This is a genomic window from Vreelandella venusta (assembly GCF_015689495.1).
GTDB classification, from domain to species: Bacteria; Pseudomonadota; Gammaproteobacteria; order Pseudomonadales; family Halomonadaceae; genus Vreelandella; species Vreelandella venusta.
In genome coordinates this window covers 4,251,070-4,307,847 of the sequence record NZ_CP065135.1, presented here as the reverse complement: position 1 = coordinate 4,307,847, position 56,778 = coordinate 4,251,070, and the positions used below count along the sequence as shown (strand labels likewise).

The following is a 56,778-nucleotide window of genomic DNA, read 5'->3' as shown; positions in this document are numbered from 1 at the left end:
AGCAGTGTCTTCATGAAGCCCATGCGGCTGCTAATAATATTATAGCTGACGAGTTGCGCCCAGCTCTCAAAATGCTGACGAGGGTCGCGCGAATACAGGAGCAAATGATTCAGGCCTGGGAGGTGCTGGTTACCATGACGCCAGCCGATTATATTTCCTTCCGTGATAGTCTTGGTCAAAGTTCTGGATTTCAATCGTATCAGTACCGCGAGCTGGAGTTCCTGCTGGGAAATAAACATCCTGGGCTGGTTGAAGCACATCGCTCGCATCCTAAAAACTATCAACACCTGACGAATGTTTTAAACGCACCTAGCCTTTATGATTCTTGTCTTAAATTATTGAGTCGACGCGGCTTTTATCTTCCCGAAAAAGTGATTAACCGAAATTGGTCTGAGCCGTATGTGGCTTCACCTGAAGTAGAGGCCGTTTGGGCTGATATTTATCGCGATACTAACCAGTATTGGGATCTTTATGAGCTAGCCGAGAAACTTATTGATACTGAATACAATTTCCATAAATGGCGCTTTAGCCATATGAAAACGGTGGAGAGGATTATTGGGTTTAAAACGGGGACCGGAGGGACTGCAGGCGTAAGTTACCTTAAAAAAGCGCTTGATTTGAAGTTTTTTCCTGAGCTTTGGTCTGTTCGTACCTCTATGTAGAAAAAGAGTCTAATTAACTCTAGAAAATCTTTCATTTCTTTGTAAAGGCGGTCAGGTGTACCGTCTTTATGCCTAACTTCTTGGTGTGGTTTTTTCACTCCTATTAGCTGAATATTGATAATAAAAATTACGATCCTGGCGATCGTTACCTTTTTAAGGATGACCACTATGATAAAAAAAACATCTGTTTTCGGCGGTGCCTGTATTGTTGCCAGCGTTTGCGTTGGTGCGGGAATGCTCGGTTTACCTACTGCGGGAGCGGGCGCTTGGATGATATGGTCTGCATTTGCACTGCTTGTTACGATGCTTGTTATGACGCTATCTGGCTGGATGCTGTTGGAGGCGTTAAAACACTACGATTATAGAGCATCATTCAGTACCGTTACGAAAGACTTGTTAGGGAGAAAAGTTAGTTATTTTAATAATTCAATGGTTTATTTTGTTGGTGGGGTTCTACTGTATGCTTACATTACATCCGCAGGTTTGATGATTTCAGGCGTTGTTAATATTAGTCGTGAGTTATCTGCAGTAATCTTCGTTATTATATTTTCATCGGTTGTTCTCCATTCTACTAAGGCAGTAGATAAGATCTCTGTTGTGCTGATATTGTTTATGGTGCTGAGTTTTGTTTTGGGGGTTTTTGGACTAACTTTCAATGTTAGGGCATCTAATCTTTTTGGCGGCCTCTATCAAGAGCTTCACTATTTTCCTTATATTCTTGCAATGTTCCCTGTTGCGCTGACATCTTTTGGGTATCATCACTCCGTGGCTTCGTTAAGGTCGTACTATAAAAGCGAAGAGTTGGCGAAGAAGGCGATACTGGGAGGGACTCTGATCGCGTTGTTGTTATATATGGTGTGGATTTTTAGTGTATATGGTAATTTACCTCGCTATGATTTTGGTCCAGTAATTGCTCAGGGCGGAAACATTGATTCTCTATTAGCGAATTTAGGTGATGCAATAGAGTCAGAACGGGTTTCTAATATTATTAGTATTTTCTCTGCAGCTGCCATTTTTTCATCATTTGTCGGCGTTGGCCTGGGCGTGTTTGATTTTATCGCTGATCTATGTGGCTTTGAAAATGATCGTAAAGGACGTGTGAAAACATGGGGATTAACTTTTCTTCCCCCTCTTATATTGTCGTTGTTTTTCCCCTTTGGTTTTTTAATCGCGATTGGTTATGCTGGCGCTGCTGCTACTGTTTGGACATGCATCGTCCCCGCATTGTTGGCAAAAAAATCACGCACTCTTAGCAAAGGTGGGGTGGGGTTTGTGGCACCAGGTGAGAATAAAATGATTCTCTTGGTCGTCTTTTATGGTGTTGCTGTAGCAGTACTACATTTTATGGGAGTTCTAGATTTATTGCCTCACCCTGGCCTATGAAAATAACCGGCTATTGCTTACGCCGGTAAATAGTACTTGGCACTGGTAAGGCAGGGGCTTTTATTGCAACAGTATAGTGGCCGAGCGTTTTAGGGTTTCCGAGGGTAGTTCGCTGAAACGCACCTTGTACTCCTGGGAGAAGCGTCCCAACTGCTGGAAACCGCAATCCATGGCGATGCTCGATACGCTTTCGTTGGGGGTGGCTCGTTCCAGGCGCTGGCGCACATAGTCGAAACGCAGCTGGCGGAAGTAAGCGATGGGAGAGACCCCGTAGTGGGTATGGAAGTCTCGATAGAGCCGTTCTCGGGAGACGCCAGCCGCTTGCTCTAATTCGACTAGGCCGAGGGAGCGATCCAAGGACTCATGGAGTAACGCTTCTAAGTCACCCAGGTAGGCAGGGCGCCCCTGTTGGCGACCTAGTAGCTCGCTTGTGTAGTTGTGAGGCTGGGTATACAGCAGGCTGGTAATCAGCGAGTTCTCGAAGTTGCCCCAAACCTCAGGAATATCGCAGAGCGAACCTTCGGCATGCAGCATTTCCTGCAGGTTAGCTACCATCTGCCACCACTCTTTCACCGTTCCGCTCAGAAGCATGCGTGGGTCAAAGATGACTGGCTGTGATAAATGGCGGTGCAATAGCTGCGATAGTTTGTGTTCAAGGGCTTGGCGGGAGAGGCGTACAAGGCGCTTCTGGCATTGCTCGTTCATGCTCAGGCGCAATGTTTGGCTAGGCGAGATGATCGCGCCCACCGCAGCATCAGAGTCGAATGCTTTATCTTGATACTCCATGCTCTGGGTGCCCTGAAGGGGCAAACTAATACTGTAGCTGTGGGTCAGATCGGCAATGTCGACGGTTACCCGAGTGGCGTATTCGATGGTACCGATCGAAACACTGCCTAGGCAGGTTCCTTGATGGCGAAAGCTGAGCTGACGCGGTTGAGGTACTTCCAGACGATGGGGGCCATTGACTTGGCTCATCCAGCGGCAGGCCGAGTCGGGATGACGAAACTCGGCGGCGATCTGTTGTCGGGTCATAGGTACGGTCATGTTTCCTCCTAGCCTCGCCGCAGTAATCATTATTTTAGGGCCTTAAGGCCATTAGGCGGTCGAGGTTTTGTTCGCATGTCGTTTTTAAGTGCGTATTACGAACTTGTATTGTTATTTTGCCACTTTGGTGAAGTAATGGCCATTCGTCTAAAAGTATTGCTTTTAGTCGCCTGAATAAAGACAAGACCGCAGGCTTCCTTCTTGTTTCTGGCCGATGAGATATCGGCTTCGTAGTGTTTCGCTGGGTGATTCGCCAAATACCTGACGATAACTGAGACTGAAGCGTCCCATATGAGTAAAGCCCCAGCCCATGGCAATTTCGGTGATTGTTGCCTTGTCAGTGTCATTTAGCAGCGCCTGCCGGACTTTTTCTAAACGCACCTGACGTAAGGCTTCCATGGGGCTCTGATGGCGAAAATCCCGGAAGCCAGCATAGAGGGTTCTCAGGCTGACACCAGCCACCGACGCTAACTGCGCCGGTGTCAGCGGCTCTTGGGCATGGGCCTCAATATACTCCTCCACCCGCTTGACATGGCGTGGGGCGAGGCGTTTATCCCCCTGGCGTAGTGCATCGCTGTAATTGTGGGGCTGAGTCGTCAACAGGGTATGGATGATCAATTGCTCAAGCTGGGGGGCAATCAGCGGATCTTGGTATGCCTTCGGTGACTCCTTGAACAACCGAGTAATATAGCCGATTAGGTTGAACCAACTGGGCGTATCGCGCCAGTACATGACGGGGTGAAAACGTAAAGGGGCGCGTAGAGGGCGCCCTAAAAAGCAGCTACAGGCATGCTCTAGTGCTTCACGCTCGACACGTAACATCAACTGATCACAATCTTCACTATAGTGCATCCGGAGTCGTGCCGTAGGGTTGAGCACGGAAGCTAGTAGCTGTCCCGAGTTGATCTGCTTGCCGTCGTTGTCAATCCGGGCTTGTCCTTGTAGGGGCATCTGAATCAGGTAGAAGTGCTCGAGTCGCTCAGGGTCAATGCGCACAGCTCCGCCATAAGCTAGGCGGTTATAGGAAACGCAGCCAAGGGCTACTGAGTGCAGGCGGGCAGATAGTTTGCCACCGCGACTCAATGGTTCCAGGCTATGTGACTTAAAGATATTGGCGACGTTTGTGCGTGTTTCCTCTGCGGCAGTCGAGCGGAATACCAAGTTCCGATGATCCTCCATCAGGGCTCGCTTCATCCAACTGGGTAGTGATTGTTGCGCTGTCATAAGGATCTCAATTGTTGTTATGTGCCCGCATTAATGGGGAGTGCCGAAAGCCTTTTTAGTATAAATAGCGATTTTCTTGATTCATTTCTTGGAAAATTATTTTCTGCACTTAGCGGATAGAGATGGCAATTAGCGGATCGTGAAGTGCTTACCTTCTTGTCTAAGGTAATGGCGTGGACTTTAGCAATGACCCGCCAACAACAACGAAAGGTATCTACATGGGCACTTCTATCGAGATCAAAGCAGCGGATGGCAGCGGAAACTTCACTGGTTATCTGGCCGTTCCGGCCTCTGGCAGTGGCCCCGGGATTGTGCTGCTGCAAGAAATATTCGGTGTTAATGCCACCATCCGTGAAATCGCCGACTACTACGCTGAAGAGGGTTATGTGGTGCTGGCACCGGATCTATTCTGGCGTCAGGCGCCTAGCATTGAATTAGACTATACCCCGGAGGATTGGCAGCGTGCCTTTGGTTTATTTCAAGGCTTCGATCAGGAGCTCGGTATTGAAGATATCGCCGCTGCTGTCGAGACCCTACGGTCGCTTCCTGAGTGCAGTGGTGCCGTAGGTGCCCTGGGCTTCTGTCTCGGTGCCCGTCTGGCCTATTTAACGGCTTGTCGTTGTGATGTAGATGCCGCAGTGGGTTACTACGGCATGGGAATCGAGAACCATCTGGACGAGGCAAAAAACATCCGTGGGGCTCTAGTGCTGCACTTCGCCGAACAGGATGAATATTGTCCCACTGTTGCCCGCGAGGCGATTCAAGCCTCCCTGGGCGGGCAGGATAATATCGAGCTGTATCTATACCAGGGTGTCGATCATGCCTTTGCCCGACCTCATTCAGAGCACTATCATAAGCCCTCAGCGCTAATGGCTCATCAGCGCTCGGTGACGGCTTTTCGTAATGCGATGGGGCCTCATTACGACCTCTCGGCGCTGTGGGATAAGCATTGCGAGTATGAGTTTTCCACCCGCAACGTGGACGACACCATGGCCACAATGGTGGAACAGCCCTATGTCAACCATATCCCGACGCTTACGGGCGGGGTGGGGTATCGGCAGCTCTATCGCTTCTACAAGCATCACTTCGTCGACAGTAATCCCGCCGACACTACTCTGATTCCTCTATCACGCACTATCGGTGCGACTCAAATCGTTGATGAAACATTGTTCTGCTTTACCCACGATCGCGAGATCGATTGGTTGCTACCAGGGATTGCGCCCACTGGTAAGTATGCGGAGATCCCTCTCGTCGCCATCGTCAAGTTCCGTGGTGACAAGCTCTACCATGAACATATTTACTGGGATCAGGCTTCGCTACTGGTGCAGATCGGAGTGCTCGACCCGACAGGGTTACCAGTAGCAGGTCATGAGACAGCCGTTAAATTGCTAGACGAAACCTGGCCTTCCAACGAGCTGATGCATACCTGGGGCAACAGCGCCTATCGCTGATCTAATGGCGCGCTTGAAACACCATCAGATTTGGCAAAAAACGCGTTAACACGTAAAGAAAAAGGGTGCCCATGATGGGCACCCTTTTCATTAGCAGCTTGCTAACGACGTTAAGCGCTTTGTTTAGCGTCTTTTTTGGGCTCACTTTGTTTGCTGTCATTGGCATCGCTTGGTTGTGGAAGCGAGGGCAGTGATTTAGCGAGCATATCGACACTATGTCGGTAGTAGAGCTGGCTCTTGTTGTGTTCGCCAAGGCTTGCATAGAGGCGAGCAAGCTCGGCGCATACTTCACCGCTGGGGCGTTGACGTTGGCTGGCTTCAAAGTACTCCAACGCTTTTTCCCACTTACCAGTACGCAGCGATAGGCGGCCACAGGTCAGCAATAGTTCGGGATCGTTGGGGCGTTCTTGCAGCCATTTTTCCGCTTTTGCTAACTGGCGCGCAGCGTCTACGTTGAGCAGGCCGTAGCGTTTTACTAAGCGCGCATCCCAGTGGTTGTCCAGTGAGTGATTAAGCAAGCGCTCAGCAATAGGCTCTTCGTTAGCCTGTAAAAGCGCCTCGGTATAGAGCACGATTAGCTCGGTATTGCCGCGTAGATAGTCCGGCATATCGGCCCATAGCCCGCGTACACGCTCGATATTCGTGGGGTTTTTGGCCTCAAAAATAATCAATTCACGGTATGCTTTGAATTCCAGCTGCTCACGCTCTTGCTGAGTGATCAGCTTTTGCGCTGCCAAACGGGGTATTAATTGGCGTAAGCCTTCCCAGTCGTTAACGCTTAGGTGCACTTGCTTAAGCAGCTTGAGGACTTGCGGGTGGTTGGGCAGCTTTTTATCCAGACGATTCAGAATGGCCAGCGCTTCTTCAGGCTGCTGACGATCAATCATCAGTTGAGCTTGCATCAGGCCAATGGCCGTATCGGCTCCCTCGGTAGTGAGCTGAGCCTGATTCAAATGCTCCTGAGACATTTCATGGTGACCCTGGTAATGCGCCGCCAGTGCCGCAGAAAGATAGTTCACAAGAGGTGTACTGGAATCGTCAGCCGCTCGCACCAGCGTTTTCTCGGCTTTTTTCCAACGACCTTCGGTTAACGCGACCAGACCACGCACGGTGCGCTTCATGGCACGACGATTGCGTGCACGGCTATTCCAGGTGCGAAAACGCCCGACTGGGCGAATAATGCCGCTGAGCAGGCGTAATGCAAAGTGCAAAACGATGAAGGCACCCAGTAGCAGCACCAAGCCGAACCAGAATGACGTTTGTACCGAGGTGTCACCAACGCGTATTAACCAGTAGCCGGGCACCGACATCATTAGGTGCCCGAACAGTGCGCCGACCGCTAAGCCGGCAACAATTAAGAGGATTAGCTTTCTCATGCATCACCTCCACCTTGGCGACGCGACTCAAAGCGGTTTTCAATAAAGCCCGCTAGTGCCTGTTGCGAAGCACTGATGTCTGGTAACTCAGGCTGCACCTGGGTTTGCTTCAGTTCTTGCAGGCGAGCAATAACGCTTTGAGTCTCTTCTCGTTCGGTATCGTAGTAGCCGTTGAGCAGCGTCAGTGCCTTATCGATGCTTGCCTCAAAAAGCGCTTGCTCTTCTTTAAGCAGTGCCAACTGAGACTGTTCAAGAATCAGGCGTAAGCTTTGACGCAGATAGGACTCTTGCTCTGGGGTAATCAGTGTTTCTAACGCTTCGTCGTGCTGACGAATGACCACAAGATCTTTTAGCTCTTCCCCAAAGCGAGCCAATTGACGTTGGAAGGTGCCCGTGGGTGGCTGCTCAATGCTAGAGGTAACGGCGCGCTCTTCGATCTCTTGTGACAAGCGTAGGCCAGCAATACGTTCTTGCTGAGCGTTCAATGCAAGATAAATACCCGTGCGATCAACCTGGGGTACGGCGTCCAGAGCGGCAAGTTCGTTAGCAATTTTACGACGTACTGGCGTTAATGCAGGGTTGTCGGCGTCGACCAGGCGAGCATCGGCGGTGCGCAGCAGGGCGGCCGCACCTTCAACATCACCTTCCAATTGCAGGCGTTGGTTGGCTAACCGTAGCAGGTAGGCGGCTTCAGCGTGCAGCCAGTCTCGCTCGTCGGTCTCCTGCTCTTGAGAAAGCTGTGCCAGCACGTTGTCTAATGTGCTGTTGACCTCGCCACGGTAGCTGTCCAGCTCGCTACGCAGTTCGCTCATCGTGCTATCCAGCGCTTGGGTACGCTCGGCTTCGCCGCTCTCAATACGTGATGCTAGGTTGCTAACCTCTTGCTGCGAAGCACTGCTTTGCGTTTGCTGGGCCAACTCGTCTATACGCTGCTGCTGATTATCCAAGCGCTGCCAGCCTTGCCAAGCAGCAAACGCGACGGCAAGTGCCAGGATAATCACCAGCGCAATGGCGATACCACTGCCTTTGCCACCACCACTGTTCGTGGTGCTGTTCTTAGAAGAGGGCGGGACATGCGCAGCATTGCTAGACGTGCTATTGCCACTGCTCGTTGGCTTGGCGCTTGCCGTCTGCTTGGAGCCTGCTGACGGCTTAGTATCTGTAGAAGATTTGGTATCTGTAGAAGATTTCGTGTCTACAGAGGATTTCGTATCAGCTGCCTGCTGGGGAGCGTCGCTTGGTTTGGCCGAGGCTTGGTCGTTAGTGACGTTCGCTGAGGTGGTGCTGGCACTGGGCGCGCTAGAGCCCGCTTTATTACGGCGACGCGAGCGGCTGTTTTTAGCGGCATAAGAGGATGATGCCGCATTGCCTGCTGTTGACGTTTCGCCGCCCGACGCGGCTGACGCGGAGGTGTCGCCCGGTTTAGCGTCGTTTTGAGTTGTATCGGCAGACGCGTTGTGTACGCCTTCCTGATCATTTGGTTGTTTGCTCATCTGTCGCTAGCCCTTATTAAGTTCCTTGATCGACATCGGCACCCTTCGGGTTGCAGGACCGACCCAACGCCGCTGCCAGTGCAGCTGGTGTTGCTCCCGACGCCACCTTGAGGTCACGAAAACCCAGTTTACCGGCCAGTTTAGCTAAACGGTGACTGGAAACGATTAGCGGTTGGTTCAACGCTGCTTGTTCACACCATCTTGCCAGATGTTGAAGCAGTTCGCCGCTGGTAGCGATTAACGCTCGATAATCGCCGGTTAATAGACGTTGTTGCAGGGCAGGCGTTGGCGCTTGATATACACGTCGATACACGGCGATGCGGGTCACGTTGGCCCCACGTGCGCTCAATGTATCGGCTAATAATGAGCGACCACCTTCACCAGCCACTAGCAATATACGCTGATGCGTAAGCGTTTTGAGTGAGGCAAGTGACAACAGCGCCTCACTCGTGTCTTCTCCGTAGTCAGGCGAAGGAATATGGACACGCACACCCAGTTGTTCAAAGAGCATGCTTGCCGTCGCACGGCCTACACTATAGTAATCAATGCCCACAGGCAGCTGTGGCCAATAGCGATCAAGCGCCTCGCTTAAACAGTAAGCGGCAAAGGGGCTGACCACCACTATTTTATGGTACTGATCAATATCTAACCACACGCTGCGTTGAACGTGGTCCTCGGGCAGCGGTTCTAAGCGCATAACATTGAGGTGCTCTACAGGCATCCCCTCAGCACGCAGCGAGTCTGCTAGGGCTTCACCCCGCTCACCGGGGCGGCAGATCAGTACCGGTTGACTCATACGTTGCGGCCATACACCTCGGCTAATATATCGCCTGCCCCTTGATCCAGCAGCTCCTCGGCGATTCGGATACCTAGGGCTTCGGGCTCATGAATGGAACCACTGCCCTCGGCACGTAGAACCTCCGTGCCTTCTGGGTTGCCAACCAGGCCGCGCAGCCAAATCGTGTCACCTGCCTTATCAAGCACGGCATGGCCTGCGATAGGCACTTGGCAACCGCCTTCCAGACGGGTGTTCATGGCGCGTTCGGCACGCACACGGGTGGCGGTGTCGGGGTCATCCAGCGGAGCTAATAAGCCAATTAGCTCGGGGTCATGGAGACGGCATTCGATACCAAGTGCCCCTTGGCCACAGGCAGGAAGGCATATTTCAGGCGGCAGTGCTTGGGCAATTCGTTCATCGAGGCCTAGGCGTTTCAAGCCTGAGGTGGCGAGAATAATGGCATCAAATTCGCCCGCATCTAACTTGGCTAAGCGAGTCTGTACGTTTCCGCGTAGATTAAGAATCTGCAGGTCAGGGCGCGCTTCACGTATTTGCAAGCCGCGACGCAGACTAGCGGTACCGATACGAGCGCTCTTTGGTAGCTCGTCGATGCTGGTATAGTGGTTAGAAACAAACGCATCGGTGGGATCGGCGCCTTCCAAAATGACAGAAAGACCGAGCCCTTCGGGAAAGTGCATAGGAACGTCTTTCATTGAATGAACGGCGATATCTGCACGCCCATCCAGCATGGCATCTTCTAGCTCTTTTACAAAGAGCCCTTTACCGCCAATCTTGGAAAGCGGTGTGTCGAGAATTTTATCGCCCTTAGTGGAGAGCGCAATAAGTTCGACTTCCAGGCCGCTGTGTGCCGCCATCAAGCGGTCGCGGACGTGCTCGGCTTGCCACATAGCAAGCTGGCTTTTACGCGTGGCAATGCGCAGTTTAGTGATGGATGACACGTGGTTCTCCCTTTGTCGCTGACAGGTCGCGACGAACTATGATAAGTCTCATCATAAAGCACCCAGCCACACAGTAAAAATAACCGGCTGAATTTAAGGCCAGCGCTGTCAGGCAATCCACATATTTAGGTAATGCCATGCCCCTTGCTAATTCTCAAGGCAAGTTAGACCAGTTTTTTTTGTTATCGCAAGATTTATTCTTCATTGTTGATTTTGCTGGCATTTTAATTAACGTCAACCCCATGTTTGAAACCTTGCTGGGCTATCCCGCTAGCGCATGGATAGGCAAGTCATGTCGCCAAGTAATGGACCGTCGCGATATTCCGCTTTTCGAGCAAGCGTTGGCGTGTCTCCAAACTCAAAAGAGAGTGTCTCCGTTTGATGTTCGAGCCCTGACGGCCGAAGGGCAGGTGGTCTGGTTGGAAGTTACCGCGGCAGCGGGAGAAAGTGTCATTTACCTGGTTGCTCGCGATATTTCGCGACGAAAAGTCATTGAGAAACAGCTCATCCGTAATCAGAGGCTCTTCCAAATAGCTGGCGAGACCGCCCTGATTGGCGGCTGGTATGTCGATATGTCTGAAAAACTACCTATTTGGTCGAACGAGGTGTGCCGTCTGCATGGCGTTTCGTCTGGGTTTCAACCTACTGTTGAGGAAGCAATTGACTTCTACGCGCCGAGCTTCCGGCCACGTATCCGTGAGGTTTTTGAAGCCTGTTGCGAACACGGAATCAGTTTTGATGAAGAGCTAGAAATCATTACCCGGCAAGCAGTAAGGCGTTGGGTAAGAGTGATTGGAAAAGCCGTACGAGACGAGCAGGGACAAGTTGTGCAAGTTCAGGGATCTACCCAAGATATCACTGAGCGAAAAGCGACGGAACGACAGCTCACACTGCTCGAGAGGAGCGTTGAATCAAGTATCAATGGCGTCATCATCGTTGATGCGCAGCAGCATGATTTGCCAATAGTTTATGTGAATGCGGCATTTGAGCGAATTACCGGCTACTCCCGTGATGCAGTGCTAGGGCAAAACTGCCGCTTTCTGCAGGGCGAAGAGACGGATCCCGCTACACTGGATAGGTTGCATAGAGGGGTTCATGCGCAGCAAGAAGTGCATGTTGTGATACGCAATTACCGTCGTAACGGGGTGCCATTTTGGAATGATTTATATATTTCTCCCGTGCGCGATACTGCAGATGCTGTGACACACTTTATCGGTGTGCAGAATGACATTACCGCCCAACGCGAATATCAAGCGCAGCTTCGACATAATGCTTGCCACGATGCATTAACAGGCTTGCCCAATCGCTTGTTGCTTGACCAGCGACTGGCTCAGGGCTGCCTGCTGGCCAAGCGCTATCATCGCTATATAGCTGTGCTATTCGTTGATTTGGATGATTTTAAACCGATTAATGACACGCTTGGCCACGAGGTAGGCGACTATATTTTAATTGAGGTCGCCAAACGCCTTGAAGAAGAGCTACGCCCTTGGGATACCGTGGCGCGTTTTGGGGGAGACGAGTTTATCGTTCTATTGCCTGATTTAGCCCATGAAAAAGATGTCATGCAGGTCGTTGAGCGACTTCTTACTCGTCTCTCCGCACCCTACTGGTATCGAGGCAGCGAGCTGCGTATGACTGCCAGTATAGGGATTGCCACTGATGATGGAACGATTAGCGAGCCACGTCAGCTTATACAACAGGCGGATCTGGCGATGTATAAAGCCAAACGACAAGGGCGTAATACCTATCAGTGGTACACCGATGAGCTAAACCGTAAAGTTTCCGAACGGGTGAATTTGCGTCATGCGTTGCAACAAGCCATAGAACAGTCGCAATTTGAGCTGTATTACCAACCGCAAATACATGGCGCCACTGGTCGAGTTTCGGGCGTAGAGGCGCTGATTCGCTGGTATCACCCTGAGCGTGGCAATATTGCTCCTAGCCAGTTTATTAGTTTGGCAGAAGATACCGGACAGATTATGCCGATCAGTGAGTGGGTGTTGGAGAAAGCGTGTCGTGATGCTGTCAGATTGAATGCGAGCGCAACTGTGCCCATTACCATGGCGGTTAATATTTCGCCCATGCAGTTTCAGCGCGCGGGGTTTTTGTTATCTATTGAACGGGTGCTTGAGCAGACAGGTTTGCCACCTGAGTTATTAGAATTAGAACTTACCGAAGGCGTACTGATGGACAGTACGGAACACGTCATACAAACATTGCAGGATTTGCGCTCGCTGGGGGTGCATATTGCGCTAGATGATTTCGGAACCGGCTTTTCAAGCCTTAGTTATCTCAAACACTTGCCGATTAACAAGCTTAAAATTGATCGATCATTTGTGCGAGACGTGGTCAACGACACCCGGGATGCTGCGATTGTAGACGGTGTGGTAACCATGGCGGCCAAACTTGGCCTTGAGGTATTAATCGAAGGCGTAGAGACGGCAGAGCAGTATGCATATCTCAACGCACGTCATAGCACGCATTTTCAGGGCTTTCACTTTGCTCGCCCGATGCCATTTTCAGCGATACGCACCTTATTAGATGAATCTCCTTATCCGTTTAGTGACGCTGAACCCTCGCCGACATGAAAAACGACGATAAACGGCATGCCGCTGAGTGCAGCGACTCTGGTACACTTTCTGATAACGATGACTTTAGTTTTTAACGACTCCTTCAGTTTTGTCAGCAGGATATGCCTCCGATGAGCCAAGCTACGAACCAGTCTTGGGGCGGTCGCTTTAGCGAGCCCACCGATGCTTTTGTCGCACGCTTCACCGCGTCCGTGACTTTCGACCAACGCCTAGCGCGCCAGGATATTCAGGGCTCGATTGCCCATGCCACCATGCTAGCGCGGGTCGGAGTACTGACCGATGAGGAGCGTGACACCATTATCAATGGTCTCACCGAGATTCAAGGTGAAATCGAGCGAGGCGAGTTTAACTGGTCGGTCCCGCTTGAAGATGTGCACATGAATATCGAAGCACGGTTGACCGACAAAATTGGTATCACTGGCAAAAAATTGCACACCGGCCGCTCACGTAACGACCAAGTAGCGACCGATATCCGTTTGTTCATGCGTGATGAGATCGATGTGATCGAAGCGGAGTTGGTGCGTCTGCGCGAAGGCATGATTGAGCTTGCTGACCGTGAGGCCGACACCATTATGCCCGGCTTCACTCATTTGCAAACGGCGCAGCCGGTGACCTTTGGCCACCATTTATTGGCATGGCAAGAGATGTTAACCCGTGACCACGAGCGTTTATTGGACTGCCGCAAACGCGTCAATGTGATGCCTCTTGGTGCGGCGGCGCTAGCGGGCACCACGTACCCCATTGATCGCCATGTCACTGCCGAATTACTCGGTTTTGAGCGTCCGGCAGAGAACTCGCTAGACGCCGTCTCTGATCGTGACTTCGCTATCGAATTCACCAGCTTTGCCAGCATTCTACTCATGCATCTATCGCGGATGAGTGAAGAGCTGGTGCTATGGACCAGCGCCCAGTTTAACTTTATCGATCTGCCTGACCGCTTCTGCACCGGTTCTTCGATTATGCCGCAGAAGAAAAATCCCGATGTTCCCGAACTAGTTCGCGGTAAAACGGGCCGCGTGTATGGTCATTTAATGGCGCTGTTAACGCTGATGAAGTCTCAGCCCCTGGCCTACAACAAAGACAACCAGGAAGACAAAGAGCCGCTGTTTGATGCCGTTGATACCGTGCGCGACTGCTTAAAAGCCTTTGCTGACATGGTGCCTGCGATCGAGCCGAAAAAAGACAGCATGTATGAAGCCGCACGGCGTGGATTCTCAACCGCCACGGACCTTGCTGATTACTTGGTTCGCAAGGGAGTCGCCTTCCGCGATGCCCATGAAATTGTCGGTCAATCAGTGGCTTATGGTTTGAAGACTAAGAAAGACCTGTCTGAAATGACCCTTGAAGAGCTGCAACAGTTCTCTGCTACGATCGAGCAGGATGTGTTTGAGGTGCTTACGTTAGAAGGCTCCGTGGCCGCCCGTAACCATATCGGAGGCACCGCGCCTGACCAAGTGCGCGCCGCTGCCAGCCGTGCCCGCGAGGCGTTAGCCGCGCTTAAAGGTGATGCATGAAACGCTGTGTTACCACCTTAAGTGCGTTGCTGATGATTGCACTGCTATTAGTGGGTTGCGGCCAGAAAGGGCCGCTCTATTTACCTGATGAAAACACCCAAGGTTCGGCTGCCGAGCAGGAGGGGTAATGGATCACTTTAACTACCGCGATGGCGTGCTTTATGCCGAAGACGTGCCGCTTACCCAGGTTGCCGCTGAACTAGGCACGCCCTGTTATGTTTATTCGAAAGCGACGTTAGAACGCCATTTTCGTGCTTATACCGAAGCCTTGGGTGGCCACCCCCATTTAATTTGTTATGCGGTGAAGGCGAACTCTAATTTGGCCGTGTTGGGTTTGCTTGCTCGGTTGGGTGCTGGGTTTGATATTGTTTCGATTGGTGAACTCGAGCGCGTGCTGAAAGCGGGTGGTGATCCGCAAAAAGTCGTGTTTTCAGGCGTTGCCAAGCAGCCCCATGAAATGGCCCGGGCGCTAGAAGTGGGCATTAAGTGCTTCAATGTTGAATCCCGCCCCGAGCTTGAGCGATTAAACGCTGTTGCGGCGGAACTGGGCAAGGTGGCACCGGTATCGCTGCGAGTAAATCCAGACGTGGATGCTGGCACTCATCCCTATATTTCTACTGGGCTGAAAGACAACAAGTTCGGTATTCCAGTCGATGAAGCGCTGGATGTTTACACGCTGGCCGCCAGCTTACCCAATTTGCGCGTCACCGGGCTAGACTGCCATATTGGCTCTCAGCTCACGGAAACAGCCCCCTTTTTAGATGCTCTTGAGCGGCTGCTAATGTTGATGGAGCGGCTGCGTGAGCGCGGCATCGAGATTGACCATTTGGATTTAGGCGGCGGGCTAGGTGTCCCTTATCGTGATGAAAAGCCACCTCAGCCGTTTGATTATGCGAGCCAATTGCTGGCACGCCTTTCTCGCTGGGAGGGCGGTGAAGCGCTTACGTTGCTATTTGAACCGGGCCGCTCTATTGCCGCTAACGCAGGTTTAATGCTGACCCGCGTAGAGTTCTTAAAGCCCGGCGAAACCAAAAACTTTGCGATTGTTGATGCCGCCATGAATGACCTGATCCGCCCTGCGTTGTACCAAGCATGGCAGGCGATTGTGCCGGTGGATACCCGTCTGCAGCGTGAGCGAGCAGTCTATGATGTGGTAGGTCCTGTCTGTGAAACCGGTGATTTCCTTGGTAAAGAGCGCGATCTGGCAATTGCTGAGGGCGATTTACTGGCCGTTCGATCAGCCGGTGCTTACGGCTTTGTGATGGCCTCGAACTACAACAGCCGCCCGCGGCCCCCGGAAGTAATGGTCGATGGCAATAGCTATTATGTAGTTCGCGCTCGGGAAAGCCTGGAGAGCCTGTGGGCCGGTGAAGCTCTGCTGCCGGAAGGGGAGCGCTGATGCTGTTGCACTTCACCAAAATGCATGGTCTGGGTAATGATTTTATGGTGGTGGATCTGGTCACTCAGCGAGCGCGCCTGCGTGATGAGCAGATTCGTCAGTTAGCAGACCGGCGCTTTGGCATCGGCTTCGACCAATTATTAGTGGTTGAGCCGCCCCGGGATCCAGAGATGGACTTTCGCTACCGTATTTTTAATGCGGATGGCAGCGAAGTTGAAAATTGTGGCAATGGCGCGCGCTGCTTTGCGCGTTTTGTTCGCGATCAGCGCCTAACCCATAAGCATGAAATTCATGTGGAAACGGCCGGTGGGCCACTGCTACTCAATGTTCAGCACGATGGTATGGTGCGTGTTGACATGGGGAGGCCGCGTTTTAATCCCGCCACGTTGCCGTTTGAGGCACCGGGGGACCAACCCTTGCACACTGTCGAGGTCGACGGTGATACGCTGGAACTGGGGGTTGTCTCTATGGGCAATCCTCATGCCGTGCTGCAGGTGGAAAGTGTTGATAGTGCACCGGTCGAGCATCTTGGCCCGTTACTTGAGTCTCACCCCCGCTTTCCGAAGCGGGTGAATGTAGGGTTTATGCAGGTTGTATCGCCCAGTGAGATTCGCCTGCGGGTGTATGAGCGTGGCAGCGGCGAGACGCTGGCTTGCGGCACCGGCGCCTGTGCCGCTGTGGCGAGTGGTATTCGCCAAGGGGTGTTGAAAAGCCCCGTCACCGTTCACTTACCGGGTGGTCAGTTAAGCATTGAGTGGCCTGACCCCGAAGCGTCGTTGGTGATGGTGGGCCCTGCTACACGCGTCTTCGACGGTCGTGTCACACTCAACTAATTCGAGGAGAACGGCGATGTCTCAAGCCCCCGAGCCGCGCAAAACGCTCGACCCTGATCAAGTGGCGTTTTGGCTGGCCCGTCACCCCGATTTTTTTGTTGGCCGTGAAGGCTTACTGCAGCAGCTTAAGGTACCGCACCCCCACATTGATGGGGCGGTATCGTTGCTAGAGCGTTTGGTGATCGATTTGCGTCAGCGTGCTGAAACAGCAGAGGGGCGGCTTGAGCATCTACTAGAAACAGCACGACATAATGAAGCCCAGTATCGTCGACTGCGTGAGACGCTGCTCAGTCTGGTGGGAGCAGAAGATCGTGATGCCTTAGCCCAAGCGCTCGCTATTCAGTTAAGCGAACACTTTCAAACGCCGGCAATGGCACTATGGTGCCCATCCTCATTAAGTGACGAGGAGCCAACGCCGCCCCAGCCACCACGCCATGTATTGGATCAGCATGCCAGCGCTCGTTTGGCTGCGCTGTTAGATGGGCGTACCAGCCGTTGTGCCAAGCTCAGCGTTAGCGACTGGAAATGCTTGCTGCCGCATACTAAGGCCCCCCGACGGGCGGGCTCCTGCGCCATTTCGCGCCTTTCGGCGGGTGAGCAGCTGGGATATTTGCTGCTCGCAAGCCCTGATCCTGACTGCTACCGCGCCAGTATGGATACGCTGTTTACAGAATACCTGAGCGATATCGTGGCACGGCTACTGCTGCGCTTAGAACACCATGGATAGCCCAAGCTTATTAACGTCGCAGATTGAGGCGTATTTACGTAAGCTTGCTACCCATGCAAGCCCTGCCACGGTGGCTGCGTATCGCCAGGATTTAACCGCCCTGCAGCGTTTCTCTGAGCAGCGTGGCATCACCGAGGCGACGGCGTTAGATACCACATTTCTACGCGCCTTTTTGGGGGCGGAGCGCAGTCGCGGCCTCGCGCCGAGAAGTTTGGCTCGCCGCCGCGCTGCGCTATCACGCTTTGCTGACTATCTTGTGCAACATCACATGCTTGCCGACAATCCGGTGGGGCTACTGCGCACGCCAAAGCAACCAAGCCACTTGCCCAGACCGCTTGATGTGGATGCGCTCTCACGCTTTTTAGACACGCCGCACGACGGCACACCGCTGGCAATACGTGATCAAGCCATGCTGGAGTTGTTTTACTCCAGCGGCCTACGCTTAGCGGAACTTGCTGCGCTGGATTTAGATAACTTAAATGCTCAGCATGTGCGGGTGATGGGTAAAGGCAGTAAGCCCCGCCAAGTACCCGTTGGTCAGCGTGCAGATCAGGCGATTAAGGCGTGGTTGTCGTGTCGACCTGAGCTAGCGGCAATGGGTGAAATGGCGTTATTTGTCGGTCAGCGTGGCCAACGTCTGGGGCATCGCGGTATTCAAAAGCGCTTGGCACAGCTTGCTGTTGTGCGTGGTTTGCCTGAACACCTTCACCCCCACCGTCTGCGTCACTCGTTCGCAAGTCATTTGCTGGAATCCAGTCAAGATCTGCGCGCGGTTCAGGAATTGCTGGGTCACGCTAATTTGTCGACGACCCAAGTCTACACTCGCCTCGATTGGCAGCACTTGGCTGAAAGCTACGATGCCGCTCACCCTCGCGCAAAACGCCGCACGACACGGAGTTAACCATGGCTTCTCTGCAAGCGATTACGTTTGATCTTGACGATACGCTATGGGACAACCAAGGCGTGATGCTAAAAACGGAAGAGGGCCACTATCGTTGGTTAATTGATGCGCTGGCGGCATGGCGCAAAGCTCGCCATGAAAGCCCATTAACGCTAAGTTACCAGCAGGGGCTAGCCGACTATTTGGAGCGTCGCCAAGCGTGGGCCAAGCGGGTGCCAGAACGGCGTGGCGACTTTACTTGGCTGCGTTTGCGGGCGTTAGAAGCACAGCTGGAAGCCCAAGGCTTAACACGCAGCAGTGCGTTGCTATGGGCTGCCGCTGCTATGAATGAGTTTCATCGCTTGCGGGTACAGGTAACGCCGCATCCCGAAGCCGCGGGACTCTTATCTGCGTTGAGCGAACGTTACCAGCTAGCTGCTATTACTAATGGCAATATTCACCTTAAACGTCAGCCGTTAGCGGCGTACTTTCCAGTCGCGATTGCAGCGGGTGAATTACTGGCCCCAAAACCAGACCCCAAGCCATTTCTCACCGCTCTGGAGCGTCTTAATGTTGTGCCGCACCGCGCTATGCATGTAGGTGATTCCTGGCAAGAGGACATACTACCTGCACAGCAGTTGGGCATGCATGCCGTGTGGATCGCCGCGCAAGGCGATCAGACCTTGCCAGCACGCACCCACCGCATTGCCCACGTGAAAGAATTGCCCGAGCTGATCGAGTGGTTGGAGCGACGCTCGTGAAAAAGCGGCTTGTTTAAGAAGACTGGGTTTGTTTGGCAAGATTCCGTTTATGGAGAAAGCTTGGCTTGTTCGGCAAAGCTTGGTTTACTCGGGGGTATGTAGCCACTGGTCGAGCTTTTGAGAAAGCGTATCTACACCGTCGCGCTTGAGCGATGAGAAAAGCTGAACGGAGACCAAGTCTTCCCACTCTTTAAGACGAGAACGGACTTTTTGCAGCGCGGCACTAGCAGGGCCTTTTTTTAATTTATCGGACTTGGTAAGCAGAATATGCACCGGCATTTCGCGCTTGTCTGCATAGTCGAGCATCATTTGGTCGAACTCGGTTAACGGGTGGCGCACGTCCATTAGCAGTACAAGGCCACGTAGGCTGAAGCGGCCACGTAGATAGTCAGACAGGTGCTGTTGCCACTCTAGTTTTACCGCTTCAGGCACTTTGGCGTAGCCGTAGCCGGGCAAGTCGACTAAGCGACGCGATTCGTCGTTCATGAGGCTGAAAAAATTGATCAACTGAGTGCGGCCTGGCGTGCGCGAGGTGCGGGCTAACGCCTTTTGTTGAGTCAGTGCGTTAATTGCGCTTGATTTACCCGCATTTGAGCGCCCGGCAAACGCGACTTCTGCGCCGGTATCGTCTGGGCACAGAGCCAGCGTTGGTGCGCTAATCATAAAATGCGCTGTGGGGTAGTTCAGTCGAACGACAGGGTGATCATTAGCAGTAGACATGGTGTTAATCCTGAAAAAACAGACGTATAAGACGGCCCGTTTCACCACGTTAACGTGAGTAAATGACGGTACCGCGACGAATTACCCTAAAAGCAGACCTGGACTTGCATTCCCGCCGCTAGGGTGATTCGTTATAATGCAAGCGATTTATAACTGCGACCTGGGGCGCTAGTGTACCATTGCGCTCTAGCCAGCAGCGACCAACACGGCATGTTGTTCGTTTTGGCGGAGTTGACCCTGGTAAAGTGCTGAGCCTGGGCAGCGCCCGGGATGCGTACCAGTCAATAATCAAACGGCATAGTGGAATAGCAATGAGAAAGTTACTGGCAAGCCTGGCAATTACCATGGGTGCCGTTGGCACCGTACACGCTCAAACCGACCACCAAGCTGACGCGGATGCGGCGGCAGGTCGTGAACTGGCTCAAACCTGTGCGGCCTGTCATGGTCAGCAAGGTATCAGCGCAGTGGGTACCTTCCCTAATCTGGCAGGGCAGCAGATGTCCTATCTGGCCAAGCAAATCATGGATATTCGCGACGGCAACCGCTTGGTTCCCACCATGGCTGGACAAGTTGATGCATTCTCTGATCAAGACGCTTGGGATGTTGCGGCGCATTTTGCAGGCCAAAACGCAAATCTTGGCCAAACCAACGATGAAGACTCAGAGTTTTTAGCGCGCGGTGAAGAGCTGTACCGGGTAGGGGATATGTCCAAAGGTATTCCTGCTTGCAGTGCTTGTCATACACCCACTGGGGTTGGTATTGGCAGCGCGGTATATCCAGCGCTTTCAGGCCAGCACACGGAGTATATGGTGTCTACATTGCAAGACTTTGCTTCCGGCGAGCGTGCTAACAGTCCGAACAACATCATGGGTGATATTGCTTCTAAAATGAGTGATAACGACATGGAAGCCGTGGCGAATTACCTCTTAGGCTTGAACTAGACGCTGCTCATCAAGGTACCCTATCTCACTGGTAATTAAAGAGATGGGGAACCTCTATGCACGCCCTGCGGTCATAGCCTCGCTCATTCTTGGAGAATTTTCGCTATGTTGAAAACGTTAATGGTCGCGATGGTTGGCCTAGGTTTATCTGCGGCAGTAAGTGCTCAGGAGTTGGTAGAGGGTCAACACTACACGCTGCTTGAGTCGCCAGTGGAAACACAGGTCGAAGAGGGGCAGATTGAAGTGACCGAGGTGTTTTGGTTTGGCTGCCCGCATTGCTACCGGCTACAAACACCCGTAAATGAGTGGTACGAAACGCTTGAAGACGACGTTAGCGTTGTTCATATGCCAGCTACCATGGGCGGTGATTGGAACACCCACGCGACGGCGTTTTATGCAGCAGAATCTCTGGGTATCGAAGATGAACTGCACGCTGATTTCTTTGAGGCCATTCATGAAGATGGCCGCTCATTGACAGATGAGGATGAAATCGCCGAGTTTTTCTCCAATTATGGTGTAAGTGAAGAAGAAGCCAAACAGGCGTTGAAAGCGTTCGGTGTTCGTAGCGAAGTCAATAAAGCCAACAGCCGCATGCGTGAAATGCGCTTAATGGGCGTGCCGGCGCTTATTGTTGATGGTCGCTACGTTGTGTCGCCAAGCACAGCAGGTAGCTTGGAAAATATGCCGCAAATTGCGGATGCGCTTGTCGAGCGCGTGCGTAACGAGCGTGCACAATAACGGTGTTAGAGCATGGTCACGCAGGTGGGCAAGCAGGCTCGTCTGCGTTATCTTTAGCCGAACGTGGCCATATCCGCTTACTGACATTTAATTTGCAGGTAGGTATTCAAACGTCGGCTTATCACCACTACCTCACACGTAGTTGGCAACACGTTTTGCCTCACCCTCAACGTCTGAAACGCTTGGCGCAAATGGGTAATGTGCTAGAGCCATTTGATGTGGTGGGGCTGCAAGAGGTTGATGGCGGTAGTTTTCGCTCCGGCCGTGTAAACCAAGTTGAATACCTTGCCTCTCAAGCACGCTTTCCCCACTACTTTCAGCAGCTTAATCGTAATTTAGGGCAGTTTGCTCAACACAGTAATGGGCTATTGTCACGTATTGTGCCCAGCCACATCGAAGAGCATCGGCTGCCAGGAATGTTACCAGGGCGTGGCGCTATTCACGCACGCTATGGTGAAGGCCCAGATGCACTGCATATCTTTGTCGCCCACTTGGCGCTGAGTCAGCGCGGGCGTGTGCGTCAGCTGAATTATTTAAGCAATATTATTGAGCCGCTGCGCCATGTAGTGGTCATGGGTGATCTAAATTGCACGCCTGACCAGCTTCATGCCCATGAGCGTTTTAGTACCTCATTGCCGCTTCACCCGGTTAAGCCGCTGCTTAGCTATCCATCTTGGCAGCCCCGGCGCGCTCTGGATCACATTCTGCTTTCCCAGACACTTGAAGCTGCAGATGTCCATGTACTGGACCATCTGTTTTCTGACCATTTGCCGATTGCTGTCGATTTACCATTACCTCCCGCCTGCCTAGCGGCAATTCGCCAAAGCGTTTAATAATAAGCTTGCTAGGCGGTTTATGGGCGCTGCATTGTTTGCGTATATGCGCTATTGTCTGGAACGCTGACTCCCCTTAGCCGTTTTACGCGAGACACCACAATGTCGGACACAACACAACTACCTGCGTTTATCGCTGCGCTGGACCGCGCTTCGGAGTGGTTCGGGCGTAGCCTTGCGTGGCTGATCATCACTATGATGTTGATTCAGTTCACGATTGTACTGCTTCGTTATATTTTCAACGTTAACAGCATTTTTATGCAAGAGCTGGTGATGTACATGCACGCCAGTGTCTTTATGCTCGCTGCGGCCTATACCTTTCGCCATGACGGCCATGTGCGTGTCGATATCTTCTATCGTGGCATTACGCCTCGCCGCCAAGCGATAGTTAACATCGTGGGGATTATCACGCTGTTGATACCCGTGATGGTTTTTGTCATTGCTTCCAGCTGGGGTTACGTTGCTAACTCCTGGCGGATTATGGAAACCTCCTCCGATTATGGTGGCATTCCCGCCGTCTTTGCACTGAAAACGTTAATACCGCTCTTTGCCATACTAATGATACTGCAAGGGGTCATTGAAGTAGTGCGCAATGGCTATGTATTGACTGGCCGGATCCCCCCGTCTGTTGGTGATAACAACCACCTTGAGGAGCGCGTTTGATGCTGGAATTTATGCCGCTTGTTTTATTTGCCACCATCTGCATCGTGCTGATGTTTGGCTTTCCTGTGGCGCTTTCATTAGCAGGTACTGCACTGCTGTTTGCGGGAATGGGCTTAGGCCTTGAGAGCGTCGGTATAGATGCCAACTTCGACAGTGGCTATCTTGCCGCGCTGCCTAATCGGCTTTACGGCATTATGACCAATCAAACGTTATTGGCAGTGCCATTATTTGTCTTAATGGGCGTTTTACTGGAGAAGTCCAAAGTCGCTGAAACACTGCTCGATGCGATGGCGCTGCTGTTTGGTGCCATGCGTGGTGGTCTAGGTATTTCGGTGACATTGGTCGGTATGTTGATGGCAGCCTCTACCGGCATTGTTGGAGCCACCGTGGTTACCATGGGGCTTATGTCGCTACCTACCATGCTAAAGCGCGGCTATAGCACCTCGCTGGCGACCGGCACCATTTGTGCGACCGGCACGCTTGGCCAAATCATCCCACCCTCTATTGCATTGGTACTGCTTGGCGATGTGCTATCGTCCGCTTACCAGCAGGCGCAGCTCTCGATGGGAGTTTTCAGCCCTAAAACGGTCTCTGTGGGTGATTTGTTTATGGGAGCGCTGGTGCCCGGGCTGATTCTGGTCGTTATGTATATGATTTACGTGGCTCTGGTAGCGCTGTTTCGCCCGCAGATGGCACCCGCCGCTGACCGTGAAGAACTAATGGCAGAGCTTGGGCATACCTCCGGCCTGGGAATGTTGCTATTGAAAGGCTTAGTACCGCCAGTTGTACTCATTGTCGCGGTGCTTGGCTCGATCTTAAGCGGCTTTGCAACGCCTACTGAAGCGTCGGCTGTCGGTGCCTTTGGTGCCCTGGTGCTGGCCCTTGCTTATCGTCAACTGGATTGGGCAACGCTGAAAGACGTGCTGCGTTCAACCACCCATGTGACCACCATGGTGTTTATGATTTTGATTGGTGCGGCGCTGTTTTCGCTGGTCTTCCGGGCCTACGGCGGCGAGCATATGGTCACCGAGCTGTTCGAAGGTATGCCCGGTGGAGTGGTGGGGGCGACCATTATCGTGATGCTGGTCATCTTCCTACTTGGCTTTATTCTCGACTTTATCGAAATCACGTTTGTAGTAGTGCCCATCGTTGGGCCGATTCTGCTGGCCATGGGGCTTGACCCGATTTGGCTGGGCATCATGATCGCGATTAACCTGCAAACGTCATTCTTAACCCCGCCGTTTGGCTTTGCGCTGTTCTATCTGCGCGGCGTAGCGCCACCCTCGGTGCCGACCTCGGCAATTTACCGTGGGGTTATCCCGTTTATCCTGATGCAGCTTGGTATGTTGCTGATGCTAACGTTTTTCCCGCAGTTAGCCACATGGCTACCTACTCAATTTTAAAAGGCACGGTTTTGAAAGACATGGTTTTGCAAGACTTGGTTTTGCAAGGCTTGGTTTTGCAAGGCTTGGTTTTGCAAGGCCCAGTTGTAGGCTAAGCCATTTTGATAAGTGGCGAGTTGAAAACTATCGTGACTGTCAACGCAACTAAGTGGCAACCTTAATCAAAAGCAGCCAAGCTGCATAAACTAACGGCTTGTAACAAACCGCCTAGCCAATTGGCTAGGCGGCCTCCTCCTACCTATAACAGTAATAATGGAAGCAAGAGGGTTAATATATGAAAGCCAACGCTTTACCTGTCGCCATTGCGCTGACAACCGCTCTATCCACTAGTTTGCTGGTGGTCTCAAGCTTTGATAACCAAGCTCAGGCACAAGAAAGTTTTCGTTGGAAAATGGTCACTTCCTGGCCGAAAAACTTCCCAGGTGTGGGGCAGGGGCCAGAGCGTCTTGCGCAACTGGTGGAAGAGATGTCCGATGGTCGCCTGACCATTGAAGTATTCGGTGCTGGCCAGTTGGTGCCTGGGTTTGAGGTCTTTGATGCGGTGTCTGACGGCACGGCTGAACTTGGCCACTCTGCTTCCTATTACTGGAAGGGCAAAGCCCCTGAAGCCCAGTTCTTCGCCGCCGTGCCGTTTGGCATGAACGCACAGGAGATGAATGCCTGGCTGCACTTTGGCGGTGGCATGGAGTTGTGGAACGAAGTTTATGAGCCTTTTGGTGTGGATGTCATGGTGGCGGGTGCTTCTGGCGTTCAAATGGGGGGCTGGTATAACAAGGAAATCAATTCGATTGAGGACCTTGATGGCCTGAAGATGCGTATGCCAGGTCTAGGTGGTGAAGTGATGAGCCGTATGGGCGTTGCCATTGTGAATATGCCAGGCGGCGAAATCTTCACATCACTTCAGTCGGGTGCCATTGACGCGACTGAGTGGATTGGCCCCTATAATGATTTAGCTTTCGGCCTGCATCAGGCTGCCGATTATTACTACTATCCTGGCTGGCACGAGCCGACGGTGATGTTTGAAACCATCGTCAACGAAGAAGCCTTAGCCGAATTACCCGCTGATTTACGGGCTATTTTGACGACCGCCGTGCGCGATATTAATGCAAACGTGCTTGATGAGTACACCGCACGTAATAACGATGCGCTGGAGACGTTGGTCAACGAGCATGAGGTTGAGCTGCGCCGTATTCCTGACGACGTGTTGGCTCAGGCTCGTGAGCATTCAGAAGACGTTATTGCTGAATTGGCTGAATCAAGCGAGTTGGGTACACGGATTTATGAGTCGTACCGTACCTTCCAAGATAAGGTCGGAAATTACCATGCGATTTCTGAGCAGGCATACTACAACGCCCGCAATCCAGAGGGTGACACAACGCAGTAACGGCTCACTAGCGATGTAGCTATACTATTAGCATTCTGCTCTCGTTGAACACGCAATGGCTGCCTTTTAGGCGGCCATTGTTTTGGTTAAGAAGCCCTGTTTGGCGTTGTATTTGAGTATTTTAGAACACGACTGAACCGTTAATTAAGGAGCACCATGTCCAACGATTCCCGCCTCCGCAATGTACTGACCATCGCAGGATCCGACCCTTCTGGTGGTGCTGGCTTGCAGGGTGATCTGAAAACTTTTTCGGCGCTGGGTGTCTACGGCACCAATGTCATCACTGCTGTTATCGCTCAAAATACCTGTGGTGTGGCTTCCGTGTATCCGGTTTCGCCTCACGCTATTCGCGAGCAGTTAGAAAACCTAATAAATGATGTGGCATTAGATGCCGTTAAAATTGGCATGGTCGCCAGCCGCGAGGTTGCCGAGGTGATCGCTGATGTCTTACGGCAAAATCGTCCTCGCTGGATCGTGCTGGATCCGGTGATGGTAGCTAAAAGCGGTGATATTCTGGTCGATGATGCTGGCATTCGTGCCGTGCGCGATATATTGGTACCTCTGGCTGACGTGATTACGCCTAACTTGCCTGAAGCGGCTGTGCTCTTAGATGCCGAATCACCGAATTCACTGGATGACATGGAGGCGATGCTGCCAGCGCTGGTTGAGTTGGGCGCGCCTTATGTGGTGCTGAAAGGAGGGCATTTGCGCGGAGATACCTGCCCTGACTTGCTGGCAACTCCTGACGGCCACACATGGCTTCCTGCCTCACGTATTGACACTGAAAACCTGCACGGCACGGGCTGTGCTCTCTCGTCTGCGATCACTGCGTGTTTAGCAAAACTGCCTGCCGATGCAGCGCCAAACGCGCCTAAGCAAGCGATTGGTGAAGCCAAAGTGTGGCTGCATGCTGCATTAGAAGCGAGTACTCGGCTAAGTGTTGGTCATGGGCGTGGGCCGGTGCACCACTTTCATGCGTGGTGGTGATGTCAATGATCTAGCACCATCAATGTGCCGAGCGGCAGCGGAAAAAGTAAGACACTCCTTGCAGTATGCGCAAACGGACACCATGCTGAACATTGCCTGTTTGGCTGTCTCACGTGTCTACTGACGGTGCCGACTTGATCGGCCAGGGAGTTGTGCCATGTCTCGCACGCTGCTGTTTGCCACGGACCTTTCTCAGGATAACCGCGCTGCGTTTGCTCGCGCTCTTCGGCTGGCTTATGCCCAAGGGGCACAGCTCGACATTCTCCACGTCCTTGACCCTTACTTGCCACACCGTGTTCTTCACGACGTTGAAAGTGCGGTTAACGAAGATATCAGTGCCACATTGACCGACCTGCGTGAAGATTACGCGCTGGAAGCGCCTTCGCTGCTTATTCAAACTGTTGTGGGGGAGCCTCATGTTGAAATTGTGCGAGAAGCCCACGAGCGTAATGCCTCGTTAATTATTATGGGCATGCACCGTAAGCGCGGTCAGAAAGATCTTCTTTTGGGAACCACTGTGATGCGCGTGATGAGAAGTGCGCCTTGCCCGGTGGTGGTCGCCTCTTATCTACCAACGCAGCCTTGGCAGCATATCCTAGTGCCAATCGATTTTTCGCTGACTGCTCGGCAAACACTTAGGGAAGCACTCATTCGCTTTCCGGAAGCAACGTTGACGCTGCTGCATGCCTGGAGCTTACCTGGTGAGCGTGAGTTGGGTTCCCAGGCTAATTTTGCACACTGGCGAGATCACGAAGTAGAGCGTTTACGTAGGACGCTGGATAACGAGATTGAGAGCTTGATGCGCGATCTTGACGGTATCCCCGATATCGAGCTAGTGCTTGAACCAGGGCAGCCCTGTGATGTGCTTCAAGACTATATGAAGCGACACACCCCCGATTTGGTGATTATTGGTAGCCGCGGTCAGCCTCAACACACCAGCCAGGTGACTGAAATGTTGTTAGGTGAACCTCACTGCGACCTTATGCTGTGCCGCTCCTGGTAGCTGTCGTAGGGACCCTTTGTTGAGGCGTTTTTTGCGATACGTTGCTGGGCTAAATCCACACAAAGCTTTGTCTCAAACCTATGCCAGCGATTACACTGCTTCTTGTTGGAATGATATTGCAAGGGGCGAGAGTGAAAGCACTGATTCAGCGGGTAAAAAACGCCAGCGTTACGGTTGAAGGTACGATGGTCGGGGCCATTGATCATGGGCTACTAGCGTTAGTGGGCGTTGAAAAGGGTGACACTGAGGCCGATGCTGAAAAACTACTGCATAAGCTGTTGCACTACCGCGTTTTCAATGACCAAGAAGGCAAAATGAATCATAACCTTCAGCAGGCTAACGGAGGCTTACTGCTGGTATCACAGTTTACGCTGGCCGCTGATACTCGCAAAGGTTTGCGACCCAGCTTTTCTAGCGCTGCTCCGCCTGCTGAAGGTGAGCGCCTGTTTGACTATTTAGTCGCTAAGGCTGGTGCTGCTTGGCCCAACGTTGCAACCGGCCAATTTGGCGCTGATATGCAAGTGGCGTTAGTTAACGATGGGCCGGTAACGTTCATGCTTGAGAGCTAAGCGACTTAATTCGACTAGATTCAAAGCAGCCCGAATTGGTTGGCCTAGGGTTAGGCATCTTCGCTGGCTAATAACTCTGCTTCCATTGTTTCCAGCGCTTCCTCGGCGGCGAGCCACTGCTGCTCGCTGGTGTCCAAGCGGCTTTTGATTTTCGCCTGTTGGGCAAGTGCTTCGGTCAGCTCCGCTTTACGAGCGCTGTCGGTATAAAGCGTCGGGTCACCCAGAATAGCTTCTACTTCTTCAAGTGCTTGCTGATTTTTCTCCATGGCTTTTTCAGCTTGATCGCGCGCTTTTTTCAGTGGCCGCAGCTTCTCGCGCAGCTCCGCCGCTGCTTTGCGAGCGGCTTTTCGATCACCGCTAGGCTGCTGGCTTTGGCGTTCACTTTTTTCGCTACGCGCATCGCGGCGGCCCTCTTCCAAACGCGCCTTTAACCATGCCCGGTAATCATCGAGATCGCCATCAAAGGGTTCAACACGATGGTCGGCTACCCGCCAGAATTCATCAACCGTGGCGCGTAATAGATGACGGTCGTGCGACACCAGAATAACCGTACCCTCAAAGCTTGCCAGTGCCTCGGTGAGCGCCTCGCGCATTTCCAAGTCTAAGTGGTTGGTTGGCTCATCGAGCAGCAGCAGGTTGGGCTTCTGCCAGGCGACCAACGCGAGCGCTAAGCGCGCCTTTTCACCGCCAGAGTAAGTACCAACTTCGCCAAAGGCGTCATCGCCCTTAAAGCCAAAACCACCCAGGAAATTGCGAATTTCCTGGTCACTCGCCGTGGGAGAGAGCCGTTGCACATGCACAAACGGCGTCGCCGTCACGTCCAAGCTTTCTAGCTGGTGCTGGGCAAAATAGCCAATGGCTAAATGCTCGCCTGGTACGCGCTTGCCCTCTAGCAGCGCTAATTCACCGGTCAGTGATTTGATCAATGTCGATTTACCCGCGCCGTTGGGGCCTAGCAGGCCGATACGGCTACCGGGTAATAACGTAATATTGACCTTCTCTAATTGCGCCACATCGCCAGCTTCGCTGCGATAGCCAAGGGTCGCTTGGTCAAGTACGAGCAGGGGGTGTGAGGTCTTATCAGCGGCAGGCAGCGTGAAGTGAAAAGGCGAATCCGTATGAGCAACGGCGATATCCCCCATACGCTCCAGCATTTTCACACGACTTTGTGCCTGCTTTGCTTTTGTCGCCTGGGCGCGAAAGCGCGCTATAAAGCGCTCGATTTCTTCGCGGCGAGCCTGCTGCTTAGCTGCTTCTGCTTGCTGTAGAGCGAGTTTTTCAGCTCGCGTGCGCTCAAAGAGAGAGTAGTTGCCGCGGTAAAGCTCGAGCGTTTGGTGATGCATATGCACAATGTGGTCACACACGGCATCGAGAAAGTCGCGGTCATGAGAAATCAGCAGCAATGTGCCTGGGTAGCGGGTTAGCCACTGTTCTAGCCAAAGTAGGGCGTCGAGATCAAGGTGGTTGGTCGGCTCATCAAGCAGTAATAAGTCGGAAGGCATAAACAGTGTGCGGGCTAGGTTTACACGCATTCGCCAGCCACCGGAGAAGTCTGACAAAGGCCGCTTAAGATCCGTTTGCACAAAACCGAGCCCCACTAACAGTTGCGATGCTCGCGATTCTGCCGTGTAGCCATCCAAGGTTTCGATAAGCCCATGTAGCTCGGCTTCCCGATGCGCATCGTCTGCTTCGCGCGCGGCCAGTAGATCAGCCTCCGCTTGTCGCAGCGCATAGTCGCCATCCAGCACGTACTCCACAATGGGACGATCCAGCGCTTCAACTTCCTGGGCCATGTGGGCTATCCGCTGCCCACCGCTCATCTCAACGTCGCCCTGGTCGGGGCCGAGCTCGCCTAGCAGAAGTTTGAATAAGCTCGACTTACCGGCGCCGTTTGCCCCAATAATACCTGCCTTTACCCCGCTGTGGAGCGTAAGGTCAGCGTTATCAAGTAGCGTTTGTGTACCCCGTTGCAGGGCGACTTGGCGCAGTGCGATCATGCATTCTCCCGAAAAGGTGGGTAAATCAATGTTCGATTCTAACCGATTCCAGCGCTTACAACAGGCTCCACTATGGGATTTTGCGCTGACATTTTATGCCCAGCCCGAAGTCGAGCAAGCATGTCTTGTTCTGCAGGATAGTGCCGGGGTCGATGTTTGTGAGCTTCTCGTGCATAGCTGGCTCTACCACTACGGTCTTCAGGTAACGCCTAGTGCGTTGTCAATGGAGCGCAAAGCGCGGGAGCGTTGGCAGCAATCGGTCACGGCTGTTTTGCGGCAGTTGCGTCGTAATCTTAAGCCACAAGCCGCAGAAAGTGAGGGCATTGCCCAGTTGCGAAAGACGCTGCAGCAGGCCGAGATTCAGGCTGAGCGTGAGAATCTTCAACGCTGGCAGCACTGGATATTGCAGGCGTCAGAGCTTAACCAGCGGTTAATAAACTGCGCCATAAGTAAGCAAGATGTTGCACAATGGCTGCAAGATAAGCTGTTTTCTGATGAATTTGCGTTTGATCAAGTAGTTGTGCAACCCGAGCGCGAGAGTGTTAGAGAGGCGATTACTATGCTAGCGACACGGCTTGACCACTACGAGCGACCGCGCTAGCCTGAAATTAGGCTATTTTTGAATAACGCGTGTTTTAAGGTTGTTATTGCTTGTGTAACTGTTTCTAAATGTATTCAAAAAGATAGCTTTATGAATGATGATTTTATGAATAGTTATTCTAAAGTCACTGACAACTAACAGAGCGTTTAAGAGCGGCACGCATTATACAAAAATTAAATATTGGCGCACTCGCATAGCGCGCTTACCACTGCTAGGGGAACTCTGCATGAAGGCAAGCAAGTTAATTTCGACTCGTTCAGTAACGACAAAGTTAATGACGACGGCGAGCATTGGTGCACTGCTATTTGGTCTCAGCACAGCTGCCCAAGCAGATAACTGGCGTTACGCACACGAAGAGTACGAAGGCGATGTCCAGGATGTGTTTGCTCACGCATTCAAAGACTATATTGAAGAGAATTCAGATCACAGTGTTCAGGTTTATCGTTTTGGTGAGTTAGGTGAATCTGACGACATTATGGAGCAGACCCAAAACGGTATTCTTCAGTTCGTAAACCAGTCACCTGGTTTCACCGGTTCTCTAATTCCAGAAGCGCAAATCTTCTTTATTCCTTACCTGCTGCCAACAGATGAAGATACGGTCCTGACTTTCTTTGATGAGAGTAAGGCCATCAACGAGATGTTCCCTGAGCTCTACGCCGAGCAAGGCCTTGAGCTGCTGAAGATGTACCCTGAAGGTGAAATGGTCGTGACCACCGACGAGCCGATCAGCTCGCCGGAAGATATGAATAACAAGAAAATTCGTACCATGACGAACCCATTGCTTTCAGAAACTTATGACGCCTTTGGCGCAACGCCGACACCGTTGCCGTGGGGCGAGGTATATGGTGGTCTGCAAACCGGCATTATCGACGGACAAGAAAATCCGATTTTCTGGATCGAGTCCGGCGGTTTATATGAAGTGTCGCCTCACCTTACCTTCACAGGCCACGGCTGGTTTACTACTGCCATGATGGCCAACCAAGACTTCTATGATGGCTTGTCTGATGAAGATAAGGAGCTAGTGCAGGAAGCGTCTGATGCTGCCTATGATCACACAATCGAGCACATTAAAGGGCTAGCCGACGAGGCATTAGCTAAAATCCAAGAAGCTTCGGATGAAGTCACCGTGACGCGTTTGGATGAAGAGCAAATCCAGGCTTTCCGTGACCGTGCTCCACAAGTTGAAGAAGCCTTCTTAGAGATGACAGGTGATAAGGGTGCTGAGCTTTTGGAGCAGTTTAAAGCTGATCTCGAAGCGGTAACTAACGAGTAATTCACCGTTCCGTACTTAACGGTAAATCACCTAGGGGGTAGCCAGCGCTGCCCCTTTTTTATTTTTATACGTTGCCCGGTGCTGACAGCCACTTAACAAAAAAACCGCGTTTCCTTGCTTAAAAGACAGAAAAATTTACGTACATCCAGCGTTGAAGCGGAAAGAGTTATTAACCGTTACGCTACAAAATGAGTAAGGCTGGACACGCTCTGTTCGGTGGTCAGTGAAAGAGTAAGCACTAGGTTTTAATCGTTAGCTGCCACGCTGCATAAGAGGAGATCGGCCATGACCGAAGAAGAATCCGAAAAGAATTACAGCTCTGGTTTGCCTGGCATATTGGGCGTGATCGACACTGCAATTAGCAAAATCGAGTCAGTCATACTGGCGATGGGGGTTTTGCTAATGGCGCTGAATACGGTCACTAATGTTATTGCCCGCTTTGTATTCGGCAATAGCATTATGTTTTCAGGAGAATTAAACCGTATTTTGATCATTATGATTACCTTTGCGGGTATTGGCTACGCTGCTCGACATGGGCGCCATATTCGTATGTCAGCCATCTACGATGCTTTGCCCGTCGGGGGACGTAAGGTGCTGATGATAGGCATTGCGTTCTTTACCTCTCTCGTTATGTTTTTCCTACTGTACTACTCCGTGGTGTATATCCTCGACCTTCAAAGCAAGGGGCGCGTGTTGCCGTCACTCGGATTACCTATTTGGATCATTTATATCTGGGTACCTATAGGTTTTCTCATTACGGGCATTCAGTACCTGTTAACGGCAATTAAAAACCTTACCTCTCGGGATGTATATCTCTCGACAGGGGTAGTTGATGGTTACAAAGACACCGAAACAGAAGTGTAAAGCAGGGCTTGCACTCTAGGGGAACACTATGACGACGATAATGGTAGTCACCATGATTGCCCTGCTGCTGCTGGGCTTTCCTATGATGATTCCGCTGATCACGGCAGCGGTGATTGGCTTTTATATGATGTTTAATGGCTTCGGCCAGATGGATACGCTGATTCAACAGATGATGGCGGGTATCCGGCCTGCTTCGTTGATTGCGGTGCCGATGTTTATATTAGCGGCAGATATTATGACGCGCGGCCAGTCGGCAAATCGCTTAATTGATATGGTGATGTCCTTTATCGGTCATATCAAAGGCGGTCTTGCGGTCAGTACGGCGGCCTCCTGTACGCTGTTTGGCGCGGTTTCTGGTTCTACCCAGGCAACCGTAGTCGCGGTGGGCTCTCCACTGCGGCCCAAGATGCTAAAAGCGGGCTACTCTGACCCATTTACACTGGCGCTGATTATCAACGCGAGTGATATTGCCTTTTTGATACCCCCAAGTATTGGCATGATCATCTACGGGGTTATTTCAGGAACATCCATTGGCGAGCTGTTTATTGCGGGTATTGGGCCAGGGCTTTTGATCCTGTTTATGTTCTCGGTTTATTGCATCGTTTACGCTGTGGTAAAAGGCGTGCCTACCGAACCCCGCGCTAGCTGGAAAGAGCGTGCTGTAGCGGTGCAAAAAGCACTGTGGCCGCTAGGCTTTCCGGTCATTATTGTTGGCGGTATCTACGGAGGTATTTTTAGCCCGACAGAAGCCGCTGCAGCCTGTGTGCTCTATGCCGTATTGCTTGAGTTTGTGGTATTCCGTTCGCTCAAAATGAACGATATTTATGCGATTGCTAAATCCACCGGCTTAATTACCGCAGTGGTGTTTATATTAGTCGCTGTTGGTAATGGATTCTCTTGGATAATTTCGTTCGCGCAGATTCCACAAATGATTTTGGAAGCGGTAGGTGTCAATGAAGCTGGGCCGACTGGCGTACTGATTGCAATCTGCATCTCTTTCTTTGTCGCTTGCATGTTTGTTGACCCGATTGTGGTCATTCTGGTGCTTACGCCCATTTTCGCTCCGGCGATTGCAGCGACCGGTCTGGACCCTGTTCTGGTCGGTATTTTGATTACGCTGCAGGTAGCCATCGGTTCGGCGACCCCACCTTTTGGCTGCGATATATTTACCGCGATTGCGATCTTTAAGCGGCCTTACTGGGAAGTCATCAAAGGCACACCGCCCTTTATCTTTATGCTGATTTTAGCGGCGGCGCTGCTGATCATGTTCCCGCAAATTGCGCTTTTCTTGCGTGATATTGCCTTCCGCTAAGCAGTCACAAGGAGAACGCGGATGTTTAATCGCATTTTAATTCCCGTAGATGGCTCGAAAGGGGCAATTAACGCACTGGAGAAAGCGGTGGGCCTGCATATGCTCACCGGTGCCGAGCTTTATTTGCTGTGCGTATTTAAGCACCATAGTTTATTGGAGGCATCGCTTTCTATGGTGAGGCCGAATAAACTGGATTTGCCTGACGATGCGCTGAAAGAGTACGCCACGGAAATTGCTGTACACGCTAAAGCCTACGCCATAGAGATGGGCGCAGACAGTACGCGGGTAAGGGCGTTTGTGAAAGGTGGCCGCCCCTCGCGAACTATCGTGCGCTTTGCCCGCAAGAGGGAGTGCGATTTAATCGTGATCGGTGCTCAAGGAACCAACGGCGAGAAAAATCTGCTGTTGGGGAGTGTCTCCCAGCGCGTGGCGGGTGCGGCACACTGTCCCACATTGGTCGTTTAAGACACCAAACTACTGAACTTAATAGCGGTCTTACTAACACCCGTTCTCTCAGGTAATGCAGCCTGGGATGACGGGTGTTAGTCTTTAAGGTACTCAAACATTTGGCGCAATGCGCCGTTGGATAAGGTTCTTTATATGAAAGTATCGTTTTCTTCCACTGCTTTGGCGAGTTTGTTACTGGTTGCTCCTTTCGCGGCCGCAGCTCCTGAAACCGACGAGCAGCGCCTTGCTTATAGCTTGGGCGTCACCCTAGGTGAGAGCATGCAGGTCGATATTGAAGATCTTGACCTTGATGCATTTACGGACGGCATGCGCGATGTTTTTGATGGCGAAGAGCTGGCGTTAAGCGAGGAAGAAATGATGGAGGCGCTGGTTGCTTTCCAGCAGCGCTCTATGGCTGAGCGGGAGCAAGAAGCCGCTGAAATTGCACAGCGTAATTTAGAGGAAGGCCAAGCTTATCTGGCGGAAAACGCTGAACGTGAAGAAGTTGAAGTGACTGAGTCTGGCTTGCAGTATGAGGTGCTTGAGTCTGGTGATGGCGCAACGCCTGGCGCTGAAGATACCGTTGAAGTGAACTATGAAGGCATGCTGTTGGACGGCACTGTGTTCGACAGCTCCTTTGAGCGTGGTCAGCCGGTGAGCTTCCAGGTAAATCAAGTCATTGAAGGCTGGCAGGAAGCGCTTCAACTGATGAGCGTTGGCGACAGCTGGATGCTATATATCCCTGCTGAGCTGGCTTATGGTGAAGGCGGCCAAGGCCCTATTGGCCCAAATGAAATGCTGACGTTCCGTGTTGAACTGTTAGGCGTCGAGTAAATGATACGTTCCGCCGCTGCTACATCTTGTTTTTTGGGCGCGCTGTTGCTGCTGGGTAGCGCGGCTGTTCACGCTGAAGCCGATACCGTGCCGGGTAATTTACCTGCCCTAAACGCAGCGGGCGATCACGCGAGCGTGGTAGGTGTTTCTTCTGGCGGCTACATGGCCGCACAGTTGGCGGTTGCTTGGCCTGAGCGCTTTAGCGGTGTAGGTGTATTAGCGGCGGGTCCTTGGAGCTGTGCCCAGGGCGAGCTCAGTTTGGCGCTTAACCAGTGTATGAGCATCCGCCGTGGGTTGCCGTCCTTGGATGAGCTGGACCATCGGCGCGAGCGTTACGAATCGCTGGAGCAGGTGGGTGAGCGCGATGCATTAAGCCAGCTGCGTGCCTATGTATGGCACGGTGCTGAAGATGACACGGTTTCTCCTGAGCTGGGGAGTTTGTTAGCAGAACAGTGGCAGCGCTGGTTGGCGTCTTCAGAACAGCTGCGTTTCGTGCGCAGTGAGCACACAGGCCATGGCTGGCCCATAAAATTGCCGAAGCAGGCCAGCGCTAGCCCCCAAACACTTGGCGACTGTCGCCAGGGTGGTGATAGCCATGTGCTTGCTTGTGATGAGGACGTGGCTGGCGATCTGCTCTCATGGCTTTACCCTGAACGTGAGGCTAATGCTAGCGAGGGTGAGGTGATTGCCTTTGATCAGTCGGAGTTCGCTGTTAAGGGCTTGGCTGATGTGGGGTATCTGTTTATTCCTGAGGTGTGTGAGGCGGGGGGCTGCCCTGTCACAATCGCGTTGCATGGTTGTCAAATGAGCGTGGACGCCATTGGCGATACGTTTGTACGCTACAGCGGTTTAAACCGCTGGGCAGCAGACCACGGTCAAGTAGTGCTATACCCGCAGGCGGACAGCAGTATGGCCAATCCTCAGGGATGTTGGGACTGGTGGGGCTTTGCCGAAAGTACTTGGCAGCTCAACCCGCTGCATGACACGCGTGATGGCACTCAAGCCAGAGCGCTAATGGCAATGCTTGAGCACCTACAAAGCACGCCTTAATTCCAATTTAGACACTTCGCCACGTATTTCTACTAGCTACCTAGCTCATTCTCCAGCGCTGACACTAAGCCGTGTGGTGCTGGGGAGTAGAGTACTCTCTGTAAGATCTCACCGTTGCGGTTAACCAAGAAAAGCGAGGCGCTATGGTCAATGGTGTAGGCCATTGCTGAATCGGGTGCCTCTACTCGCCGCCAAATCACACCATAGCGGGCTGCTACATCTTCCAGCTGTTCTTGACTACCCACCAAGCCAATAAACGTCTCACCAAAGAACCGCATATACTCTTCCATGCGTGGCAGCGTATCGCGTTCAGGGTCAACCGTTATCATTATTGGCACCACGCGTTCACGCTGCGCGTCGCTTAGCTGAGCCAGCGCCTGACGTTTAACGGCCTGATTCATTGGGCAAACGTCTGGGCAGTAGGTGTAGCCAAATGAAACAATCGCAATGTCGTCTTTGTCTAGTTGGGAGAGAGAGAAATCGCCTTGAGTAGACGGCATTTCTATTGGTCCCCCCGTCACGTCATCACGGTTAGGCTGGAAGGCAAATTGGTAAAGGCCGATCGCCGAAATGGTCAGTAAGACAAGTATTAGCACTAGCCCCAGCCAGAGTGCTTTACGATTGTTTGGTTTAGCGGCCATACGTACTAACTCCTAATCACGTCAAAGTCGAACCAACTGCCCAACTTGCCTTCCGGTGTTTCCAGGATAACCCGTGCTCGCCAAGGCATCACGTCTTGCGTGCAGATACCCACTTGTCCTTGACCATGGAAGTGCCCAGGCGCAGTGGCGGTTAATCCAAAACGGTGTAAGCCCATATCCATGTCACGTCCGATAAAGTCGATCGTCACATGGCTTGGGTTGAGACCCTCGACCTCTACGTCCAGTGGCAGAATATCCAGCGCATCGATACGGCCATCGGCATCAACGGTAAGTGTTAGGCGGCCTTTATCGCCCAGAACAGCTGAGCAAGTACTGGTGTGTAGGTTGCAGTTGGCATCCGGTGTAAACCAGGCAATATCACCATCATCGCGTAGCCAATTGGCAAACACGTACCACGTGCAGGCGGCCAGTGAGATGCCAGTGATGAGGATAAGCACTTTCAGTGCTGGAAAACCCGTAAAGTAGCCAGGTTTAGAAAAGTTCTTCATGGCAGAATGGTCACTACGCAGGCCGTAAGATGGAAGTTAGTTTCATGGTAACAGTAATCGCACGGATGTCGCTGTGCTGGGATGTCGCAGTTAACAAGGAATAACAATGGAGAGCATTACAGGCGCACTTGGGCCACTGTTTTTATTGATTTTACTGGGCGCTGCCATTGGTTATGGCCGTTGGCCAAGTGCTACATTTTGGCCGCAAACGGAGCGTTTGATCTACTTTGTGCTATTTCCAGCCATGCTGATAGGCACCCTGGCCACTGCTGATGTCAGCCAAGTACCGGTTGGGCGTATAGCGTTGGTATTGCTCGGCACGATGGGAGGATTAGGTCTGTTGCTATGGCGCTGTCGTGGTTACCTAGGCTTAACGCCTGCGGCGTTCACGTCGGTGTTCCAGGGCGCCGTGCGTTTTAACACCTACGTGGGTGTCGCGGGCGCCGCCGCATTGCATGGCAGCATGGGGGCGACTACCGCCGCGGTGGCGGTGGCACTTATGGTACCGGTAGTGAACGTAATGTGTGTCGCAAGCTTTGTCGCGGCAGGGACGCTGGGCAGTGGAAGTCTTAGCCAAAGTGCCCTCGCACTGGCTAAAAATCCGCTGATTTTGGCCTGTCTGGCAGGTATCGGACTCAATCTTTCGGGGGTTGGCTTGCCCGGTTGGAGCGAAGCTACAGTCGGGTTATTGGGTGGTGCGGCGCTGCCGTTAGGACTCATTGCCGTGGGTGTGGCGCTGCGCCCTGCAGCACTGCTACGGCTTGATCGTGGCGTGATAGCGACGAATAGCATCAAGCTGCTGTTAATGCCTGCGGTGGTGCTGTTATTGGCGTGGCTGGTGGGGCTGGACCCTATCAGCCGTGATGTGGCGCTACTGTTTGCGGCGCTGCCTACCGCCACTTCTGCTTACATTCTTGCTCGGCAGTTAGGAGGTGATGCAGAACTTATGGCGGCAATTATTACCGGCCAGACGCTGTTAGCGATGCTGACGTTGCCCGTTTGGTTGCAGCTGGTTGGATAGCGTAAAAACTTTCTTAAAAATAAATAAAAAGTATTCGCATTTAGGTTGACGTGGTAAATGAGAATGATTATATTGTGATTGTCAGCGTTTAATGAGACGTTGGCAACCACGACAGAAACCGCCAGTTTCCTGTCATGGTTTCTCCCTCTCATTGCTAGTCACGGTCTTTTGCCGCTCCTCTTGGAGCGGCTTTCTTTTTTCTAGTGGCTGTGTTTGCTGAAACATTGGCAACCACGACGCTATTGCAAAGACCAGCGCCAGTTTCTGGTCCTGGTCTCTCTTTCCTTGCTAGTCACGGTCTTTTGCCGCTCCTCTTGGAGCGGCTTTCTTTTTTTCTAGTGGCTGTGTTTGCTGGAACATTGGCAACCACGACGCTATTACAAAGACCAGCGCCATTTCCTGTCATGGTTCCTCTTTCCTTGCTAGTCACGGTCTTTTGCCGCTCCCTTGGAGCGGCTTTCTTTTTTCTAGTGGCCGTAAACATTAGCAACCACGACGCTATTGCAAAGACCAGCGCCAGTTTCTGGTCCTGGTCTCTCTTTCCTTGCTAGTCACGGTCTTTTGCCGCTCCTCTTGGAGCGGCTTTCTTTTTTTCTAGTGGCTGTGTTTGCTGAAACATTGGCAACCACGACGCTATTGAAAAGACCAGCGCCAGTTTCTGGTCCTGGTCTCTCTTTCCTTGCTAGTCACGGTCTTTTGCCGCTCCTCTTGGAGCGGCTTTCTTTTTTTCTAGTGGCTGTGTTTGCTGGAACATTGGCAACCACGACGCTATTGCAAAGACCAGCGCCAGTTTCTGGTCCTGGCCTCTCTTTCCTTGCTAGTCACGGTCTTTTGCCGCTCCTCTTGGAGCGGATTTTTTTATAGCGGCATCTTTCTTTGATCTCGGTGAATACCTCTTGTGACGTTTGGGCAGACAATAGGCGAATTGCCTATGCTGATCATCTATCCAGAGCCAGGAGACATGCCATGCGGGTTGCCGTTTTTAGCGCTAAGCCTTATGACGAAACCTTCCTTACTCGTGCTAATGCCTCGAATCGACACGAATTAAGCTTTTTTGATGCGCGCTTGACCGTCGATACGGCGCCTCTCGCGAAAGGGTTTGAAGTTGTATGCGCTTTTGTAAATGACCATCTGTATGCGGATGTTTTAGAGCAGCTACACACTAGCGGCATACGATTGGTCGCACTGCGCTCGGCGGGCTTTAACCATGTTGACTTGGCGGCGGCCGAACGGTTGGGAATTACCGTGGTGCGGGTGCCCGCTTATTCGCCTCATGCCGTAGCAGAGCACGCGGTGGCCTTAGTGTTAAGCCTGAACCGCATGACCTATCGCGCTTACAACCGAGTGCGCGAGGGCAACTTTTCCCTGGACGGACTGCTGGGGTTCGATCTGCATGGCAAAACCGTGGGCGTGATTGGCACTGGGCAGATTGGCTTGATCTTTGCCAATATCATGCATGGCTTTGGCTGCCGAGTAGTTGCCAGCGATCCTTTTCCAAACCCGAATGCTGAGCCGTTTGTGGAGTACGTGCCGCTGGTGTCGCTTTATGCTCAGGCAGATATTATTTCGCTACATTGCCCTTTAACACCCGATACTGATCACCTGATTAACACTAAGGCCATCGCGCAAATGAAGCAGGGTGTCATGCTGATCAACACTGGCCGCGGTCGAGTGGTCGATACCCAAGCGGTGATCGCTGGTCTGAAAAGCGGCAAAATTGGCCACTTAGGGCTAGATGTCTACGAAGAGGAGGAGCAGCTATTTTTCGAGGATCTATCGCACGCAGTGATCGATGATGACCAGTTCATGCGCCTGACGACCTTTCACAATGTGCTGATTACCGGTCATCAGGCATTCTTCACTACCGAGGCGCTAACCAATATTGCCGAGACTACACTGGCGAATATTGATGCCTTTGAAAGTGGCGAAGGTGACATACATCGAGTGAGTGCCAAGTAATCCACCTCCACCCATGCGGGCGCTATCCTTTCATCCAAGTATTTAACTCATCGAAGAATGCTAGGCACTGGTTAAGTTGATCAATTTCTATGAACTCATTGGGCTTATGGGCTTGGCGAATAGAGCCGGGCCCAAGAATCACCGAGGGGATACCACCATCAATCTCGAACACGCCGCCTTCTGAACCATACGAAACCTTGCCGCCACGCTCGGGAAGAATAGGTTCAAGTTGTTTAAATGTCTCGTTGCCGGTGGCATCGCCCATGGCGGGGTAAGCAAATAACTCTTGCCACTCAATAGCGGAATCTGCTGATTGGCGCTTCATTTCAGGGAGCAGGGCTGCCTCAATATCGTTGATTAGCGTTTGAATATCTGTTGCGGCAGCTTTCTGATCAATGCTGCGTAGCTCGAAGATAAAGCTACAAGTGTCGGGGGTGACGTTGGTCGCTACACCTCCTTCTATTATGGTGGTCAGCGTTGTGGCGTGGGGGACGGTAAAGTCTTGGTCGAAGGGGCCCTCTTGTTCATATCGTCGTGATCGCTCGGCGATTATGGTGATAATGCGTGAGGCATACTCCACCGCATTGACGTGTTGAGGGGAAAAGGACGAGTGACCCCCTTCACCGCGCACCGTTACCCGCATTGCAATCTTGCCCTTCTGGCCGTTGATCAGCTTCATCTCGCTGGGTTCGCCGATAATTGCCAGGGCTGGTGGTACCTTAAGCGCAGACAAGTAGCGTGCGATGGCGGGCGCTCCCAGGCAGCCTACCTCTTCATCGTGAGAGAAACAGAAATAGAACGGGCGCCGCAGTTCACCGCTGGCGAAAGCCGGTGCCGCCGCCATGACGCAGGCTGCAAAGCCTTTCATATCGCAGGTCCCCCGTCCAAACAAGCGACTGCCGCGCTGCTCCATGCTGAAAGGGTCGCTTTGCCAATTGTTTGGATTGGCGGGTACCACATCAGTATGACCAGAGAGGACGATGCCGGCTACGTCGGCGGGACCCAGACGGGCGACTAAATTGGCTTTTTCGCCGCTCTTATCCGGCAGTACAGTGACCTCAGCACCAAGAGTAGCGAAGAACTTCTCAATATACTGAATGAGTTCAAGGTTAGAGTGCGCACTCGTTGTGTCGTAAGCGATCAGATCCGCAAGGTGAGATATTGCGGCTTCCAGCTGTGGGTGAGTGTTAAGCGTAGTACTAGCTTGCATAGCGTTAAATCCTTGGCAATAAGGGAATCTTTGGCTCAGGCCGAAGCTTTCTTAAGCTGCTGACGAATCGTCACTACCACCACGAATATCGCCAGCGAAGCGAAAAGCCAGGTGATAGGTGATGACACCAGAATGCTTGGATCACCACGAGAGAGCGCAAGGGCACGACGTAGGTTCTCTTCCAGCATCGGGCCAAGAATGAAGGCGATTAAGAAGGGTGCGGCGGGAATGGCGAACAGGAACATGAAAAAGCCAAATATGCCCATCGCTAGCAGTACGATGACGTCATACATACTGTTGGAGATCGAAAAAATACCGAAGACACATAAAGCAAGCACGATCGGCGCCATTAAGCCGGGGGGAATCCGTGAGATATGCGAGAAAAAGCGCATCGTTGCTTTACCAGCACCAAACAGCAAAACAGAAGAGAACAACATGCCAATAAACAGCATGTAAACCTCATGAAGGTTGTTCTCAAATAGCATAGGGCCTGGGGTCATGCCGTGAATCATAAAAGCGCCCAGCATCACACCCGTAATTACATCGCCCGGCACGCCCAGCGCTAACAAAGGGATCATGGTGGAGCCACAACAACCATTATTGGCGGACTCTGATGCTGCTATCCCTTCTAGTTCGCCCTTGCCAAAGTTCTCGCGATTCTTTGAGCTACGCTGTGCTTCCCCGTAGGAGGAGAACGCTGCTGCCGAGGGGCCAATGCCGGGAATGGCCCCCATCACGACACCAATCATGCTGCCTTTTAGCATTGCCTTTAAGGATCGGCGCAGCTCATCTCGCGTTACGCGGTTATCGCCCAACTGCATGGGCTTATGGCTTTGATTGTTGCGAAATACAATAATTTTAAGCAGCTCAGGAATCGCAAACAGACCGATGAGTACGGGGGCAACGGCAAGGCCACTCTGCATATCCACGGTTAGATCAAAGCGGAACGAGCCGTACATATCTTCGCCCACGGTGGCTAGTAGTAGCCCTAAACACGCCGATACAAGCCCCAGTAACAGTGAACGTCCTGAAACCCCGGCGACGGTGGTGAGCGCGAATATCATCAACATAAAATATTCAGGTGGCCCAATACGCAGCGCGAGTAGCGCCAGTGGCGCGGCAATAAAAATCAGCGATAGGTTGGAAATAAAATCCCCGGTACATGACGAATAGAGTGCCATGTTGAGGGCTTTGCCTGCCTTGCCCTGTTGAGCCAACGGGTAGCCGTCAAGAGTGGTACAGGCGGCCGAAGCCGTACCAGGCGTCTTGATCAATATCGCGGATACCGAACCACCGTAGGTTGAGCCTTTATAAAGCGCGACGACTAATAAGATACTTGGGATCGGCTGCATATAAAAAGTAAAGGGCAGCGCCAGCGTCACCGCCATAGTACCGGTCATGCCGGGAATGGCGCCGATAATCACACCGCCCCAAATACCGGCGGCCATGATCAGAAAATTTTCAAAGGTGGCAACCGCCTGGAAGGCAACCAGCAGGTCGTTGAGCATAGTGGTCAGTCCTATACGCGGTAGGTTAAATACCGATAGCCTTGAAAAGGCTGCCGACAGGGAAACGCGTATTGAGTGCGCTGGAGAAAAACAGATAGAGAGCCAGTGGGAGTGCGACGGCAACGATGGCCGCCACCACTTTGTGGCGCCAATAACCCGTCAATATCAGCATCGCCATTAATAGCAGAATGCTCGATAGCAAAAAACCGAGCAGCATCACTGAGCCGATAAAGAGCGCAAAGGCAAGTACCGTCCAGCCGAAGCGAATGAGCAGTGTGACAAGTGGCGTGTCACCGCGGATGGCGCTGGCATCTTCAGGGTCAGCGATGGCTTCGGTTTTGCGTGAAAAAGTCAGCCCGACGAGCAGTATGCCAAGTGCCATACCGAGCATAGAAACCGTGCGTGGCCACATATCAGGCGGTGGCGCAAACCCTGGGATAAAGCGTGGGCGGGGCACATAGGCTGGTATCAGTAAAAACAGAACGATACCGAACAGCGCCGTAATAACTAAACCGCGTGTTATACCCATGACCCCTCCAGTGCTGAAAAGATGTATGCAGTGACGACAACGTGGTGCTTAACGCTGACTCACTCCAGATAGCCAAACTGTTCTGCTAAGGTGCGATAAAACTCATATTGCTCCTTTGCATAAGTCTCCATATCGGCGCTGCCAATAGTAGAAATTGAGCCACGGTCATCAGCACGACTGAGCCACATTTCATCGTCAGCAACCTGTTCCATTACCTCTGCCCAGGTATTCATGACGTCTTCAGGTAGATCTGGCGGGCCATACAGAGCGCTCCACCCAATTACTTGCCCTGCTAGCTCATAACCCAGCTCTTCAGCTGTCGGTACTTCCGGTAGCACTTCCATGCGCTCTGGTGAGAACACCATTAGCGGACGCATGTCGCCGCTCTCGATATGCGGCATCAGAGACGCTGCCGCGATGGCGAGAAAATCAACATGTCCACCCAATAATGCTGTTGCGAGTTCACCGCCCCCACGGTAGGGAATTAAGGTTGCCGCTGTCAGCGGATCCATCTCCGCGTCAGCTAGTAGCGATTGCACCGTAAAGCCATCTATAGCGGTGGCGCCAGAGGCTGCATAACTCATTGCTCCTGGGTCGTTTTCGATGCCTTCCAGCAAATCCTCAACGCTTTCATAGGGTGAGTCGTCAGCCACGGCAAGAATCATAGGTGTAGCTTCAAGCGGACTGATGAAAGTGTATTCATCCCAATCAACACTGCTGTTTTCATTTACTGCTGGTGAAAGGGCCATGCCCACGCGGGCTAGGAGTAGGGTGTATCCATCGGGGTCAGCCTGTGTCACATCGCGAGCGCCGGTCATTCCTCCCGCGCCAGCTTGATTGACGACCGTGACTGGCTGTCCTAAATATTCGCGAGCGGACTCCGCTAGGGCACGACCAGCCAGGTCGGAGGCACCGCCAGGGCCATAAGGGACGACCAGCGTGACAGGTTCGGAGGGGTAGCTCTGAGCATAGGCAGTGGAGGCAGCCAGAAGCGTTGCCGCCGCTAAGCTAAAGGTAAATTTCATACTTGTCTCCGCAATGGTTGTTGTATAGCTGTTATTGAATAGCTGCCACTTAATGGCAGTTATTGAAAGACTGAGTAATGAGCATCAATTGATTCCAGCGTTTTCAAAATAGACAAGTATGAAATTTGTTGCAACAATTCTATTTAGTATTCGTATTTGTTCTAGTGGTGGGCAAAAGTTGCAAGCTTATTGTTTATAAAGACTGTTTTTAATCTGCTGATGGCTTACTAAAAAATTACTAAAGAGATTTTAAAGTAATGAAAATAAAAGAAATTGAAGCTTTTGACGCCTTTATGAAGCACGGTACAACAAAGGCTGCCGCAGAAACGTTAGGAATCAGTCAATCAATGGTCAGCCGTTTGCTAATCGGGTTAGAGGATGAGTTAGGTTTTGCATTGTTTAAACGTACCCGTAATCAGCTTTCGCCAACGTCAGAAGCCTTTTTATATCACGCGTCCGTTTTACGGCTGATGACGAGTATTCGAGATACACAAAAAGACGCGGATGCTATTTCTAATAACCAATTGGGCAATGTTGTGGTAGCTGCACAACCCATTTTTTGTGATACGTTTTTACTCGATGTGATTAAGCGCTTTAAACAAAACCACCCTAATGTTGGCGTTCGAGTAATCGATGCAGGGTTGCAAGAGCTGCTTAAAATGATCGACAGTAATACTTGTGATGTGGCGCTGGGAATAACGCTTGAAGCCGATACTTATGGCGCCGCGGTTAGTAGCCTTGCGCGCTGTTCTGCTAGGTGCGTCATGCATCGCACGCACTCCCTTGCTAAGCAAGAGGTGGTGGCGCTTACTAGCTTACAAAACCAGACATTTGTTGAGTTGATGGCGGATAGCCCTTTGCGTGCCCGAGTAGACTACATTATGCAGACAGTGGATATAAAGAGGCACATTGCCGCTGAAATGCGCCATATGCGCGGGGTGTGCGCATTAGTAGATCGCGGAGTTGGTGTCGCAGTGATTGACCCCATCGCAGAGCTACTGCTTCAGGGTACAGCCGTTATATCAAAACCTATGGAGCCAACAATTGAGTGGGAAATTGCCTTACTTAAATCTAAACACAAGCCGTTAAGTAACGTGGCTGAATCTTTCTGTGCAGAGATATACGCTGAAATTGACGCTTTGCATCAAGTGGGTATCTTAACTTCACTTCTTATAAAACAGTAACGATAAGCATATGATTTATCAGTAGGCAGGCAAGCGTCGCTATTTGAATACTATTTTTTCTTATGTATAGGCTGTTCGCGTGTGTCAGGGTGAGTTTTACCGCCGAGCTCGTTTATATCAGCTTTCGCCTGCCATTTTTTTATTGGCACAACCACTACCCAGCGTTTTAGGCCTGGCAGGCGAGAGCTTAGCGCTGACGGTGTCTTACCCTTTGCGCTGGTAAATCAAATCCCATACGCCGTGGCCAAGTTTCTCGCCGCGAGCTTCAAACTTAGTTAGCGGGCGAAAGTCTGGGCGTGGAACGTAGGGCGCTGTGTCGGCGCTGGCGGTATTCGTATAGCCGGGTGCGGCGTCCATTACCTCGGCCATCCACTCGGCATAGGCTTCCCAGTCGGTCGCCATGTGGAAGGTGCCGCCAGGTTTTAAGCGCGTACGAATTAACTCAACAAACGCAGGCTGCACAATACGCCGTTTGTGGTGCTTCTTTTTGGGCCATGGGTCGGGGAAAAATAGCTGTAGCGTGGTTAATGAGCCTTCAGGCAGACACTGTTCCAACACCGCCAAGGCATCTTCGCGGTAAACGCGCAGGTTAGTTAGGCCGCGTTTATCTACCTCATCCAGCAGCTTGCCCACCCCCGGCGCATGCACTTCAATACCGATAAAGTCGGTATCTGGGTGGCGCTCGGCCTGCTCGATGAGTGAGTTGCCCATACCAAAGCCAATTTCCACCACGCGCGGTGCTTGGCGGCCAAACAGGCTATCCAAATCCTGACGCCCATCGGCAATCGTTAGTCCTAAGCGTGGCCAAACGTCTTCTAAACCGCGGCTTTGTGCTGGGGTCATGCGCCCTGCGCGAATCACGTAGCTCTTAATCCCCCGCCGGTGTAGCGGGGCATCAGCATTTTCAGGGCCTGTGGTGTTGCTCTCAGCGCCCGCAGTGTTGCTTTCAGGCGTGGTGTCGTTCGTATCGGTCATGGTATCTCTGTATCAGCCGTTAATTCGGCCTGCAAAAGGCGAAGAGGGATCGGCGCTCTGGCGGCGTGGCATACGGCCAGCTAAGAAGGCATCGCGGCCAGCTTCTACGGCAAGTTTCATGGCGTTAGCCATACGCAGCGGGTCGCGGGCATGGGCGATCGCTGTGTTGAGTAGCACGCCGTCACACCCGAGCTCCATTGCCATGGCGGCGTCAGAAGCGGTGCCAATGCCCGCATCGACCAGCACGGGTACGCTGCTTTGCTCAACAATCAGGCGTACATTATGCGGGTTTTGAATGCCGTGCCCCGAGCCAATCAGCGAACCTAGCGGCATGATGGCGCAGCAGCCCATCGCTTCTAGTTCACGTGCCACAATGGGGTCATCACTGGTGTACACCATGACGTCAAAGCCATCAGCCAACAGTGTCTCAGCGGCTTTAAGCGTCTCAACCACATTGGGATAGAGGGTGTGATCGTCGCCGAGTACTTCCAGCTTGACCAGGTTATGGCCGTCTAGCAGCTCACGCGCCAAGCGGCAGGTGCGCACAGCATCTTTGGCGTTGTAGCAGCCGGCGGTGTTGGGCAATAAGGTGTAGCGCTGGGGGGAAATGACATCGAGAAGGTTAGGCGCGTCGGCATCCTGGCCTAAGTTGGTGCGGCGTACAGCAAAGGTGACAATTTCCGCGCCGCTTTGGGCAATGGCCGCGCCGGTCTCGGTAAAGTCTTTGTATTTGCCAGTGCCCACCAGCAGGCGGGAGCTGAACGCGCGCCCAGCAACGGTAAACGGTGTATCAGTCAGTGGCGTCATAGCGGTTCCTTTTGAAAGCAAAAATGGTGGTGGGCTACGCTAGCCGCCGCCGATGGCGTGAACGACTTCTATTTGGTCGCCATTGGCTAAATGCGTTTGAGCAAGCTGGCTTTTGGGCACGATCTGTTCGTTAATTTCCACAGCGATACGGCGCCCGGTCAGGCCTAATTGCTCAATCAGATCAGCGGCGCTAAGACCTGCTGCCAGCGTATGCGATTCGCCATTGAGCGTCAGTTGTATCGACTCATTAGGAGTAGGCATAACGGTAAGTGTCCCATTCGGTGAGGCAAAGCATTGTCTATTGTAGCGGTTTCGCACCGCTCAAGGTATGTGACAACGACAATCATCTCGGTGAAATATCGAGTGCGTATGTCGAGTACTTATTCCAGGTAGTTATCTTACGTACTTATCTCAAGAGCTTATCTCAAGTACTTGTAACGAGTATTTATAAACAGGAGTAATCCATGCAGCGAGCAGACAAACCCTGGTGGTGCCTAGTCGCACTCTCAGGAGCATTAATGGTAGTACTCGGGGCCTATGCGGCTCACGGGTTGGCATCGCGTACCAGTGCAGCCATGGTCGACATCGTTGAAACGGGCGTGCGTTACCAAGCGTGGCATACGTTGGCCATGTTAGCGGTACTGGCTTGGCGCAGCCAGTGCCCTCAACCAGGGCAGCGCATCGTGTTAGCGCTATGGGCGTTGGGTATTACCGCCTTTTCGGGCTCGCTTTACCTAATGGCCCTGGTAGGGCTAAGCGTTGGTATTGTAACGCCCATTGGTGGTCTGCTGCTGATGGCAGGCTGGTTGGGGTTAGCCGCCACTGCGCTGCTCAGCCGTTAGCGCGGTGGTTAGCCAGTTGGGCTGTCTGGCAGCGCGTAGCTGGCAGTAATATGCGCAACTGGCTTAGTGTCATCGCTGGCAGAGAAAATCTGCACTTCGCCTACCGCTAAACGGCGGCCTAGCTTGATGAGTTTGGCGTGAGCAACAATATCGTGCTCACCGGAGGCAGCACGTAAGAAATGGCAGTTCAAGTCGCTGGTGACCGCCATGGCTTGAGGGCCTATTTGCGCCAAAATGGCTACATATAACGCCACATCGGCAAACCCCATCATGGTCGGACCAGACACCCTGGGGCCAGGGCGCAGATGTTGCTCATCGATGGTTAGTCGCAGGGTGGCACTCATCGCGCCAACGCTTTCAATTCTGCCCATCCGTTGGGGAAACACCTCATCCAGAAAGTGCTCAATCTGCTCGGCAGTCATTACGGTCATTATTATTGTCCTTTATAAAAAAGCCCCGAGGCATGCGCCTCGAGGCTGATGATACCGCAAAGCGCGTTTACTTCGCCTTATGTACCTGACGCCATGCGTGAAGTAGCGGTTCGGTGTAGCCAGAAGGCTGTACGCGGCCTTTGAACACCAAGTCAGAGGCTGCTTTAAAGGCGGTTGAGCCTTCGAAGTCGGCGCTCATGGCCGTGTAGGTGGGGTCGCCAGCGTTCTGCTGATCAACCACTTTAGCCATACGCTTCAGCGTTTCTTCCACCCGCGGCGCATCGACAATGCCGTGGTGCAGCCAGTTGGCGATATGTTGGCTGGAAATACGCAGCGTAGCGCGGTCTTCCATTAGGCCAACGTTATGAATGTCCGGTACTTTTGAGCAGCCCACGCCATGTTCAACCCAGCGCACCACATAGCCCAGAATGCCCTGGCAGTTGTTATCCAACTCTTGCTGAATCTCTTCATCCGACCAGTTAGCGTTTTCGGCTACTGGCACGGTGAGCAGGTCATCTAAAAAGTCGGGTTCGCCTTGGGCTTCCAGTTCGCGCTGTACGTCCGCTACGTTGACTTGGTGGTAGTGAAGCGCATGAAGCGTAGCCGCTGTTGGAGAAGGCACCCATGCCGTGTTAGCACCCGCTTTCGGGTGGCCAATTTTTTGCTCTAGCATGCTATGCATCAGATCCGGCATCGCCCACATGCCTTTACCGATTTGAGCACGACCACGCAGACCGCAGGCTAAGCCTACCTGCACGTTGTTCTTCTCGTAGGCGGTGATCCACGCAGCGCTCTTCATATCGCCTTTGCGAACCATCGGGCCTGCTTCCATGGCGGTGTGCATTTCGTCACCGGTGCGGTCAAGGAAGCCGGTGTTGATAAACACCACGCGAGAAGCCGCTTCAGCAATACACGCTTTCAAGTTGACAGTCGTGCGGCGCTCTTCATCCATGATGCCCATTTTCAGGGTGTCACGGCTCATGCCCAGGATGTCTTCAACGCGACCAAACAGTTCGTTGGCGAACGCCACTTCTTTTGGTCCGTGCATTTTCGGCTTCACGATATACACTGAGCCAGCGCGGGAGTTACGCGGCTGGTCGGCGTCTTTCTTCAGGTCGTGCAGCGCCAGCAGCGAGGTCACCACTGCGTCCAGAATACCTTCCGGCAGTTCGTTGCCATTTTCGTCCAGAACGGCAGGCGTGGTCATCAGGTGGCCTACGTTGCGCACGAACATTAGCGAACGACCTGGCAGGGTAACGGTGCTGCCATCAGTGGTTTGCCAAGTACGATCGGCGTGCAGTGTCCGCTTGAAGGTTTTGCCGCCTTTGTCGATGTTCTCTTCCAGGTCGCCCTTCATCAGGCCAAGCCAGTTGCTGTAAACACCGACCTTGTCTTCAGAGTCGACAGCAGCAACGGAGTCTTCACAATCCATAATCGCGGTCAGTGCCGCTTCCACCACTACGTCTTTCACGTGAGCGGGGTCGGTTTTACCGATCGGGTGGCTGTCGTCGATCTGGATTTCCAGGTGCAGGCCGTTGTTGGTGAGCAGGATGGCTTCAGGCGCGGATGCATCGCCGTTAAAGCCGATCAGCTTGCCGGAATCTTTTAGGCCGGTTTCACGACCGCCTTCCAGGCTAACGACCAAGTGGCCATCACGAATAGCGTATTTCACCGCATCGCGGTGAGAGCCGGTGGCCAGTGGGGCAGCACGATCAAGCACACCACGGGCATAAGCGATAACTTTTTGGCCACGCTTCGGGTTGAAACTGGTGCCTTTTTCAGCGCCATCTTCTTCAGAAATCGCATCGGTGCCGTATAAGGCATCGTATAAACTACCCCAGCGAGCGTTAGCGGCGTTCAGTGCATAGCGGGCATTACTCACCGGTACCACTAACTGCGGGCCTGCTTGAACAGCCACTTCGCGATCTACATTGGCCGTAGTGGTTTTTACGCTGTTGGGTGCATCCACTAGGTAACCCGCTTCTTTCAAGAAGCTGCGGTAAGCCGGCATATCGCTAACCGGCCCCGGATTTTCACGGTGCCAGACATCCAGTTTTTCTTGGAGCGTGTCGCGCTCTTCAAGCAGTTGGCGATTTTTCGGTGTCAAATCATGGAACAGGGCGTCAACGCCAGCCCAAAAGGTGTTTTCGTCGACACCAGTGCCCGGTAAAGCCTGCTCATTGATAAAACGGTCCAGGTCTGCTGACACCTGTAAACGGTGACGCGTGATACGCTCGCTCATGGGGTTCTCCTGTAAAGGTGCCCGTGGGATATTATCGTGCCACGGTCAGGGTAAATGTATATTTGTGGAAAATACTTCCACAACTGCGCGAGCATGTAAACAGTCTATGCCGTAAAGCAGCAAAATGATCGACCAAATGATGAGAGCGGTAGTGGTCTCCGCTATCATTCAGCCAATGGATAGGTGGCGTTCACGGAGAGACGTTAATGCATAATTTCCAACACCTGGAAGGCTTGTTTAGGCAAGCAGCAGGCGAGTCATCGCTCTCCCAGCTTAAGCCGGGCGACGCGCTAACGGACGCTGTGCATGACTATTTTCGCCACTACGGTTTAGAAACGCTACTAAACGACACCAGCGAAGTGCACGCGGGATTTATTGATACTGGACGCTTTGCTCTGTGGTGCCAAGTATGGAGCCCACCTGTTCCCACGGGCACCGCGTTTGTGATTCATGGTTATTTTGACCATTTAGGACTTTATCGCCATTTACTCGGCTGCCTGCTGGCCAAAGGGTGGCGAGTGGTGTTGTGGGATCTTCCTGGTCACGGGCTTTCCAGCGGCCCACGCGCCGACATTGAAGATTTTGACGACTATCAGCACTGCCTTGCGCATTTGCAGACGACATTGCAACGCCAAGGCATGGCCCCTACACCGTGGCTAGGCGTTGGGCAGAGCACGGGGGCAGCCATTCTGGCGACCGACGCACTCACTCGCCGCGAAACGGCAGGCTGGGCCGGTATTGTGCTGCTAGCGCCATTGGTGCGACCTTGGCGCTGGAGTCAGTCTAGCTGGCTGCACCTGATTGCCAGCCCTTTTCTAAAGGAGCTACCACGTAAGTATCGTCCCAACTCCACGGATGAGCAGTTTACGGCGTTCCTACGCGACCAAGATCCGCTTCAACCGGAACGGTTGAGCGTTGCCTGGATAACTGCCATGCGACGTTGGATGCCGCGTTTGCTCGCGCTGGAACCTAACTCGCTGCCGACGCTTATTTTACAGGGTGAGCAAGACCTTACAGTCGATTGGGAGTGGAACTTAGCGGTGTTGGAGGAGAAGTTTCCTAATGCCGAGATCTACCGCCATCCAGAAGCACGGCACCACTTAGTTAACGAGGCCGACCCCATTCGAGAAGTCCTGTTCGAGGCTCTGGATGGTTTTGTAGACAACGTTGTTGAGCGTGGGCAATAACGTAAATATTGCAAGCCCAGGGGGCAACCCGAGGCGAGGGCGCTAGCGTGCGCCCTGCCTCAGGCCTACTTTAGCTACTGAGTTTCATTACTGAGCGTTCAGAAAGTCTTCCACATCGAGCAGTATCAGCTCATTGTCATCAGCGCGTCCTTGCTGGCGGCCAATAGAGAAAGGGTAGTTATTGTCATTGGCGACCACGATGGTGCTCTCATCAACACGATCGACGTTCTCAATGGTCACAAAGGGAAAGTTAAAGATGCCGTTGACCGTGCCACGGGGTGCGATGCCATCTGGATCCTGAATGTTCATCAGGTCTATATAGGCAATTTTCTCAAGCACGCCCTGCTCGTCTGTACGGTCGAGGTCGATGAGGTAGATACGTTTGAACTCAGCGGGATTGTCTGCCCACGCTTCTCGCGGGTCGCCCTGGCGACTATCACGCTCGATGATTAAGCCGCGAGTTCCGCCAATGAGGTTGAAATCGCCAATCGCATGATCCGCTGACTCCAAGGGGTAATAACGGGTTGTGTCGCCCCATTCTCCGGTTTCAGTATCGAGCTCGAACATTCTTAACACGGCGGTGCCGTCAATCGTTTCTGGGGCGTTGGCGCTGCTGTCCCAGATCGGTTTCTCTAGCAAGGGATAGAGCGTTGTTTGGTCTTCGGAAAGCGCCATGCCTTCATAACCGCCGGAGCGAAATACCACCACTTCATCTGCGAGAGATGCACCAGGGTTCGGGGTGAGGACAAAAGCATTGTCAGGTGAGCGCATCAGCGTTCCACTAGGGTTAGTGGCCAGCACTTGCAGCACTTCGCCTTGACTATCGACCTGGAGAATCCACGGGCCGAACTCATCGCCAATCCAGTAGCTATCGCCCACCGGCTGTATCGATTCAATATCGAAATCAGCGCCGGTTAAAAATCGACCAGACGTGGCTTCATTCATAATTGGGAAAGGCACTTTGCGGTTTGGGTCCGATAGTTGAACGGTCTCCTCAATGATGACACGCCCGGTGTCCCAGTCAGTCTTTATAATGTTAAACATCAGAATGACGTCAGAGGAGTTGGCTTTGGAACCAAAGCCGTTATCGGTTAATACCAAGAAACGGTCATCGCCTAGCGAGCGAATACCTGAAAACCCCTGCAATGGTTGGCTGGGGAAGGGGAGCGCTAAGCCGGTGGCTTGCATGTTGGTATATAGCTGCTCAGCCCGGCCCTCTGGGCCAGTAAAACGGCCTGAGACGTTGTAGTGGTCAGCGGCCCCGGAAGGCGCTGCTACAAAGCTGCTGCCAGGTAGCTGAGCATGGCCGGACAATGTGGCGCTAAAATCCTGCTGGGCGTGCGCGGCACTGGTAAATACAAAGGCGAGAAGAGCAGTTGCTAGTAACGGCTTAGTCATCACGGTTTCACTATTTAGAAAGAGAAAGTAGAGCAGCTTCAGAATTTGCTAATTTTCACCCGTAATAGTGATAGTTAAATGACAACGTGCAGATGTTTTAATGATGATGAACTTGCATATCGAGCCTCGCCGCTAATCAGTCAAAAACGCCTTGCTCTAAAGACACAAATGCTAAATGGTGAGTCTTTCAAAGACATTCTTCTAAAGAGGAAGTGGTATGGCATCAGTAGCAAAAGTTCTCGTATTAGCGGGCAGTGCCCGTGAAGGCTCGTTTAACAAACAGCTCGCAAAGCTTGCCGCCAAGCGTATTGAGGCCTTGGGTGGACAAGCGACCTTTATCGATTTAAAAGACTACCCTTGCCCGCTGTTCGATGAAGACATTGAAGCCCAAGGCATGCCTGATAATGTACTGAAACTGCGCGACATACTGGCAGAACATCAAGCGCTATTGATTGCCTCGCCGGAGTACAACGGGTTTATTACGCCGCTGCTGAAAAATACCTTAGATTGGCTCTCCAGGCCTTACAACGATACGCCAGGACTCGGACTGTTCGCCGGCAAGTGGGCTGCGCTGGTGGCGGCGTCACCAGGTGGGCTGGGCGGTATTCGAGCATTGCCTCTTGGACAGCAGTTGTTGGCCAATCTGAGTTTGACCGTACTGCCGCAGCCACTATCATTGCCGAAGGCAGGCAGTGCGTTTAACGAGTCAGGCGCGCTCAAGGATGAAGCGACGGGTGGAAAGCTCGACGCCCTATGCCAACGGCTTGTCGATGTAATGGCCAATCACCATCGCTAGGCACCTTTCAACAGTCTATCCAACTGCCGGTAGCCGATCGCCTCGATAAAGTGCGGCTGGGTAGGCTTGGGTTCGCCTTGTAGATCGGCCAGGGTAAGCGCGACCCGCAGGACGCGGTGGTAAGCACGGGCAGAGAGCTTGAGCTTTTCCAGCACGCCTGCCAGCCAGGCGCGCTCTTCATCGTTCAGCGCGCAGGCGGCTTCTAAGGCTTTGCCGCTTAGCTGGCTGTTGAGTGCGCCTCGCGCCATCTGGCGCTCTCGGGCGGCCATCACCCGCTCGCGCACGGCGCTGGAAGGTTCGCCTTGAGTTTGTGCAGTAAGCTGCTCGGGCGGCAGGGCGGACACTTCCACTTGCAGGTCAATGCGGTCTAGCAGCGGGCCAGAAAGCCGTGCCTGATAGCGCTGAATCTGACTGGAACTGCACTGGCAGCGCTGACGCGGATCGCCCAAGTGGCCACAGGGGCAGGGGTTCATGGCGGCAACGAGTTGAAACTGCGCTGGATAACGGCGTTCATGGCTGGCGCGTGAGAGGTGAATTTCCCCCGTTTCCAGTGGCTGCCTTAACACTTCTAAGACGTTGCGAGAAAACTCCGGCAGCTCGTCTAAAAACAGCACGCCGTGGTGAGCAAGCGAGATTTCCCCAGGTTTGGGTTTTGAGCCTCTGTGAATTCCATTAAAAACAGCTACTAGTGCTATACTAGAACAATATCTTACGTTATTTTCGACAAGTAAATACGCTACTAATTGACACCAATATAAGCGACTGGGTGTCAAAACTACAAATATATAGGCGACTGGATATGAATCGGCCTGTTAGAGTTATTGGAACTAACCGAAGAAGCCTTACTGGGCAGGTTTCTTTCTTGCGAGGAGGTACTTGCAATTTTGAGTCATCATTAGAGCGCGATTTCCTGATGATCCTCGACTTTGATCCGTTGGTAGCTAGGGTTTGTGAGCAGCCGCTAACTATCAAGTATCTAGATGATGATCAAAAAAGGCGCCAGTACACGCCCGATATGCTCGTGACTTACTTGGATGACGCAGCGCCAATTCTGTATGAAGTTAAGTATCGAGAAGATTTGAGAGATAATTGGCACATCTTGAAGCCTAAATTTCAGGCAGCTATACGCTATTGCAAGCAGCAAGGTTGGAGCTTTCGCATTGTGACTGAGCGAGAGATTAGAGGTTCAGGCCTATTGAACAATGCACGATTTCTAAGGGCCTATAGGGACTTGGCAGAGGACTCGGCTACCGCTACTCACTTGGCTAGAACCCTTGCTGTGCTCGGTGAGACAACACCTGAAATTTTACTTACAGCTGCTTATGCGAATGAGGAAAAGCGTATGTGTGCGCTTAGTTGTTTATGGCAAATGATCGCTATAGGCCGGGTTCATGCTGACCTCATACGCCCATTAAACATGTCCAGCCCCATATGGATTACTAACGGAGAAGGTTTTTTATGGCTACAGAGCCCGCTTTTCTATCGGTAACTACTGGGTCTGTGATAACAGCCAATGGCCGTACCTATAGAGTTTCGCACTTGTTGGATACAGCAACCCTCCTTGCTAAAGATACCGACACTGGAGAGGTGCATCGTCTCTCTGCGCATCAGCTTCGTCCCGTAACGGATATAGAGCTTGAAGAAGGTGGTGTTGCTGAAGGAAAGGATTTATCCGAGATCGATGACGAAGACTGGCAAGTTGCTCAGCAGCGATTTGCAGCAATCCGTCCTCTACTTGACGATCCATTTCGTACTCGTGCAAAGGCAGAGCAGTTAGCAGAAGAAGCCGGTGTTCACGTTGCCACTTTATACCAATGGGT

At 52.4% G+C, this 56,778-nt stretch carries 55 protein-coding genes and 1 pseudogene (2 of these 56 cut by a window edge); 35 read left to right on the top strand and 21 right to left on the bottom strand.

Features of this window, described 5'->3' with window-relative positions:
- A protein-coding gene (gene kynA, locus IR195_RS19805) for a tryptophan 2,3-dioxygenase (RefSeq protein ID WP_206048414.1) crosses the window boundary here: on the top strand, positions 1-662 show its 3' portion. 199 nt of this gene lie to the left of the window's left edge; the window shows 662 of its 861 coding nt (coding positions 200-861); the start codon falls outside the window, past its left edge; it ends in the stop codon at positions 660-662.
- A 168-nt stretch (positions 663-830) separates the two neighbouring features.
- A complete protein-coding gene (locus IR195_RS19800; protein WP_206048413.1) occupies positions 831-2,045 on the top strand; it encodes an aromatic amino acid transporter in 1,215 nt (404 codons plus the stop codon).
- Between the two features lie 60 nt (positions 2,046-2,105).
- On the opposite strand, the gene IR195_RS19795 is transcribed toward IR195_RS19800, so the two are convergent.
- Together IR195_RS19795 and IR195_RS19790 are read right to left on the bottom strand one after the other, a co-directional pair.
- Positions 2,106-3,089 carry an AraC family transcriptional regulator gene (locus tag IR195_RS19795; RefSeq protein ID WP_206048412.1) on the bottom strand — a complete coding sequence of 328 codons (984 nt, stop codon included), beginning with the start codon at positions 3,087-3,089 and terminating at the stop codon, positions 2,106-2,108.
- 162 nt (positions 3,090-3,251) lie between these two features.
- The gene (locus IR195_RS19790; protein WP_125753051.1) at positions 3,252-4,313 is read right to left on the bottom strand and encodes an AraC family transcriptional regulator; all 1,062 of its coding nucleotides are present in this window, start codon (positions 4,311-4,313) and stop codon (positions 3,252-3,254) included.
- Positions 4,314-4,486: 173 nt separating this feature from the next.
- On the opposite strand from IR195_RS19790, the gene IR195_RS19785 reads away from it, so the two are divergent.
- Positions 4,487-5,764: a dienelactone hydrolase family protein gene (locus IR195_RS19785; RefSeq protein ID WP_241006771.1), complete on the top strand. Its 1,278-nt coding sequence runs from the start codon at positions 4,487-4,489 to the stop codon at positions 5,762-5,764.
- Positions 5,765-5,874: 110 nt separating this feature from the next.
- Here the strand turns inward: IR195_RS19785 and IR195_RS19780 are convergent, their stop codons facing one another.
- Genes IR195_RS19780 through hemC form a run of 4 tightly spaced genes read right to left on the bottom strand, consistent with a single transcriptional unit; the run spans position 5,875 to position 10,370 of the window.
- A complete protein-coding gene (locus IR195_RS19780) occupies positions 5,875-7,140 on the bottom strand; it encodes a heme biosynthesis HemY N-terminal domain-containing protein (protein ID WP_125753045.1) in 1,266 nt (421 codons plus the stop codon).
- The gene (locus IR195_RS19775) at positions 7,137-8,633 is read right to left on the bottom strand and encodes a uroporphyrinogen-III C-methyltransferase (RefSeq protein ID WP_206048411.1); all 1,497 of its coding nucleotides are present in this window, start codon (positions 8,631-8,633) and stop codon (positions 7,137-7,139) included. The genes IR195_RS19780 and IR195_RS19775 overlap by 4 nt, the downstream gene beginning before the upstream one ends.
- 16 nt (positions 8,634-8,649) lie before the next feature.
- Entirely contained in the window at positions 8,650-9,429 is a 780-nt protein-coding gene (locus IR195_RS19770) for a uroporphyrinogen-III synthase (RefSeq protein WP_206048410.1), read from the bottom strand.
- Positions 9,426-10,370, bottom strand: a complete 945-nt coding sequence (gene hemC, locus IR195_RS19765; protein WP_125753039.1) for a hydroxymethylbilane synthase — start codon at positions 10,368-10,370, stop codon at positions 9,426-9,428. Before hemC ends, IR195_RS19770 begins: the two co-directional genes overlap by 4 nt.
- A 137-nt stretch (positions 10,371-10,507) precedes the next feature.
- Here hemC and IR195_RS19760 point away from each other — a divergent pair, with 137 nt between their 5' ends.
- From IR195_RS19760 to IR195_RS19725, 8 genes are all read left to right on the top strand, one after another.
- The gene (locus tag IR195_RS19760) at positions 10,508-12,958 is read left to right on the top strand and encodes a sensor domain-containing protein (protein WP_206048409.1); all 2,451 of its coding nucleotides are present in this window, start codon (positions 10,508-10,510) and stop codon (positions 12,956-12,958) included.
- Between the two features lie 113 nt (positions 12,959-13,071).
- Positions 13,072-14,475: an argininosuccinate lyase gene (gene argH, locus IR195_RS19755; protein ID WP_125753032.1), complete on the top strand. Its 1,404-nt coding sequence runs from the start codon at positions 13,072-13,074 to the stop codon at positions 14,473-14,475.
- Positions 14,472-14,603, top strand: a complete 132-nt coding sequence (lptM, locus tag IR195_RS19750) for an LPS translocon maturation chaperone LptM (RefSeq protein WP_125753029.1) — start codon at positions 14,472-14,474, stop codon at positions 14,601-14,603. The genes argH and lptM overlap by 4 nt, the downstream gene beginning before the upstream one ends.
- Positions 14,603-15,874 (top strand): diaminopimelate decarboxylase, encoded by a 1,272-nt coding sequence (lysA, locus tag IR195_RS19745; protein WP_206048408.1) that lies wholly within the window; start codon positions 14,603-14,605, stop codon positions 15,872-15,874. The genes lptM and lysA overlap by 1 nt, the downstream gene beginning before the upstream one ends.
- Entirely contained in the window at positions 15,874-16,707 is an 834-nt protein-coding gene (dapF, locus tag IR195_RS19740; RefSeq protein ID WP_125753023.1) for a diaminopimelate epimerase, read from the top strand. The genes lysA and dapF overlap by 1 nt, the downstream gene beginning before the upstream one ends.
- Positions 16,708-16,723: 16 nt before the next feature.
- Positions 16,724-17,434 (top strand): DUF484 family protein, encoded by a 711-nt coding sequence (locus tag IR195_RS19735; protein ID WP_125753020.1) that lies wholly within the window; start codon positions 16,724-16,726, stop codon positions 17,432-17,434.
- On the top strand, positions 17,427-18,335 hold the full coding sequence (locus IR195_RS19730) for a tyrosine recombinase XerC (RefSeq protein WP_206048407.1): 909 nt from the start codon (positions 17,427-17,429) through the stop codon (positions 18,333-18,335). The genes IR195_RS19735 and IR195_RS19730 overlap by 8 nt, the downstream gene beginning before the upstream one ends.
- 2 nt (positions 18,336-18,337) lie before the next feature.
- Positions 18,338-19,075: an HAD family hydrolase gene (locus IR195_RS19725; protein WP_125753014.1), complete on the top strand. Its 738-nt coding sequence runs from the start codon at positions 18,338-18,340 to the stop codon at positions 19,073-19,075.
- Between the two features lie 84 nt (positions 19,076-19,159).
- Here the strand turns inward: IR195_RS19725 and yihA are convergent, their stop codons facing one another.
- Positions 19,160-19,795 carry a ribosome biogenesis GTP-binding protein YihA/YsxC gene (gene yihA, locus IR195_RS19720; RefSeq protein WP_125753011.1) on the bottom strand — a complete coding sequence of 212 codons (636 nt, stop codon included), beginning with the start codon at positions 19,793-19,795 and terminating at the stop codon, positions 19,160-19,162.
- Between the two features lie 311 nt (positions 19,796-20,106).
- Between yihA and IR195_RS19715 the strand changes: the two genes are divergently transcribed.
- The 9 genes from IR195_RS19715 to dtd all read left to right on the top strand — a co-directional run bounded on the left by IR195_RS19715 (position 20,107) and on the right by dtd (position 28,316).
- Positions 20,107-20,736, top strand: a complete 630-nt coding sequence (locus IR195_RS19715; RefSeq protein ID WP_125753007.1) for a c-type cytochrome — start codon at positions 20,107-20,109, stop codon at positions 20,734-20,736.
- A 105-nt stretch (positions 20,737-20,841) separates the two neighbouring features.
- Positions 20,842-21,474, top strand: coding sequence for a thiol:disulfide interchange protein DsbA/DsbL (locus IR195_RS19710; RefSeq protein WP_125753004.1), 633 nt, complete (start codon positions 20,842-20,844; stop codon positions 21,472-21,474).
- Between the two features lie 2 nt (positions 21,475-21,476).
- Positions 21,477-22,307 (top strand): endonuclease/exonuclease/phosphatase family protein, encoded by an 831-nt coding sequence (locus tag IR195_RS19705; protein ID WP_125753001.1) that lies wholly within the window; start codon positions 21,477-21,479, stop codon positions 22,305-22,307.
- A 102-nt stretch (positions 22,308-22,409) separates the two neighbouring features.
- Positions 22,410-22,970, top strand: a complete 561-nt coding sequence (locus tag IR195_RS19700; protein ID WP_206048406.1) for a TRAP transporter small permease subunit — start codon at positions 22,410-22,412, stop codon at positions 22,968-22,970.
- Positions 22,970-24,373 carry a TRAP transporter large permease gene (locus IR195_RS19695; RefSeq protein WP_125752995.1) on the top strand — a complete coding sequence of 468 codons (1,404 nt, stop codon included), beginning with the start codon at positions 22,970-22,972 and terminating at the stop codon, positions 24,371-24,373. The genes IR195_RS19700 and IR195_RS19695 overlap by 1 nt, the downstream gene beginning before the upstream one ends.
- Before the next feature lie 274 nt (positions 24,374-24,647).
- Positions 24,648-25,757 carry a TRAP transporter substrate-binding protein gene (locus tag IR195_RS19690; protein ID WP_206048405.1) on the top strand — a complete coding sequence of 370 codons (1,110 nt, stop codon included), beginning with the start codon at positions 24,648-24,650 and terminating at the stop codon, positions 25,755-25,757.
- A 156-nt stretch (positions 25,758-25,913) separates the two neighbouring features.
- Positions 25,914-26,744 (top strand): bifunctional hydroxymethylpyrimidine kinase/phosphomethylpyrimidine kinase, encoded by an 831-nt coding sequence (gene thiD, locus IR195_RS19685; protein ID WP_146942297.1) that lies wholly within the window; start codon positions 25,914-25,916, stop codon positions 26,742-26,744.
- 157 nt (positions 26,745-26,901) lie between these two features.
- Entirely contained in the window at positions 26,902-27,747 is an 846-nt protein-coding gene (locus IR195_RS19680; RefSeq protein ID WP_146942299.1) for a universal stress protein, read from the top strand.
- A gap of 131 nt (positions 27,748-27,878) precedes the next feature.
- On the top strand, positions 27,879-28,316 hold the full coding sequence (gene dtd / locus IR195_RS19675; protein WP_206048404.1) for a D-aminoacyl-tRNA deacylase: 438 nt from the start codon (positions 27,879-27,881) through the stop codon (positions 28,314-28,316).
- Positions 28,317-28,366: 50 nt separating this feature from the next.
- On the opposite strand, the gene abc-f is transcribed toward dtd, so the two are convergent.
- Positions 28,367-30,313, bottom strand: coding sequence for a ribosomal protection-like ABC-F family protein (abc-f, locus tag IR195_RS19670; protein ID WP_206048403.1), 1,947 nt, complete (start codon positions 30,311-30,313; stop codon positions 28,367-28,369).
- A gap of 28 nt (positions 30,314-30,341) precedes the next feature.
- On the opposite strand from abc-f, the gene IR195_RS19665 reads away from it, so the two are divergent.
- The 7 genes from IR195_RS19665 (at position 30,342) to IR195_RS19635 (ending at position 36,694) form a co-directional block, all read left to right on the top strand.
- On the top strand, positions 30,342-30,914 hold the full coding sequence (locus tag IR195_RS19665; protein ID WP_206048402.1) for a TIGR02444 family protein: 573 nt from the start codon (positions 30,342-30,344) through the stop codon (positions 30,912-30,914).
- 226 nt (positions 30,915-31,140) lie between these two features.
- Positions 31,141-32,187 carry a TRAP transporter substrate-binding protein gene (locus tag IR195_RS19660; protein ID WP_146942305.1) on the top strand — a complete coding sequence of 349 codons (1,047 nt, stop codon included), beginning with the start codon at positions 31,141-31,143 and terminating at the stop codon, positions 32,185-32,187.
- Between the two features lie 285 nt (positions 32,188-32,472).
- On the top strand, positions 32,473-33,051 hold the full coding sequence (locus IR195_RS19655) for a TRAP transporter small permease (protein WP_125752970.1): 579 nt from the start codon (positions 32,473-32,475) through the stop codon (positions 33,049-33,051).
- A 28-nt stretch (positions 33,052-33,079) separates the two neighbouring features.
- Entirely contained in the window at positions 33,080-34,363 is a 1,284-nt protein-coding gene (locus IR195_RS19650; RefSeq protein ID WP_089040259.1) for a TRAP transporter large permease, read from the top strand.
- Positions 34,364-34,384: 21 nt separating this feature from the next.
- Positions 34,385-34,828 carry a universal stress protein gene (locus IR195_RS19645; RefSeq protein ID WP_146942307.1) on the top strand — a complete coding sequence of 148 codons (444 nt, stop codon included), beginning with the start codon at positions 34,385-34,387 and terminating at the stop codon, positions 34,826-34,828.
- 135 nt (positions 34,829-34,963) lie between these two features.
- The gene (locus IR195_RS19640; RefSeq protein WP_206048401.1) at positions 34,964-35,644 is read left to right on the top strand and encodes a BamJ family beta-barrel-assembly machinery protein; all 681 of its coding nucleotides are present in this window, start codon (positions 34,964-34,966) and stop codon (positions 35,642-35,644) included.
- On the top strand, positions 35,645-36,694 hold the full coding sequence (locus IR195_RS19635; protein WP_206048400.1) for an alpha/beta hydrolase family protein: 1,050 nt from the start codon (positions 35,645-35,647) through the stop codon (positions 36,692-36,694).
- A 32-nt stretch (positions 36,695-36,726) separates the two neighbouring features.
- Here IR195_RS19635 and IR195_RS19630 read toward each other — a convergent pair whose 3' ends face one another.
- The gene (locus IR195_RS19630; protein WP_125752961.1) at positions 36,727-37,335 is read right to left on the bottom strand and encodes an SCO family protein; all 609 of its coding nucleotides are present in this window, start codon (positions 37,333-37,335) and stop codon (positions 36,727-36,729) included.
- A gap of 5 nt (positions 37,336-37,340) precedes the next feature.
- Positions 37,341-37,844: a hypothetical protein gene (locus IR195_RS19625; protein WP_125752957.1), complete on the bottom strand. Its 504-nt coding sequence runs from the start codon at positions 37,842-37,844 to the stop codon at positions 37,341-37,343.
- A gap of 106 nt (positions 37,845-37,950) precedes the next feature.
- On the opposite strand from IR195_RS19625, the gene IR195_RS19620 reads away from it, so the two are divergent.
- Together IR195_RS19620 and IR195_RS19615 are read left to right on the top strand one after the other, a co-directional pair.
- Positions 37,951-38,865: an AEC family transporter gene (locus tag IR195_RS19620; RefSeq protein ID WP_206048399.1), complete on the top strand. Its 915-nt coding sequence runs from the start codon at positions 37,951-37,953 to the stop codon at positions 38,863-38,865.
- 966 nt (positions 38,866-39,831) lie between these two features.
- The gene (locus IR195_RS19615) at positions 39,832-40,824 is read left to right on the top strand and encodes a 2-hydroxyacid dehydrogenase (RefSeq protein WP_125752951.1); all 993 of its coding nucleotides are present in this window, start codon (positions 39,832-39,834) and stop codon (positions 40,822-40,824) included.
- A 22-nt stretch (positions 40,825-40,846) separates the two neighbouring features.
- Here the strand turns inward: IR195_RS19615 and argE are convergent, their stop codons facing one another.
- The 4 genes from argE to IR195_RS19595 are packed head-to-tail and all read right to left on the bottom strand — an operon-like array spanning position 40,847 to position 45,096.
- The gene (gene argE / locus IR195_RS19610; protein ID WP_206048398.1) at positions 40,847-42,034 is read right to left on the bottom strand and encodes an acetylornithine deacetylase; all 1,188 of its coding nucleotides are present in this window, start codon (positions 42,032-42,034) and stop codon (positions 40,847-40,849) included.
- A gap of 35 nt (positions 42,035-42,069) precedes the next feature.
- On the bottom strand, positions 42,070-43,542 hold the full coding sequence (locus IR195_RS19605) for a tripartite tricarboxylate transporter permease (RefSeq protein ID WP_206048397.1): 1,473 nt from the start codon (positions 43,540-43,542) through the stop codon (positions 42,070-42,072).
- Positions 43,543-43,567: 25 nt separating this feature from the next.
- Positions 43,568-44,071 (bottom strand): tripartite tricarboxylate transporter TctB family protein, encoded by a 504-nt coding sequence (locus IR195_RS19600; protein WP_125752940.1) that lies wholly within the window; start codon positions 44,069-44,071, stop codon positions 43,568-43,570.
- 59 nt (positions 44,072-44,130) lie between these two features.
- Positions 44,131-45,096 (bottom strand): Bug family tripartite tricarboxylate transporter substrate binding protein, encoded by a 966-nt coding sequence (locus IR195_RS19595; protein ID WP_241006770.1) that lies wholly within the window; start codon positions 45,094-45,096, stop codon positions 44,131-44,133.
- 257 nt (positions 45,097-45,353) lie between these two features.
- Between IR195_RS19595 and IR195_RS19590 the strand changes: the two genes are divergently transcribed.
- Complete coding sequence (locus tag IR195_RS19590) at positions 45,354-46,280, top strand: LysR family transcriptional regulator (RefSeq protein WP_206048396.1); 927 nt, start codon at positions 45,354-45,356, stop codon at positions 46,278-46,280.
- Positions 46,281-46,484: 204 nt separating this feature from the next.
- On the opposite strand, the gene trmB is transcribed toward IR195_RS19590, so the two are convergent.
- Genes trmB through thiS form a run of 3 tightly spaced genes read right to left on the bottom strand, consistent with a single transcriptional unit; the run spans position 46,485 to position 48,323 of the window.
- Positions 46,485-47,255: a tRNA (guanosine(46)-N7)-methyltransferase TrmB gene (gene trmB / locus IR195_RS19585; RefSeq protein WP_206048395.1), complete on the bottom strand. Its 771-nt coding sequence runs from the start codon at positions 47,253-47,255 to the stop codon at positions 46,485-46,487.
- 12 nt (positions 47,256-47,267) lie between these two features.
- Positions 47,268-48,062, bottom strand: coding sequence for a thiazole synthase (locus IR195_RS19580; RefSeq protein ID WP_120386058.1), 795 nt, complete (start codon positions 48,060-48,062; stop codon positions 47,268-47,270).
- A gap of 39 nt (positions 48,063-48,101) precedes the next feature.
- Positions 48,102-48,323, bottom strand: coding sequence for a sulfur carrier protein ThiS (gene thiS, locus IR195_RS19575; RefSeq protein ID WP_009723207.1), 222 nt, complete (start codon positions 48,321-48,323; stop codon positions 48,102-48,104).
- A 203-nt stretch (positions 48,324-48,526) separates the two neighbouring features.
- Here thiS and IR195_RS19570 point away from each other — a divergent pair, with 203 nt between their 5' ends.
- Positions 48,527-48,904, top strand: coding sequence for a DUF423 domain-containing protein (locus IR195_RS19570; protein ID WP_125752924.1), 378 nt, complete (start codon positions 48,527-48,529; stop codon positions 48,902-48,904).
- A gap of 8 nt (positions 48,905-48,912) precedes the next feature.
- Here the strand turns inward: IR195_RS19570 and IR195_RS19565 are convergent, their stop codons facing one another.
- Positions 48,913-49,335: a PaaI family thioesterase gene (locus tag IR195_RS19565; RefSeq protein WP_125752921.1), complete on the bottom strand. Its 423-nt coding sequence runs from the start codon at positions 49,333-49,335 to the stop codon at positions 48,913-48,915.
- Between the two features lie 67 nt (positions 49,336-49,402).
- Complete coding sequence (locus IR195_RS19560; protein ID WP_146942316.1) at positions 49,403-51,577, bottom strand: malate synthase G; 2,175 nt, start codon at positions 51,575-51,577, stop codon at positions 49,403-49,405.
- A gap of 206 nt (positions 51,578-51,783) precedes the next feature.
- On the opposite strand from IR195_RS19560, the gene IR195_RS19555 reads away from it, so the two are divergent.
- Positions 51,784-52,764 (top strand): alpha/beta hydrolase, encoded by a 981-nt coding sequence (locus tag IR195_RS19555; RefSeq protein WP_206048394.1) that lies wholly within the window; start codon positions 51,784-51,786, stop codon positions 52,762-52,764.
- An 87-nt stretch (positions 52,765-52,851) separates the two neighbouring features.
- Here IR195_RS19555 and IR195_RS19550 read toward each other — a convergent pair whose 3' ends face one another.
- Positions 52,852-54,162 carry an esterase-like activity of phytase family protein gene (locus IR195_RS19550; RefSeq protein WP_241006769.1) on the bottom strand — a complete coding sequence of 437 codons (1,311 nt, stop codon included), beginning with the start codon at positions 54,160-54,162 and terminating at the stop codon, positions 52,852-52,854.
- A 217-nt stretch (positions 54,163-54,379) separates the two neighbouring features.
- Here IR195_RS19550 and IR195_RS19545 point away from each other — a divergent pair, with 217 nt between their 5' ends.
- The gene (locus IR195_RS19545; RefSeq protein WP_125752907.1) at positions 54,380-54,958 is read left to right on the top strand and encodes an NADPH-dependent FMN reductase; all 579 of its coding nucleotides are present in this window, start codon (positions 54,380-54,382) and stop codon (positions 54,956-54,958) included.
- Here the strand turns inward: IR195_RS19545 and IR195_RS19540 are convergent.
- Positions 54,955-55,617: pseudogene (locus IR195_RS19540) on the bottom strand (ATP-binding protein); the annotation flags it as partial. The gene IR195_RS19545 and the pseudogene IR195_RS19540 sit on opposite strands and share 4 nt — an antisense overlap.
- 140 nt (positions 55,618-55,757) lie before the next feature.
- Between IR195_RS19540 and IR195_RS20640 the strand changes: the two are divergent.
- Positions 55,758-56,447, top strand: a complete 690-nt coding sequence (locus IR195_RS20640; RefSeq protein ID WP_198361385.1) for a TnsA endonuclease N-terminal domain-containing protein — start codon at positions 55,758-55,760, stop codon at positions 56,445-56,447.
- A 50-nt stretch (positions 56,448-56,497) separates the two neighbouring features.
- Positions 56,498-56,778: the beginning of a Mu transposase C-terminal domain-containing protein gene (locus IR195_RS19530; protein ID WP_206048392.1), read on the top strand. The gene runs 1,555 nt beyond the window's last position; the window shows 281 of its 1,836 coding nt (coding positions 1-281); the start codon lies at positions 56,498-56,500; its stop codon lies beyond the right edge, outside the window.

Bases quoted from the DNA above. Each gene is read 5' to 3' on its own strand.
- IR195_RS19760 (WP_206048409.1), top strand. From the start codon at position 10,508: ATGCCCCTTGCTAATTCTCAAGGCAAGTTAGACCAGTTTTTTTTGTTA.
- IR195_RS19795 (WP_206048412.1), bottom strand. From the start codon at position 3,089: ATGACCGTACCTATGACCCGACAACAGATCGCCGCCGAGTTTCGTCAT.
- IR195_RS19695 (WP_125752995.1), top strand. From the start codon at position 22,970: ATGCTGGAATTTATGCCGCTTGTTTTATTTGCCACCATCTGCATCGTG.
- IR195_RS19615 (WP_125752951.1), top strand. From the start codon at position 39,832: ATGCGGGTTGCCGTTTTTAGCGCTAAGCCTTATGACGAAACCTTCCTT.
- IR195_RS19645 (WP_146942307.1), top strand. From the start codon at position 34,385: ATGTTTAATCGCATTTTAATTCCCGTAGATGGCTCGAAAGGGGCAATT.
- IR195_RS19590 (WP_206048396.1), top strand. From the start codon at position 45,354: ATGAAAATAAAAGAAATTGAAGCTTTTGACGCCTTTATGAAGCACGGT.
- IR195_RS19650 (WP_089040259.1), top strand. From the start codon at position 33,080: ATGACGACGATAATGGTAGTCACCATGATTGCCCTGCTGCTGCTGGGC.
- trmB (WP_206048395.1), bottom strand. From the start codon at position 47,255: ATGACCGATACGAACGACACCACGCCTGAAAGCAACACTGCGGGCGCT.
- IR195_RS19665 (WP_206048402.1), top strand. From the start codon at position 30,342: ATGTTCGATTCTAACCGATTCCAGCGCTTACAACAGGCTCCACTATGG.
- IR195_RS19630 (WP_125752961.1), bottom strand. From the start codon at position 37,335: ATGGCCGCTAAACCAAACAATCGTAAAGCACTCTGGCTGGGGCTAGTG.
- IR195_RS19550 (WP_241006769.1), bottom strand. From the start codon at position 54,162: ATGACTAAGCCGTTACTAGCAACTGCTCTTCTCGCCTTTGTATTTACC.
- IR195_RS19735 (WP_125753020.1), top strand. From the start codon at position 16,724: ATGTCTCAAGCCCCCGAGCCGCGCAAAACGCTCGACCCTGATCAAGTG.
- IR195_RS19725 (WP_125753014.1), top strand. From the start codon at position 18,338: ATGGCTTCTCTGCAAGCGATTACGTTTGATCTTGACGATACGCTATGG.
- thiD (WP_146942297.1), top strand. From the start codon at position 25,914: ATGTCCAACGATTCCCGCCTCCGCAATGTACTGACCATCGCAGGATCC.
- IR195_RS19570 (WP_125752924.1), top strand. From the start codon at position 48,527: ATGCAGCGAGCAGACAAACCCTGGTGGTGCCTAGTCGCACTCTCAGGA.
- IR195_RS19555 (WP_206048394.1), top strand. From the start codon at position 51,784: ATGCATAATTTCCAACACCTGGAAGGCTTGTTTAGGCAAGCAGCAGGC.
- IR195_RS19635 (WP_206048400.1), top strand. From the start codon at position 35,645: ATGATACGTTCCGCCGCTGCTACATCTTGTTTTTTGGGCGCGCTGTTG.
- yihA (WP_125753011.1), bottom strand. From the start codon at position 19,795: ATGTCTACTGCTAATGATCACCCTGTCGTTCGACTGAACTACCCCACA.
- IR195_RS19600 (WP_125752940.1), bottom strand. From the start codon at position 44,071: ATGGGTATAACACGCGGTTTAGTTATTACGGCGCTGTTCGGTATCGTT.
- IR195_RS19595 (WP_241006770.1), bottom strand. From the start codon at position 45,096: ATGAAATTTACCTTTAGCTTAGCGGCGGCAACGCTTCTGGCTGCCTCC.
- IR195_RS19680 (WP_146942299.1), top strand. From the start codon at position 26,902: ATGTCTCGCACGCTGCTGTTTGCCACGGACCTTTCTCAGGATAACCGC.
- lptM (WP_125753029.1), top strand. From the start codon at position 14,472: ATGAAACGCTGTGTTACCACCTTAAGTGCGTTGCTGATGATTGCACTG.
- IR195_RS19800 (WP_206048413.1), top strand. From the start codon at position 831: ATGATAAAAAAAACATCTGTTTTCGGCGGTGCCTGTATTGTTGCCAGC.
- IR195_RS19565 (WP_125752921.1), bottom strand. From the start codon at position 49,335: ATGACCGTAATGACTGCCGAGCAGATTGAGCACTTTCTGGATGAGGTG.
- lysA (WP_206048408.1), top strand. From the start codon at position 14,603: ATGGATCACTTTAACTACCGCGATGGCGTGCTTTATGCCGAAGACGTG.
- abc-f (WP_206048403.1), bottom strand. From the start codon at position 30,313: ATGATCGCACTGCGCCAAGTCGCCCTGCAACGGGGTACACAAACGCTA.
- IR195_RS19710 (WP_125753004.1), top strand. From the start codon at position 20,842: ATGTTGAAAACGTTAATGGTCGCGATGGTTGGCCTAGGTTTATCTGCG.
- IR195_RS19715 (WP_125753007.1), top strand. From the start codon at position 20,107: ATGAGAAAGTTACTGGCAAGCCTGGCAATTACCATGGGTGCCGTTGGC.
- thiS (WP_009723207.1), bottom strand. From the start codon at position 48,323: ATGCCTACTCCTAATGAGTCGATACAACTGACGCTCAATGGCGAATCG.
- IR195_RS19605 (WP_206048397.1), bottom strand. From the start codon at position 43,542: ATGCTCAACGACCTGCTGGTTGCCTTCCAGGCGGTTGCCACCTTTGAA.
- IR195_RS19730 (WP_206048407.1), top strand. From the start codon at position 17,427: ATGGATAGCCCAAGCTTATTAACGTCGCAGATTGAGGCGTATTTACGT.
- IR195_RS19770 (WP_206048410.1), bottom strand. From the start codon at position 9,429: ATGAGTCAACCGGTACTGATCTGCCGCCCCGGTGAGCGGGGTGAAGCC.
- IR195_RS19780 (WP_125753045.1), bottom strand. From the start codon at position 7,140: ATGAGAAAGCTAATCCTCTTAATTGTTGCCGGCTTAGCGGTCGGCGCA.
- IR195_RS19620 (WP_206048399.1), top strand. From the start codon at position 37,951: ATGGAGAGCATTACAGGCGCACTTGGGCCACTGTTTTTATTGATTTTA.
- IR195_RS19690 (WP_206048405.1), top strand. From the start codon at position 24,648: ATGAAAGCCAACGCTTTACCTGTCGCCATTGCGCTGACAACCGCTCTA.
- IR195_RS19625 (WP_125752957.1), bottom strand. From the start codon at position 37,844: ATGAAGAACTTTTCTAAACCTGGCTACTTTACGGGTTTTCCAGCACTG.
- argE (WP_206048398.1), bottom strand. From the start codon at position 42,034: ATGCAAGCTAGTACTACGCTTAACACTCACCCACAGCTGGAAGCCGCA.
- IR195_RS19640 (WP_206048401.1), top strand. From the start codon at position 34,964: ATGAAAGTATCGTTTTCTTCCACTGCTTTGGCGAGTTTGTTACTGGTT.
- IR195_RS19580 (WP_120386058.1), bottom strand. From the start codon at position 48,062: ATGACGCCACTGACTGATACACCGTTTACCGTTGCTGGGCGCGCGTTC.
- IR195_RS19790 (WP_125753051.1), bottom strand. From the start codon at position 4,313: ATGACAGCGCAACAATCACTACCCAGTTGGATGAAGCGAGCCCTGATG.
- IR195_RS19700 (WP_206048406.1), top strand. From the start codon at position 22,410: ATGTCGGACACAACACAACTACCTGCGTTTATCGCTGCGCTGGACCGC.
- argH (WP_125753032.1), top strand. From the start codon at position 13,072: ATGAGCCAAGCTACGAACCAGTCTTGGGGCGGTCGCTTTAGCGAGCCC.
- IR195_RS19775 (WP_206048411.1), bottom strand. From the start codon at position 8,633: ATGAGCAAACAACCAAATGATCAGGAAGGCGTACACAACGCGTCTGCC.
- dapF (WP_125753023.1), top strand. From the start codon at position 15,874: ATGCTGTTGCACTTCACCAAAATGCATGGTCTGGGTAATGATTTTATG.
- IR195_RS19655 (WP_125752970.1), top strand. From the start codon at position 32,473: ATGACCGAAGAAGAATCCGAAAAGAATTACAGCTCTGGTTTGCCTGGC.
- IR195_RS19560 (WP_146942316.1), bottom strand. From the start codon at position 51,577: ATGAGCGAGCGTATCACGCGTCACCGTTTACAGGTGTCAGCAGACCTG.
- IR195_RS19545 (WP_125752907.1), top strand. From the start codon at position 54,380: ATGGCATCAGTAGCAAAAGTTCTCGTATTAGCGGGCAGTGCCCGTGAA.
- IR195_RS19660 (WP_146942305.1), top strand. From the start codon at position 31,141: ATGAAGGCAAGCAAGTTAATTTCGACTCGTTCAGTAACGACAAAGTTA.
- IR195_RS20640 (WP_198361385.1), top strand. From the start codon at position 55,758: ATGAATCGGCCTGTTAGAGTTATTGGAACTAACCGAAGAAGCCTTACT.